The sequence below is a fragment of the Streptomyces sp. NPDC050842 genome, from assembly GCF_044456565.1.
Classification (GTDB): domain Bacteria; phylum Actinomycetota; class Actinomycetes; order Streptomycetales; family Streptomycetaceae; genus Streptomyces.
This window is the reverse complement of the sequence record NZ_JBITGA010000005.1, coordinates 57,672-112,267: the sequence shown is the minus strand read 5'-3', so window position 1 is coordinate 112,267 and position 54,596 is coordinate 57,672. Positions and strand designations below refer to the sequence as shown.

Genomic DNA, 54,596 nt, shown 5'->3' with positions numbered 1-54,596 from the left:
CCGCGATGACGTTGTTCGTGACGCGCTTCTCCTGGAGCTGGCGGATCTCCAGGGAGAGCGAGACCGGGCCCTTGGCGAGGTCGGCGGCGAGCGCCGTGCCCTCGGCCAGGGTGATGCCACCGGTCGGCAGCTTTCCGGCGGCCGGGTCGCCGAGGGTGCCGGACAGGGCGCCCTCGACGTTGTTGTAGACCAGGGCGGCGGTGGCGCCGGCCGCGGCGGCCTGCTCCTGCTTGATCGCGAAGGAGCAGCCACCGCGCTTGATCAGCGCGATCTTGCCGGTGAAGGTGCCGGAGGCGTAGTCGCCCGGCTCGCAGCCGGTGGTGCCGTCGGCGTCGACGGGCACGGCCGCGAGGGCCGCCGTGATGCCGCCGACCGGGGTGGACTTGGTGTACGTCATCGCCTTGACGTCGAGCGTGCGGGGCGCCGGGGAGACGACGGAGCCCTTCTCGGCGAGCGTCTCCGTGTAGAGGAAGTCGAACTTCTGGTACGAGACGTTGTAGCCGGCCTTCTTGAGCTGCGCGTACACGTACGCGGCGGAGGCGTCGTGCCCGAGCGTGCCGGCCGCGCGGTGGCCGCCGGACGAGTCGGCTATCGCCTGGAACATCTGCAGGTGCTTGAAGGCGTCCTTGCCGGACGTCTCGCGGACCAGCTTCTTCGCCAGCTTGGCGGCATCGCGGGCCGGCGCGGCCGCGGGGTCCTGGCCGGCGGTGGCGGGAGAGGCGAGGACCAGCGGGGTGGCGAGGGCGGCAGCGGCCAGGATGGCCGCGGCACGGCGCTGGGTTGCGTTCACAGAAGTCCTTCCCGAAACGGACGAGGTTGAGGGGAAGTTAGCGATCTGTGGGGGGTTCTGTGAACAGGTTCTGCGCAATTCCTGTCACCTTGAGCAGGATTGACATCTGGAATTATCGATTCCCGGATGGTTTGGGATCTTTGGCGGCTTTTGCCGCCTTCGCCGCCGCCTTCATCTCCTGCTTGTGCGCGCGCACCTTCGCGAGCGACTCCGGCCCGGTGATGTCGGCGGCCGAGCGGTACGCGTCCCGCTCGCCGTACGGCCCCGCCGCCTCCCGCCAGCCCGCGGGCCGCACCCCGTACTGCTTGCCGAGCAGCGCCAGGAAGATCTGCGCCTTCTGCTTCCCGAAACCCGGCAGCGCTTCGAGCCGCGCGAGCAGCTCCTTCCCGGTCGCTGCGTCCGCCCAGACGGCCTCGGCGTCGCCCCCGTACTCCTCGACCAGGAAGCGGCAGAGCTGCTGCACGCGCTGGGCCATCGACCCCGGGAAGCGGTGCACGGCCGGCTTCTCGGAGAGCAGCGCGGCGAACTGCTCCGGGTCGCGGGCGGCGATCTCGTGTGCGTCGAGATCGTCCGCCCCGAGCCGCGAGGCGATCGTGTACGGGCCGGAGAACGCCCATTCCATCGGGACCTGCTGGTCCAGGAGCATGCCGACGAGCGCGGCGAGCGGCGAACGCCCGAGCAGGGCGTCGGCCTCGGGCTGCTGGGCGAGATGGATCTCGGGGCTTGCCTGGGAACTCATGCTTCGATCATCCCGCCGCCGCCGTGCGCCCGCATGGTGGGTTCACCCCATCGCGAAGCGGTCCATGGCCGACAGGATCAGGTCCCGGGTCTGTTCGCCGCCCAGGTGCCCGGCGTCCTCGACCACGTGCAGCTCGGCGTCCGGCCAGGCGCGGGACAGCTCCCAGGCGGTGGTGGGCGGGCCTGCCATGTCGAGCCGGCCGTGGACCAGGACGCCGGGGATGCCGGCGAGCCGGTGCGCGTCGCGGATCAGCGCGCCCTCCGGCAGCCAGGCGCCGTGGGCGAAGTAGTGCGCGCAGATCCGGACGAAGCCGAGCCGGGCGTCGTCGACCCGGTCGGTGTACGGGGTGCCCTTGCCCTCCATGGAGAGCACCGTGTCCTCCCAGGCGCACCAGTCGGCCGCGGCCTTCTCCCGTACGGCCCGGTCGGGGTGGTTCATCAGGGCGGCGTACGCGCCCACGAGCTCGGCGGCCCCGTCGGTCGCGGCCCCGTCGGCGCCGGCCCGGAAGCGGTCATGGGCCTCCGGGAAGAAGCGGCCGGCGCCCTCGTACAACCAGGCCGTCTCGGAGCGTCGGGTGGTCGTGACGGACGCGATGACGATCTCCGTCACGCGCTCGGGATACGCCTCCGCGTACGCCAGGATCAGTGTCGATCCCCAGGAGCCGCCGAACAGCAGCCAGCGGTCGATCCCGAGGTGCTCGCGCAGCCGCTCCATGTCGGCCACCAGGTGCGCGGTGGTGTTCACGGACATGTCGGCGGCCGGGTCGCTCGCGTGCGGGGTGGAGCGCCCGCAGCCCCGCTGGTCGAAGAGGACGAGCCGGTACGCCGCCGGGTCGAAGTAGCGCCGGTTGCGCGGCGAGGATCCGGAGCCCGGCCCGCCGTGCACGACGAGCGCGGGCCGGCCCGCCGGGTCGCCGGAGACCTCCCAGTGGATGAGGTTGCCGTCGCCCACGTCGAGCAGGCCCTGGTCGTACGGTGCGGTCTCGGGGTACATCCGCCCGAGGCTACCGACCCTTGACGCGCGCCACCGGGTCCTCGCACCATCCAAGGACCGAGGCCCATTCCCCGTACCCCGAGTCGGGGTTGAGGTGCGCGCCGCCCGGGACGTGGTCCGTGTCGAGACCGAGCGGGGTGCCGTAGTGGACGTCCGCGCCCTCGGGGCAGTACGGGTCCCCGTCCCCGTACACGAGCCGTACCCGTACGCCCGTCTCCGCCAGGCCCTTCTCCGCCAGGTCGAGCCCGTCGGCGAACGCGGCGATCGCCGGGATCGACGCGGTCACCGGCGGTGAGGGCGGGGCGACGAGCAGCACCCGGTCCGCGTCCGGCCGCCGCTCCCCGGCCCGTAGCCACAGCAGCACCGACAGGCTGTGCGCGAGCACCACGAACTCCCCGTCGGCCGGCCGCTCACCGTGCTCCTCCAGCGCGGCGAGCCAGTCCTCCAGGACGGGCGCGTCCGCGTCGGGCAGCTGTGGGTAGCGCACCTCGTGGCCGCGCGCCCGCAGCTCCCCGGCGAGCCAGTGCTGCCAGTGCTCGGGCGGACGGTGGTTCTGGAACCCGTGCAGGATCAGGTACGTGGTCATGCCACGATCCTGCGGCCGGGGCCCGCTCCCGGTCCACCACCGTCCACGGAGCGGGCGGACCCGTACGGGGGTGGTCAGCCGCCCACGTACTCCCGCAGATGGCGGGCGGTCAGGGTGTCGCCCTTCTCGACGAGCCGGCTGGGGGTGCCCTCGAAGACGATGTGGCCGCCGTCGTGGCCCGCGCCCGGGCCGAGGTCGATCAGCCAGTCGGCGTGCGCCATGACCGCCTGGTGGTGCTCGATCACGACGACCGTGTTGCCGGCCTCGACGAGGCGGTCGAGGAGCGCGAGGAGCTGGTCGACGTCGGCGATGTGCAGGCCGGTGGTCGGCTCGTCGAGGACGTAGACGGCGGCCTTCTCCGCCATGTGGATGGCGAGCTTGAGGCGCTGGCGCTCGCCGCCGGAGAGGGTGTTGAGGGGCTGGCCGAGGCGGAGGTAGCCGAGGCCGACGTCCTTCAGCCGGCCGAGGATCGTGCGGGCCTGGCTCTTCGCCCCGAGGGCCGTGAAGAAGTCGTACGCCTCCTCGATCGACATCGACAGGACCTCGTGGATGTTCTTCCCGTCCAGCTCGTACGTGAGGACCTCGGCGGTGAACCGCTTGCCCTCGCACGCCTCGCAGACCGAGGCCACGCCCGCCGTCATCGCCAGGTCGGTGTAGACGAGCCCGAGGCCGTTGCAGTGCGGGCAGGCGCCTTCCGAATTGGCGCTGAAGAGCGCCGCCTTGACGCCGTTCGCCTTGGCGAAGGCCGTACGGATCGGGGCGAGGAGCCCGGTGTACGTCGCCGGGTTCGAGCGGCGCGAGCCGCGGATGGGGGACTGGTCGGCGACGACGACCCCCGCGCGGCCCGGCAGGTTGCCGTGGATCAGGGAGGACTTGCCGGAGCCGGCCACGCCCGTGACGACGGTCAGGACCCCGGTGGGGATCTCGACGCTCACGTCCTTGAGGTTGTGCTGGTTCGCGCCCGTGATGGTGAGGGAGCCGGTCCCGGTCCGCACCTCGGGGCGGAGCTTCGCCCGGTGCGCGAGGTGGTCGCCGGTGAGGGTGCCGGAGCCGCGCAGGCCCGCCACGTTCCCGCTGTAGCAGATCTCGCCGCCCGCGGTCCCGGCGCGCGGCCCGAGGTCCACGACATGGTCGGCGATCTCGACGACCTCGGGCTTGTGCTCGACGACGAGGACGGTGTTGCCCTTGTCGCGCAGGCGGAGGAGCAGGTCGTTCATCCGCTGGATGTCGTGCGGGTGGAGCCCGGTGGTCGGCTCGTCGAAGACGTACGTGACGTCCGTGAGGGGCGAGCCGAGGTGCCGGACCATCTTCACGCGCTGCGCCTCGCCGCCGGAGAGCGTGCCGGAGGAGCGGTCGAGGGAGAGGTAGCCGAGGCCGATCTCGACGAGCGAGTCGAGCAGCTCGCGGAGGCTCGCGAGGAGCGGGGCGACCGAGGGGTCCTCGATCTTCCGTAGGAACGCGGCGAGGTCGCTGATCTGCATCGCCGAGCACTCGGCGATGTTGACCCCCTCGATACGGGAGGACAGCGCGGCCCGGGTGAGCCGGGTGCCCTCGCAGTCGGGGCAGGTGCGGAAGACGACGGCCCGGTCGACGAAGGCGCGGATGTGGGCCTGCATGGACTCGCGGTCCTTGGAGAGGACCGTCCGCTGGAGCTTCACCACGAGGCCCTCGTAGGTGAAGTTGTTGCTGCCGACCTTCACCTTGCAGGACGGCTTGTGGAGGAAGTCCTCCCACTCCTGCTCGGTGAAGTCCGCGAGCTTCTTGTCGGGGTCGAAGAAGCCGGAGTGGGCGATGATCTGCCACATCCAGGAGTCGACGGCATAGCCCGGCACGGTGAGGGCGCCCTCGTTGAGGGACTTCGTGCGGTCGACGAGCTCGTCGACGTCGATGTCGGAGACCTGGCCGACGCCCTCGCAGCGCGGGCACATGCCCTCGGGCAGGTTGAAGGAGAAGGCGCCCGAGGTGCCGACGTGCGGGGTGCCGAGGCGGCTGAAGACGATCCGCAGCATCGTGTACGCGTCGGTGGCGGTGCCCACGGTGGAGCGGGAGTTGGCGCCCATCCGCTCCTGGTCGACGACGATCGCCGCGCTCAGGTTGTGCAGGCCGTCGACGTCCGGGCGGGACAGGGACGGCATGAAGGACTGGAGGAAGGCGCTGTAGGTCTCGTTGATCAGGCGCTGCGACTCGGCGGCGATGGTGCCGAAGACGAGCGAGGACTTCCCGGAGCCCGAGACCCCGGTGAAGACGGTGAGGCGGCGCTTGGGGAGGTCGACGTCGACGTTCTTGAGGTTGTTCTCCCGGGCCCCGCGGACCTGGATGACGTGGTGGCTGTCCGCTGCGACGGGGTGGTTCATGCGTGTGCCCTCCGGCGGTCGTCCCATGGCTCTCCGATGCATCTCCGATGCGCTCAGGACAGGTTACTCTATACGGTGTACAAAGTTAGGGAAAACAGTTATTGACCTGCGAGAATGGCCGTCATGACGGAGACGAAGGGGAAGGGTCGCAGTGGAGCCGGCGACCCGGCGCGCACCCTGGAGCTGCTGTGGCGCGACGGCTCCGGCGCCCCGGCGGGGCGGCGCGGCCCCCGGCAGGGCCTCACGGTCGACGGGGTGGTCGACGCGGCCCTCGACCTCGCCGACGGCGGCGGGCTCGACGCGGTGACCATGCGGGCGGTCGCCCAGCGCCTCGGCGTGACCCCCATGACGCTCTACACGTACGTCCCCGGCAAGGCCGAGCTGATCGACCTCATGCTGGACGCCGCCTTCCTCCGGATGGAGCGGCCGCCGTTCGCCCCGGAGGAGCCGTGGCGGGCCCGGGTGACGGCGGTCGCCGACGCGAACCGGGCGCTGCATCTGCGCCACCCCTGGCTGGTCGACCTGCGGGTCGTGCGCGCGCCGCTGGGGCCCGGGGTGATGGCCAAGTACGAGTACGAGCTCGGGGCCTTCGAGGGGCTCGGGCTCGACGACGTGGCGCGCGACTCGGCGCTGACGTACCTCCTCGGCTCCGTCCAGGCGAGCGCGCGGGCGGAGCTGGACGCGCGGGCCGTGGAGCGGGAGAGCGCGATGTCCGACGCGGAGTGGTGGGACACCCACGAGCCGCTGCTGGCCCGGGTCTTCGACGAGACCAGGTTCCCCCTGGCGGCGCGGGTGGGGGAGGCGTCGGCGATCGCGTACGACGGCGTGTACGACGCGGAGCACGCGTACGCCTTCGGGCTCGCGCGGACGCTGGACGGCTTGGCGGCGCTGGGCGGACCCGGGGCTTGATCGCCGGAGTCTGATCGCCGGGGTCTGAGGGCCGGGGTCTGATCGCCGGGTGCCGAGGGTGTCAGCCCCGCAGGGTCAACAGCTCCCGCACGCCCGCCTTCAAGCGCTCGCTCGACAGCTCCTGCTCGACCGTCAGATGGTGCATGACGTCCGGCGAGAACGACGCGAGCGCCAGGTGCGCGAGCAGTGTGGCGTCAGAGCCGGGCCTCAACTCGCCGATGATCAGGGCGACATGGGTGTGCATCACCCGGTACGCGCCGCTGTGGTAGCGGGCGCGGGGTGCGGCGGAGTGGGCGGCGAGCAGGATCTCGCGCTGCTCGCCGACCCGGTCGACGAGCGCGTCGAGGAAGGCGTCGAGCCGCTCGGCGGCGGGGGCGCCCGGCCCGAGTGGCGGCGGGCCGCTCATGTACGCCTCCTGGAACTGGCGCTCGCGGTCGTCGAGCAGGGCCCACAGGAGCTGGGAGACGTCGCCGAAGCGGCGGTAGACGGTGCCGACGCCGATGCCGCTGGCGTGGGCGACCTGGTTCATGGTGACGGCGTCGGGGCCGTCCTCGGCGACGATCCGGGCGGCCGCGTCGAGGATCTTCCGCCGGTTGCGGGCGGCGTCGGCGCGCTCGGGGGCGGGGCTGCCGCCGGCGGTGGGGAGCAGGCTGAGCATCGGCGCGGCGGCCGTCGCGGCCGTGTCCCCGGCCCGCGGTTCTCTCGTGCTCATCTGCCGACTCCTGTCGTTCGTTCGCCCGCGTTCACTCGCCCGCGTGCACTCGCCTGCGCTCGCGTCCCCCCTCGGTCGCTCCTCGATGTGAGCATACCCGCTGCCCTTGCAAAGCGGATAGCCATCCGTTTAACCTCGAAGCATCGAAGCGGAAAAGAATCCGGTTGAGGGAGTTCGTCATGTCCGTCAAGGTCGCCGTCATCTACTACTCGTCCACTGGTGCCGTCCATCAGCTGGCCCAGGCCGTCGCCGAGGGCGCCTCGAAGGCCGGCGCCGACGTGCGCCTGCGCAGGGTGCCCGAGCTCGCCCCGGCCACCGCGATCGACGCGAACCCGGCCTGGCGCGCGCACGTCGACGCCACCGCCGACGTGGAGACCGCCACGCTGGACGACCTGGAGTGGGCGGACGCGTACGCGCTGGGTTCCCCGACCCGCTTCGGGAACGTCGCCGCCCAGCTCAAGCAGTACGTCGACACCTCGGGCGGCCTGTGGCAGCGCGGCGTCATGGCGGACAAGCCCGCGACCGCCTTCACCAGCGCCCACAACGTCCACGGCGGGAACGAGTCGACGCTGCTCGCGCTCTACAACACCTTCCACCACTGGGGTTCGGTCATCGTCTCGCCCGGCTTCACCGACCCGAGCGTCTACGCGGCCGGCGGCAACCCCTACGGCACCTCGCACCCCGGCGCCAACGGCGCCCCGGAGGAGAACGTCCTCCAGGCCGCCCGCTACCAGGGCGCGCGTCTGACGCGGATCGCGAAGCGCCTGAAGGGCCTCGTGGACGACTGAGGTACGAGATCCCGAAACTACGAGATCCCGAAACGCCGAGCACCCCCGGGGATTCCCCGGGGGTGCTCGGCGTTTCCGCGCCCTCTCAGGCCAGCGACAGGAAGAGCTTCTCCAGGCGCGCCCGCATGGCATCGCGGTCCTCGCCGTTCTTCCGGCCGTCCTCGATGTCGGTCAGACACTGCTGGAGCCCGGTCGCGATGATCGCGAACCCGGCCCGGTCGAGGGCGCGGGAGGCGGCGGCGAGCTGGGTCACGACCTCCTCGCAGTCCCGTCCCTCCTCGATCATCCGGATGACGCCGGCGATCTGGCCCTGGGCCCGGCGCAACCGGTTCAGTACCGCCTTGAGCTCCGCGCCCGCGAGATCGAGTTCCACGACTACTCCTCCACAGATACCCCAGGGGGTAATTTACTCCCCAGCACGGGGCTACGCCGAAGACCAAGGATGACACCTGCCATGAACGAACCCCTCTCGCTCGACGCCGACCAGGCCCGCGAGCGGCTGGCCGAGCTGACCGTCGTCGACGTGCGGACACCCGGCGAGTACGCCTCCGGGCACGTCCCCGGAGCCCTCAACGTCCCGCTCGACCGGCTCGGCCGGGCCGTGCCCGAGCTCCGGGAGGCGGCGGCCCGCGGCGGGCTGCTCGTCGTCTGCCAGTCGGGCGGCCGCTCGGCCGACGCCTGCGCCCGGCTCGCCGCGCACGGCGTCGCCGCGATCGACCTCGCGGGCGGTACGAGCGGCTGGGCGGCCCGCGGGCACGGCCTCGACCGCCCGGCGGGCGCCGCGGCGAAGCCGGTCTGGGCGATGGACCGGCAGGTCAGGCTCGTGGCCGGCTCGCTCGTCCTGCTCGGCCTCGCGCTGGGTCTCCTCGTCCACCCCGCGTTCCAGCTGCTCTCGGCGGGCGTCGCGGGCGGGCTCGTCTTCTCGGCGCTCACCGACACCTGCGGCATGGCGCTGATGCTCGGGAAGCTCCCGTACAACCGCGCGACGAAGAACGGCGGGCCGACCCTCGACGCGACGCTCGCACGCCTGCGCCAGGAGGCGTAGCGACGTGTCTACGGGCCGTCTCAGGCCGCGTAACGGCGGAGGAACATCTCGACCCCGTCCGTGACGAGCCGCTCGCTCAGCTCCTCGGCGAGCTCCGTCCCGTACTGCTCGAAGACCATCTGCGGGAAGACGAGCAGCGAGTAGAGCTGGAGGACCGCGACCTCCAGGTCGGGGATGTCCAGGAGGCTCCGGTCGGCGAGGGTGCGCAGCGCGTCGGCGACGGCGGGGTGGTGACCGGCCGGGCCGTGGGCGCGCCAGGCGCGGCCCAGCTCGGGGAAGCGGTGGAGTTCGGTGGCGACGAGGGTGCGCAGCGCGCGGCCCTCGTCGTCGGCGCGTACGGCCCGGGCCCAGGCGTGGCCGGCCTCGGTGAGGGCGGCCTTGAGCGCGTCGGGCCCCTCGGCGGCGACGAGCAGGGCGAGGTCCGGCCCTTCCGCCTCCTCTCCTCCGGCGGCCAGGGGCTCGTCGAGGGCGCCGGCGACGACGGCGGTGAAGAGCGCTTCCTTGCTGCCGAAGTGGTTGTAGACGGTGACCTTGGAGACGCCCGCCTCGGCGGCGATGGCGTCCATGCCGACGCCGAAGCCCTCGCGGAGGAAGAGATCGCGGGCGGCCCGTACGACGGCCTGGCGCTTGCGGGCGGCGCGGGCCCCGCTGGGTGCGGGCTTGGGGGCGGCGACGGCGGCGGGAACGTCCGAGGGCTGCGCGTTCATACCCGTCACCCTACAACCCGAACTGTACCGTTGAGTTCAACTGTACTGTGCCGTACAGTTCAGTTATGAAGCCTCAGCTCGACGTGTCGGCCCACACCCATGCCCACCCGCGACCCCACCCACGCCGCTGGACGGCCCTCGCGCTGATCTGCGCGGCCCAGTTCATGCTGATCCTCGACGTCACCGTCGTGAACGTCGCCCTGCCCGCCCTCTCCGCCGACCTCGACCTGGGGCGCACCGCCCTGACCTGGGTCGTCACGGCGTACACCCTCTGTTTCGGCGGACTCATGCTCCTCGGCGGCCGGCTCGCCGACGCCCTGGGCGCCCGCCGCGTCCTCCTGACCGGCCTCGCGCTCTTCACGACCGCCTCCCTGGTCTGCGGCCTCGCCGCGAACGCCCCCGTCCTCCTCGGTGGCCGCATCGCCCAGGGCGTCGGCGCCGCGCTCCTCTCCCCGGCCGCGCTCGCCCTCGTCACGACCGCGTTCCACGGCGCCGAGCGGGCCAAGGCCCTCGGAGCCTGGGCGGCGATCGGCGGCACCGGCTCGGCCGTGGGCGTCCTGCTCGGCGGAGCCCTCACCGAGGGCCCGGGCTGGCCCTGGATCTTCTACGTCAACGTCCCGGTGGGCCTGGCCCTGCTGGTCGCCCTCCCGAAGGTCCTCCCGGACAACAGGCCCGGGCGCACGAACGCCCGCCTGGACGCCCCCGGCGCGCTCCTCGTGACCACCGCCACCGGCGCGCTCGTCTACGGCCTCGTCCAGGCGGGCGACTCCGGCTGGGCCTCCGCCGCGACCCTGCTGCCGCTGCTCGGCGCGCTCGTGCTCTACGGGATCTTCGCCGCGGTCGAGCGCGCGAGCAGCGCCCCGCTGATGGACCTCAGGATGCTGACGCGGCGCCCGGTCGTCGCGGGCTCCCTGCTCATGCTGGTCGCGACCGCGCTCCTGATCTCCTTCTTCTTCCTGGGCTCGATGCAGCTCCAGCACGTGTACGGCCTCGGGGCCTTCCGCACCGGACTGCTCTTCCTCCCGATCGCCCTCACGACCGCGATCGGCGCCCACCTGGGCTCGCGCCTCGTGACGACGGCGGGCCCGCGCGCCTGCGCCACGGGCGGCCTGGCCCTGGCGGCCCTGGGCTGCCTGCCGCTGACCTTCCTGCCCCCCGGCGCCAACCCCTGGGCGACCCTCCTGCCCGCCCTCGCCACGGCTTCCTTCGGCCTCGGCGCGGTCTTCGTCGCGGCGACCACGACCTCCCTCGGCCTGATCGCCCCGCACGAGGCCGGCCTCGCCTCCGGCATCGTCAACACCTTCCACGAGGTCGGCGGCTCCATCGGCGTCGCCGCCGTCTCCACCCTGGCCCTCACGGCCACCACGGACCCGACGCCGACGGGCTTCACGGTGGCCTTCACCCTCTGCACGGCCACGGCGGCCACAGCGGCCCTGACGGCCCCCTTCCTCATCCCCCACGGCACCCCCCGCCACACGGGCGGCCCCCACGGGGTGCACTGAGGAGACGGAGACGGAGACGGAGACGGAGACGGAGACGGAGACGGGCCGGGATCCGCGTGCTCAGTCCTGCGTCGGACCGGTCTCGTCGACCGGGCGGATCACCACCGCGTACTCCGGGGAGCCGGCCGGGGCCGGGCAGCGGGCGACCTGGGCGGCGATCTCCGTAACGCGGTCCAGGGAGGCGCAGTCGAGGAGCCAGTAGCCCGCGAGGACCTCCTTGGTCTCCGCGTACGGGCCGTCCGTGACGACCGGCTTGCCCTCGCCGTCCACCGTCACGAAGCGGGTCGTGGACGGGGCGGCGAGGCCCTGGCCGTCGAGCATCTCGCCCTTGGCGGTCAGCTCGGTGTTGATCGCGTTCATGTGCTCGAACATCGTCTTGAGGTCCGCCTTGCTCCAGGCGGGGCTCCCGGCGGAGCCGCGCCCCACCATCGCCTCGTAGTCGATCTGCGAGCCCTGCACCATCACCAGGTACTTCATGACGTCCTCCTCACATCCGTGGCCGGTTCTGCCTCTCGCAGGAGAATCGGAGCCGACGGGCGATTCTCGACACCGCGCGGGCAAAGGCCGGAAAGACGGGAGAAATCACCCGACCGTCCCATGATTCCAGGGTGCACGCACTCAGCTTCTCCACCGCCTTCATCGCCTTCTTCTCCGTCGTCGGCCCGCCCAAGGTGCTCCTCTCCTTCGCGGCCCTCTCCCAGATCCACCCCGCCCGCCAGCTGCGCTCCATCGCCCTCGTCTCCTCGGGTCTGGCCGTCCTGGTCGGTCTCGGCACCGGCATCACGGCCCCGTGGCTGCTGAACCTCTTCCACATCAGCACGCCCGCGCTCATGCTCGCGGGCGGCATCATCTTCTTCCTCTACGCCCTCGGGCTCGTCCTCGGCCTCCACATCGGCCCCGTCAGCGCCCACAAGGACGCCCCCGACCTGGTCAGCGGAGTGCGCGAGTTGCTCACCCCGTACGTCGTGAGCCCGCTCGCCATGACGGCGATCCTCATCGGGGGCGCCTCCGGCGACTCCTTCGGCTGGCGCTCGACCGTCGTCCTCGCGTACGCGGCGGTCATCGCCCTCGACCTGGCCTGCGTCCTGCTCCTCGCCGGCGTCCTGCGCCGCGCCCAGGGCACCACCATCGAGCTCCTCGGCCGGCTCCTGGGCCTGCTGCTCGCCGCGGTCGGCGTCGACCTCGTCCTCAACGGCCTCGCCGACCTGGGGGTCCCCGGGCTCGGCGAGAACGAGTAGGCGCCGGTGATCAGGGCGCGGCGAGCTCCCGTTCCAGCGGGGTGCGGAACCGGGGCGTCACCCGTACGTCCCCCACCCAGGCCGCCAGTCGCGTCGCCTCCACCCCGATCGCCCGCACCGCTTCTCCGCCCACGTCGGCCAGGAGCCGGTGGACGATCTCCCCGTCCGGCCGCTGCGCCCAGACGCCGACGATCCGGCCGTCCCACCACACCGTCGGCGCGATGTTCCCGCTGCGGTCGTACAGCGCGGCCCGGTGCCCGGGGTCCTGGTACCAGTCCCGGGCCTGCCAGCCCATCGCGGTCGGGTCGAGCGCGGGCAGCAGCGCCGCCCACGGCTCCAGCGCCGGTACGGGGTCGAGGTCGTCCGGCAGGACGAAACCCGTCCCTCCGGCCCCGTCCTCAGCCCCCGACCCGGACGCCGCCCCCGACCCGGCCCCCGACCCCGCCAGCGTCACCGCCACCGCCCCGACCGCGGCGAGCGCCGCGCGTACGTCCGTGACCTTCCACCCCGTCCACCACTTCAGATCCGTCTCGGTCGCCGGCCCGCAGGCCGCCAGCCAGCGCCCGATCAGCTCGGCCCGCGCCTCCGCCGCCGGCACCGGCGCGTGCTCCTCCGCGAGCGCCCAGCGGAAACGGCTCGACGTCCACGTCCCCTGCGGCCGCCCCCGGACGATCCGGCCCTCCATGCCGAGGACCCGCAGCACCCGGCTCGCGACGGACTGGACGCCCTCCTGACGGGTGCCCGGCCCGTACACGTACGTTTCCCGCAACCTCGGTACGGCCGCGCCCAGTTCGGTGCCGGTCGCCTCCCCGCGTACGGCCAGCTCGGCCAGGACCAGACGCTCCGTCTCCGCCAGCCAGGCCTCGTCGAAGGAGCTCCCCTCCGCCAAGTGTCGGACGAGCAGCGCCCGTTCGCGTACGGCGGCCGGTCGGGTCGTCGAGGACCGCACGGCGGGCGCGAGGGCGGACGGGAAGACGAAGATCGTGTGCCGCATGCCGTGCATCCGGATCAGGGACCGCTCCTCGTACAGCGCCCGCTCGGCCGACGCGACCGGCCCTCCGTCGCCCGCCAGCCGCGCCCCCACCGAGAGGAACACGCTCGCCGGGTCCGTCCCGTGCAGCGCGACCAAGGAGTCCCCGACCTCCTCCGCCGTCGCCGCCCGCGCGGCCCCGGCCAGCCGGTGCCGGACCGCGAGCCGTGCGCTGCGCTCGGCGTCGTCGATCGTTCTCGTACGCGTACGTGTCTCACCCATGCCTCCCAGCATGGCTTCAGACGCGGACCGAACCGGCGAAGGAACCGAGGAAACCCGTCACCGTGCTCACGAACTCCTCCTCCTTCTCGAAGAGGACGACATGCCCGGCGTCGATCTCCGCGTACGAGCTGCCGCCGATCGCCGCGTGCAGCGCCCGGCTGTGCTCCACCGGCACGGTCGCGTCCTGCGCGCAGCCCACGACCAGCGTCTCCGCCGTGATCCGGGGCAGCAGCTCCCGGATGTCGACCTCCAGATCGAGCGCCACGTGCCGCAGGGTGCCGGGGGTGGGCGGCATGTTCGGGATCAGCGCCTCGACGCCCTCGCGGGCGGTGCCGACGGTGACGGTGGCCATGATCGCTGCTCCCGATGGAGGGGGTGAGTGGCTGACACCGAGGACTCTGCCGACCGCCGGGAACGGGCGGGACCACCTCCACCTCCTCGCCAGCCACCGCCCGCCCGCCGGGCCCACGGTCGGCGACCACGTCTCACCCGGCCTCCTGCACCTCCTGGACCAGCTGGACACGACCCCGGCGCAGGTCCTGAGCGACCTCGGGGACGTCCTCGCCCAGAACGCGATGGCCCGCGCGCTGCTCGGCGGCGTGTGCACGGTGTCCGAGCACGGGCGGAACGTGGTGTGGCGCTGGTTCGCCGACCCCGAGGCCCGTACGGCGTACCCGGCCGAGGAGCACGCGTACTACAGCCGCCTCCACGTCGCCGACCTGCGCGCGGCCGTCGGCCGCCGCTCCGGCGACCCGGCGTGCGTCCGCCTGGTGGAGCGGCTGCGCGGGGCGAGCGAGGAGTTCGCGGAGCTGTGGGCGCGGCACGAGGTGGGGGTCCGGCGGCACAGCCGGATGCGGGTCGTGCACCCGGTGATCGGCCCCGTGGACCTGGACTGCCAGGTGCTGCTGACCCCGGAGGGCGAGCAGCGGCTCGTGATCCACACGCCGCCGCCGGGCACGGACGCGGGGGAGCGGCTGGCGCTGCTCAGGGTGGTGGGCGGGGAGCAGTTCGCGCCGGCTTAGGAAACGCCCGGCGCCCGCTGCCCGCTGCCCCCCCCCGCCCCCGCCACCCGCTCAGCCCGCCGCGCGCTCCTCCAACGGCCGTCGCCGCAGCGCCGGTTCGGTGAGGGCGCGCGGGCGCCAGACGCCGTCCGGCGGGTAGAGGTTCGTCCCCGGCGGCACGATCGCGTCGATCCGGTCCAGGACCTCGTCCGTGAGCACCACCGGCGCACCCTTCAGCAGCCCCTCCAGCTGCTCCCTCGTGCGCGGCCCGATGATCACGGAGGTCACGGCCGGGTGCGCGGTCACGAAGGCGAGCGCCAGCTCGGGCAGGCTGCACCCGATCTCGTCCGCGAGCGCGACGAGCTCCTCGACGGCGTCGAGCTTGGCGGCGTTGACGGGCAGCGACGGGTCGAAGCGGTGCGGGGTGAGCGCGGCCCGCCCGCTGGTCAGGTCGATCGGCGCGCCCTTGCGGTACCGGCCGGTGAGGAAGCCGGACGCGAGCGGGCTCCAGGTCAGCACCCCCATCCCGTACCGCTGGGCGACGGGCAGGACGGACGCCTCCACGCCCCGCGCGAGCAGCGAGTAGGGCGGCTGCTCGGAGCGGAAGCGGCGCAGCCCGCGCCGCTCGGCGACGGCGTGTGCCTCGACGATCTCCTCGGCGGGGAAGGTGGAGCAGCCGAACGCCCGGATCTTCCCCTGCGTGACGAGGTCGCCGAGGACGTCGAGGGTCTCCTCGATGTCGGTACGGGGGTCGGGCCGGTGGACCTGGTAGAGGTCGATCCAGTCGGTCTGGAGCCGCCGCAGGCTGTTCTCGACGGCGAGCGTGATCCAACGACGGGACGAACCACCCTTGTTGGGGCCTTCGCCGCCCATCGGGAAGTACACCTTCGTGGCGAGGACGGTCGCCTCGCGGCGCCGGGAGTCGCGCAGCGCCTTGCCGACGATCTCCTCGGACTCGCCGGCCGAGTACATGTCGGCGGTGTCCACGAAGTTGATGCCCTGGTCGAGGGCGGCATGGATGATCCGTACGGAGTCCTCGTGGTCCGGATTGCCGACGGCACCGAACATCATGGTGCCGAGGCAGTAGGTGCTGACGTCGATCCCGGTCCCGCCGAGTGTTCGATAGCGCATGCGCCGCACTCTAGGAATTGGAGTGCACTCGAAGGCAAGAGCGGGCGCGGGCGGGCCCCAGGCCGGGTCTCCACCCGGTCAAGGCGTGGCTCCCTTGGCGCCCGCCGCGACGATCGTCTGCGCGGCCCGTGCCGCTTGGGCCGCTATGCCCGCGATGCTGGACGTGATGAACGGACCGCCCCCGGCGAGGTCTCCCACCACGTGCAGGCGTGGGTCGGCCGGCACCAGCCCACCGGCCGGGTGCAGCTCGGCGGAGCCGTCGGCCAGCAGGGCCGTGACCAACTGCCCGGCCCCCCGAGGGATCGCCCGCGGCGGCGGGTTCACGGCGTTGACGACGGTGTCGAAGGTGCTTTCGCCGTCGTCGCGGCGCACCCGGAACACCCCGTCCGCCGCCTCGATCTTGCGGATGCCCGCGGCGACGGAGAGTTGCCCGGAGTCCAGCAGCCGCATCATGGTGGCGGCGTTCACCGGGACCATCGGTGAGGCCACGCTCGTCGCCGTGCGGAAGTGGCGCCGCAGCCGCTCACGGTCGGGCTCGGGCAGCAGCCGCCACGCGTACGGGCCGACGCTGTGCGCTGTCTCCTGGAGGACCCGGCGGCCGATCCTGGAGTCGTCGACGGCGTCCAGTTGCGCCCGCAGGCGCCGGACCGGATCCTCGGTCGTGGTCGCCAGCAGGTCGGCGGCGAAGGCGTCGAAGTCCTCTCCGGCATCGGCCAGTTCGGCGCGCAGCAGCCCGATGAGGTCATCGAGGCGGACGGTATTTTGCCGCCGGTGCAGCGCCGCCACCCGCTCGGCGGTCACATGCCGCGGCCGGTGCTCGACCGGGCGCTGCCAGACGTGGGGCAGCACGCCGCCGCGGGACAGCAGCGTGATCGGCCCGGTGTGCCCGCGCGCGGCGAGCGACACGACGACGTCGACCGCGGTCAGACCGCTCCCGACGACCGCGACGTCGCTGCCGGGTGCGACCCGGTCGAGTGTGCGGGCCAGCGGGTACGGATCGTCCACGAAACCGGAGGCGCCGCCGAGGCCGTAGTGGTCTTGCGGCATCCCCCCGCCCACGCACAAGGCCACGTGGTCGGCCTCGTGCCCACGTCCGTCCTCCGTACGGAGCGACCAGTCGGCCCCGGACCGGGCTACCCCGATGACGCGCGAGGTGACGACCCGCACCCGCCGGCCGGCTTCGCGCAGGGTGTCCAACGCCGTCTCCGCGGTGTGTGCCAGGTACTCGCCGTAGAGCGCGCGCGGAACCAGCGGCCGCCCCAGCCGTTCGTCGAGGTGAGCCGGGGCACGCGTACCCAGCCAGGCCGCGTAGTGCCCGAAGTCCAGGTGGCGGATCGACATGATGGCCGGTGGTGCGTTGACCAGCACCGTGTCCAGGTCAGGGCCGTACGGGCGGCCACGCCAGAGATGCGGGGACGGCTCGAACACCGTGACGGCCCCAGGCCCGTCGGCGGTGGCCGCCAGGCTGTCCAGCAGACCGACCGCGGCAGCGCCCGCTCCGACGATGGCGATGTCCATGTTCTTCCTTCTTCCCTTCACGTTCCGGGCTGCCGCCGAAAGAACCGCGGCCTCGTCGAGACTCGCCGCCCCCAGTGCCGAGGCCCATCCCCCGTGAGGGGTGACCGTCGGGAAATAACCCCCTCAAACGGGGGGTTGGTGCAGGACGGGAGGGCGGGAAGGCTGACCTGCGTCCAGACCACCGGAGGGATCTCCATGTCCGATGCGCGCCGCCACGCCGAGGTGCTGTCAGGTCACGCCAAGGTGCTGTCGGATGCGGATCGGGCCACCGACACACGCGAACTCTTCAGCCGGGCGTCCGCCAGGCTGCGACGGCTCGTTCCGTTCGACTCGGCCGTCTGGGCGGCCACCGACCCGGAAACCGGTCTCGTCACCGCGCCGATGCTGGTGGAGAACCTCGGCTCCGGCGAGCGCTGCGCCGAGTACTGGGAAAGCGAACTCCTGGAGGAGAACGTCCTCCCGTTCAGGGACCTCGCCCGCGCCACCGTCCCGGTGGCCGGTCTGCGCGCGGCCACCGGCGACCTGCCCGCGCGCAGCGCGCGCTTCCGCCGGCTCCTCGGGAGCCAGGGCGTGGACGACGAGCTACGGGCCGTGCTGCGGGTCGGCGACCGGCCCTGGGCCGTGGTGAGCCTGTTCCGCATGGGCGGTGGCGCCCCGTTCGGCCCGGCCGAGACCACACTGCTCGCCGGCCTGTCCGCTCCGCTGGCCTCGCGGGTGCGCCGGTTCGCCCGCCCGTCCGCGTCCGGCGGCGGAACCGACGCACCCGCGCCCGGACTGGTGCTCTTCGATCCCTCCGGCGAGCCGACGTCGATCAACGAAGAGGCACGGCAGTACCTCTCACAGCTCCCTGAAGGCCCTTCCATCCCCTCGCAGTTGGGCCTGAGGCTGCCGATCTGGGTGGTCGCCACCGCACTACAGGCACGGGCGATCGCCCGGGGCCGCGACCGGGCAGGCGGCGCGAGGACGCGCATCCGGACCGTTGACGGCCGCTGGCTGACCTGCCACGCCTCCTGTCTCAGCGGCCCCGCCGGGCGACCCGGTCCCGTGGCACTCGTCATCGAGCCGGCGGCCGCCACCGACCGGGCGGTCCTCATAGCGGAGGCGTACGGCCTGACGCCGCGCGAGCTGGAGATCACCCAGCTCATCACGCGCGGACTGCCCACCGCCGAGATCGCCGCGACGCTGTTCATCTCCCCGCATACCGTGCGCGACCATCTCAAGGCCGTCTTCGGCAAGGCAGAGGTCTCCAGCCGAGGCGAACTCGTCGCACGACTCTTCGGCGAGCATTACCGACCCGTGTGAGGTGCCGGGCCCGGACCGGGCACGGGCGCCGCGTCGCGGGCCGGCCTCAGCCCAGCCCCCAGGCCGGGTCTCAGCCCAGCCCCCAGGCCGGGCCTCAGCCCAGCCCCCAGGCCGGGCCTCGGCCCAGAAATCCCGTCATCAGCGCGTGCAGCACCTCGGGCCGCTCCAGATGCACGTCGTGTCCCGTGCCGGGCACGCTGACCCCGTGCAGTCCGGGCAGGAGCCGGGCCATCTCCGCGTACTCCTCGTCGCCGATGATCCCGCCCTGCTCGCCCTGCCCGAGGACGGCGAGGGTGGGGCAGGTGATCGCCGCCCACTCGTCCCAGAAGACGCGGGTGGCGTTCTCGTCGAGGGACCGGACCATGACGTCGGCGTCGAAGCGCGGCCACAGCCCGTCGCCGCGCTCTTCGAGGCCGTTCGCCCACCCCTCCCCGACGGACTGCTTCCCGCCGCCGAGGTACGCGACGGCCGCCTCCCTCGACGGAAACGGCACGGGCCAGGCGGTGAACCACTCCCCGATGGCGTCCTGCACACCCGGGTTCGACCCGCCCGGCCCGGCCTCGACGAGGACGAGGGCGCTCGGCAGCTCGGGATCGGCGGCGGCGGTGAGCAGCGCGGTGTGCCCGCCGAGGGACTGCCCGATCAACACGGGCCGGTGGAGCCCGAGTTCGCTCACGACCGCCACCACGTCGGCGACGTACGCGGCGCGCGAGACGTCCGCGGGCCGCCGTTCGCTGCTGCCGTGCCCGCGCTGGTCGAGGGCGAGGACCCGGTATCCGGCGTCCCGGAGGGTACGGGCGGTCGCGTCCCACTCCCCGGCGTGCCCGGCGAGCCCGTGGAGGAGGAGTACGTCGGGCCCGGAGCCGCCCCAGTCGCGACAGGACAGCCGTACGTTGTCGCGCACGACGACCCGCTCGGACCAGGGGAACCCCGAAGAATCAGTCATCCCCCCATCCTCCCCGACCCGCCTACGGATTCACGGATTGAGGAGCTGGTCGGCGACGGCGGTGCGGGCGTAGAGGACGGAGCGCCCGCTGCGGTGGGCGGTGACGAGGCCGGCGTTCCGCAGGGCGATGAGGTGCTGGGAGACGCCGGCGGCGGACAGGCCGCAGTGCGTGGCGAGTTGGGTGGTGGAGGCCGGGGTGTCGAGCTCGGTGAGCAGGAGGGTGCGGGAGCGGCCGAGGACGGCGGCGACGGCGTCCGTGGCGGCGGTGGTACGGGGTTCCCACAGGGTGCCGATTCCCCGGGCGGGGTACGCGAGTTGGGGCGGATCGGGGTGGACGGACCGGGTGAGGACCTGGGGCCAGGCGAAGGCGGAGGGGATGAGCAGCAGCCCGGAGCCGGCCTCGTCGCGGGTGAGCGCGCAGTGGCGGCGTACGAGCCGCAGGGTGCCGTCGTCCCACCGTACGGTCTCGTGGAGCTCGCTCAGGACCCGGGCGGAACCGTGCTCGGCGACCTGGCGGGCCCGGTGGAAGACGTCGGCCTCCAGAAGCTTCTGGATGCGGGCCCAGTAGGGGGCGAGGCAGATCTCCCAGTACGTGTCGACCTCGCCGGCGACCTTGCGGAGGGCGGCCTCGGGAGCCTCGTGCAGCAGCCGGCGCCGGGGCTCGTCGCCGCCTTCCACCCCGAGCCGCCGGAGGTCGTCGCGTACCTGCTCGGGAGGGGTGCGGCGGATGGCGTCGAGCTCGGCGTCGAGGGTGGGGAAGGGGCCGGTGGGGGTGGGGTTGAGGAAGTCGGCGAGGTAGCCGTGGGCGGGGACGAGGGTGGCGAGCCAGCCGCGGTCGAGCCCGGCCCGGAGGAGGCGGGGGCGGACCTGGGCGGCCCAGCGGCGGTGGGGGGAGGTGTCGGAGTTCCGGACGAGCAGCCGGAAGCTGGTGACGACCTCCCACATGGGGGAGACGGCGAAGCGGGTCTGGGCGAGGTCGGCGGCGGAGAAACGGAGCCCGGATTCCATGGAGTTACCGCCCTGATCGTCACGAAGCACTGATTGGATTCAGGCTGAGCTTAATCATTGGAGGAGAAGCAGAGGGAACCCACACCATCTCCCCATGCCCACTTCCTTCCGCGGTCTCCCGCCCGTCGTCTGGACGATCTTCGCCGGAACGATCGTCAACCGCCTCGGCTACCTCGTCACGCCGTTCCTGGTCTTCTTCCTCGCCGCGCGCGGAGTGACCGGCACCGACACCTCGTACGTCCTCGGCGCCCTCGGCGCGGGCAACCTCATCGGCCCCGCGGTCGGCGGCATCCTCGCCGACCGCATCGGCCGCAGGCCGACGATGCTGATCGGCCTGATCGGCGCGGCGGCGGCGCAGGGCGCGCTGTTCCTGGCGCCCGGGGTGTGGACGATGGCGGCGGCGTCGCTGCTGATCAGCACGGCGGGCAGCACGGTGTCCCCGGCGGCGTACGCGCTGCTGGCCGACGCGGTCGACAGCGAACGCCGCCAGCGCGCGTACGCCCTCTTCGGCTGGGGCGTGAACATCGGCACGGCGGTCGCGGGCGTCCTGGGCGGCTACCTCGCGGCCCACGGCTACTGGCTGCTGTTCGCGGTGGACGCGGGTTCGATGCTGCTGTACGCGGTGGTCGTGGCGACGCGCCTGAAGGAACCGGCACGAGCGAAGACCCCGAAGCCCAATGACGGACAGACGGACGAGCAGACGAACGAGCAGAAGGACGGGAAGAAGTCCGGGAAGAAGGACGGGAAGAAGGCCGGCATCGGCTACGGAGTAATCCTCCGAGACCGCCTGACCCTGCTCCTCCTCCCCCTCTTCGGCATCCAGCTTTTCGTGTACTCGCTGACCGAGGTCGCGCTGCCGCTCGCGGTCCGCGACAGTGGCCTCTCCCCGGCGGTGTACGGGGCGATGGCGGCGGTCAACGCGGTCCTGGTGGTCGCCCTCCAGCCCTTCGTGACCGCCCGGCTGGCCAAGCTGCCGCAGCTCGTGGTGCAGAGCGCGGGCAGTGCGCTGATCGCCGTGGGCGTCGCGCTCACCGGCCTGGCCGACGGGATCGTCGGCTACACGGTGTCGGTCGTGGTCTGGTCCCTCGGCGAGGTCGTGGTCGCCGGCATCGCCGCCGGAGTCGTCGCCAACCTCGCCCCGGCGCACGCCCGGGGCCGCTACCAGGGCGCCTTCAGCTGGACCTGGGGCGTGGCCCGCTTCGCGGCCCTCACGGTGGGCGTCGCCGCCTACACGACCCTGGGCCCGGGCGTCCTGTGGTGGACGGCCCTGGTAGTGGGCTCGGCGGCCTCGGCGGCGACCCTGATCCTGGCGCCGCGCGTCCACCGCCGCACGGCCCACGAACTGGTGGCCTGAGGCTGCGTCCCGTACTCGCCCTACTTGCCCTCGGCGAGGGTATGGGCGACGAGGGCATTGGCGTGCCCGTGCCCGAGCCCGTGCTCGGCCTTGAGCCAGGAGACGAGCTCCATGTGCTTGGTGAGCGGCGAGGACCGGATGATCTCCTGCCACTCGGCGACGGGCCGCCCGTACTTCTTCTCGATGGAGGGGAAGTAGCTGGCGGGACCCTTGGGGGTGTTCTCGGCCACGGTGATCTCCTGGGTGAAGTGAGCAACTGAAGGTAGGACCCCCACTGCACCCGGAACTCATCGCCGAACGCAAGATCAATCCCGCCGAATGTGTTCGGGATCGATGTGCCGCCGGACCATGGGTACGGAGGCGAGGGCGGCGGCGCACAGGACGCCCAGGGCACAGGCGAAGAGCAGCGGCAGCCCCTCCCAGTCCCAATGCACGGCCCCACCCCCGGTGATCAGATAGCTGGACTCGGCGAGCCACCCGGTGACGATCGCCGCCCCCAACCCCACGACCAGCGGCAACCCGACCTGCAAAACCTGCACCACCCGCAAGGTCCCGGCCCGAGCCCCCAACAACGCGAGCGCGGTCACCTGCGCGCGCCGCTCCATGGCCCGATCGGCAACGGACACGACGAACGCGGCGACCCCGATCACCAGCCCGAGCACCATCCCGACGGCCAGCAGACTCCGAATCACAGCGAGCTGCGCGAGCGAATCGATCACGATCCCGACGGGATCGACGGACGCGGTGGGCGCGATGGCCCCGATCCCGTCGAGAACGGAACGGATGGTGGCGGGGTCGGCGGCGCTGACGAGGGTGAGAGTGCCGTCGGCGTCGGCGAGGTTGGGGGGCAGGAGGGAGGGCGGTACGAGCAAGGCACTCGTGCGGAAGACGGACGGCTGGTATGCCCTCATGCTGATCCGCTCAGGAGGAACGGTGAGAATGACCTTTCGCCCGTCGCGTGTCTCGAAGGGGAATCGGTCACCAGGCTGAGGGTCCTCCGCGTACGCCGAGTTGGCGTCGTGCAGCTGCATGATCCTTCCGTCCACACAGCCTCTTGCCCACCGAGTTGTTGCGGTGAGTTGGGCACAGGTGGCGACCAGTAGGTCGACGTGCGGCCGCAAGGTGCCGTCTAGCGGATCCCATGAGCTGTACGCAGGCACCTGCATCCGCACTCCAGGGACCAGTGTGAGCTGCTGCCTTTGCTTGGGGCTCAGATCACTGAGGCTGATCTTGTACTCCTGAACGGGCGCAGTCCGCCGACTGACCTGGTCCAGTTCGACGAGCACTCCCTGAGTGAGCGAGGCTCCGAAAACCAGCAGCACGAGACCGGTGGCAACCCGCAACGATGACCCCGGATCGACCTCCGTACGCCGCATCGCCAACGCCACTGGCAGCGACTTCGCCACCCCGGCTAGCCGCCGCGCGAGCCACGCAGTAATCGGAGCCAAACCGAAGACGAGACCGGCACCGGTCAACAACACGGCGGCAGGAACGAGCACGGAACTGGCAGAACCCCCGGAGGGGTCGCGCCCCATGACACTGAGAACGCAATACCCGCCGATGACACCCACCCCTGGGATCAGCAGCAGTGTCCCGTAGATCCTCGGTGGTTTGCGTTCCCCGGTCCGACGGACGCTGATCGGCGACAGGGCGGCCCGCCGCGCACTGAACTGGCCCACGACCCATGCGAGCGCCGGACACCCGAGGAGACACACGGCAATCGTTGACGCCCGGGGCCGTCCGTCCGCCGGATACCAGTGCAGCCCCGGCAACCCGACCCGCGCCATGACCTCGTTGACGCCGAGATACCCGGCGACCCCGAGCACGGCTCCGACGAACGCGGCGACCATGCTCTCCCCGGCATTGACCCGCAGTGTGTCCTTCACGCTGAGCCCGACGAGCCGAAGGGCGGCGAGGCGTCGCGCACGGGACTCCCCAGAGAGCCGTGCGCAGACCGAGAGGAAAATGACGAGGGGGAGGAGCACGATGCACCCGAGGGTGAAGCGCAGGATGTCGAGGGTTGAGGGGTCGACGATCTGCCGCCACGACCGGCCGGTGCCGAAGCTACCGAGCTGCTCTGCTCCGCTCAGCTCGTCCGGAGTGGTGCCGATGTAGGCGTACAGGTCGTCCGAGTCGCCCAATCCCGCCGGCGCGATGGTGCCGGTTACGCGACCAGGGAAAAGACCGGTTGCCTGCGGGTTGGCTGCCAGGATCTCGACGAGCTTCGGCGAAACGATCGCCTCACCGGCCTCGGGAAGCTTGTCGATGCCGGGTGGCACCGGCATCGCCCCGGGGCCATTACGAGCGACGAAGACCCGATGGAGTGGCTGCGACCCGTACGGGTCCCGGAACTCGCGATAAAGGGTGTTGCTACCGCCTGGCCGTGGCTCCCGGGCAGCCGTACGAGCGTCATGCGCGGTGAGGATCGACGGGATGGTCAGCACTGCGGCAAGGCAGGCCACCCCGAGCGCGGATCCGAGTGCCATCAAGAGGAAGCGAACCCGCCCCCTGCGCCCACTTCCCCAGAGGAGGCGGAGCCCGAGGAGAAACACGTTCACACTGCCACCCGCTGCGTCAGCAGACCGTCCGACATCGTGTACTGCGTGTCCGCCCTCGCGGCGACGTCGGCGTCGTGCGTGACGATGACCACGGCCGTCTTCTGTCTCCGCGCCAGTTGGAGGAACTCCTCCAACACCGCAGCAGCGTTGGCGCTGTCGAGGGCCCCGGTCGGCTCATCCGCGAACACCACGTCCGGCCGGTGGACCAAAGCCCGCGCAACCGCCACGCGCTGACTCTGGCCACCCGACAGTTTCGAGGTCCTTCGCCGAACCAATTCGCCCATTCCTAGCCGCCCCAGTACTTGGCCAGCCATCGCATGAGCATGGGTCTTACTGATCCCGGCAAGCCGGAGGGGAAGCGCAGCGTTCTCCTCCACGGTCAGCTCCGGCAACAGTTCCCCGTACTGGAAGACGAATCCCAGGCGTGTGCGGCGTAGGGCGCTCAGCTCTCCGTCGGGGAGAGAAGCGAGCTGGACCCCGTCGAAGGTCACCGTGCCGCTGGAAGGAGGTAGAACCCCGGCGAGGCAGTACAGCAGAGAAGACTTCCCTGACCCGCTGCTGCCCATGATGGCGGCTACCTCGCCGCGCTTGAGCGTGAAATCGGCACCGCTGACCGCCTGATGCGTGCCGTAAGAAAGATCCACGCCCTTGGCGCGGAGGATGACGTCCATCGTGGTGTGCTCCCTGCAGATTGGGAGCCGCTCATCGGCGGCTCCCAGAACCGTCGACTATCGCCGCGAGATCAGCCGCTCAGGGGAGCAGTTGTCCGGTCGCAGGGAGCCGCGGTCGCGGCACACCTGCAGTCGGACTTCCTTCGTCTTCAGAACCGCGCCGTCGACGAAGACCTTGTCGACCTTGACATTCCTCCTCTGCGTGCCCGTGAGACGGCCCCACGCATAGCCCTCAACCCTTGTGCGGAGGTACACGTTGTGCCCGTCGTCACCGTCGTCGTCCCTCAGTTCTCCCTTCACGTGAAGTCCGCTGGGCACTTTGCTTGTGGGCTGCCACTGGTACGTGCCGGCGAACACAACACCTGGGTCCGTGATGATCAGCTTGTGCTCCGAGTCAGCCATCGCCACCCCCATCCCCCCAAAGAACAGCCCCGCAGCCACCACCGCAGTCGCCAACTTCCTCATGGATAACCCCTGTTTGATCGAACCGGATTGGTCATCACAGAAAGTATCGGCATCACTACACACCGGTGACCGCAGGAACGTCCCTCCCTCGCATCACCCCTCTAACCGGTGAACGAATCCCTCACGGCACCAGCAGCACCTTCCCCCGCACGCCCCCGACCTCGCTCGACCTGTGGACGTCTGCCAGCTGCTCCAGTGGGCGCGTTTCGGCGATGTCCAACGTCACCGCACCCCCGTCCACCAGGGCGATCAGTTCCTTCAGTTGCTTCACGTCGTTCCTGGCCACCATGTGCTGGGACGTCACCGACCTGTCCTTGTCCGCCGGGATCGGAGTCGCTATCGAGACGATGTGGCCGCCCGGGCGGACCAGGCGGGACAGGGGCGCGGCCTCTTCCGGCGATACCGGGACCAGGTTCAGCAGCAGGTCGACCGGGGACCGTAGGCCCTCCGGCAGCGGCGTCGTCGTGTAGTCGATGACCCGCCGTGCCCCCTGCCGCCGCACCGTCGCCGCGCTGCGCGCGCTCGCCGTGGCCGTGACGTCCGCGCCCGCATGGGAAGCGAGTTGGGTGACGAAGCCGCCGACTCCGCCGCCCGCGCCGTTCACGAGGACCCGCTGTCCTGCCCCCACCCGCCCGTGCTCGAAGACCGCCTGCCACGCCGTGAGGCCGGCCACCGGCAGGGCGGCGGCGTGTGCGAGCGGTACGGATGTCGGCGCCGCCGCCAGCAGTCTCGCCGGCGCCGCCACGTACTCGGCTCCCGCCCCGCCGTCCAGTCGGCCCACGACCCGGTCGCCGATCGTGAAGTCCCGTACACCCGCGCCCACTTCGGTGACGATCCCCGCCACGTCCCAGCCGAGCGTGAACGGCAGGTCCACCGGCAGGAAGCCGTGCAGCAGGCCCCCGCGCAGGGCCGTCTCGGTCGGGTTGAAGGAGGTCGCCGCGATCCGTACGAGCACCTCGTCCGCAGCCGGGTCGGGGAGCGGCGCGTTCTCGTAGCGGATCACGCCCGCGTCGCCGTACTGGTGGATTCGAGTGGCCTTCATCATCGGCCTTGTTGTCGTCGCTGTCGTCATGCAGCGAATCTAGGAAGAGGGAGCGAGACGATCCATGTGTCTGAGTGCCTTCTTCATACGAGTTCGTCTCGCTAGGCTTCATCCATGGATGTCCTGAGCGACGTGATCGCCGTGATGCGATCCGGCCGCCCCCGGTCCGCCTCCGTCCGCTGGCACGCGCCCTGGGCGCAGCGTTTCGCCACCGTGCCGGGATCCGCGGGGTTCCAGGTCGTCCTGGAGGGCACCTGCGTGCTGCGGTCGCCCAGCGCTGGCGCCGGCGCCAGCGCCGGGGACATCGAACTGGCCGCCGGTGACGTCGTGTTCCTGCCGCACGGCACCGGGCATCTCCTCGCCGACAGCCGCGCCTCGGGGGACGCCTACCGCGAGACCCCCGACAGCCGCACCGTCGTCGAGGACTGCGCCCCCACCCCCTCGGCCTCCCCCTACGTGTCCGACCGCGTCGACCCCACCGGCCAGGGCGGGCCCGTCACCGCCCTGCTCTGCGGCACGTACCAGCTCGACCCCTCCCGTACGCACCCCTTGCTGCACGGCCTCCCCGACCTGATCCATCTGCCGGCCGCCCGACCCGGTCGCCCGCCCGAGCTGGCCGCGGCCGTGGAGCTGCTCGCCGCCGAGCTTCGGCGGCCCGGGCTGGGGACGGACGCGGCTGTACCCGCCCTCCTGGACACGCTTCTCCTCTATATCCTGCGCATCTGGTTCGCCGAACAGGCCGCCCAGGCCGGGCCCGGGGCCTCCGGCTGGGCCGCCGCGCTCGGCGACCCGGCGGTCACCGCCGCCCTGCACGCGATGCACCGGTCACCGGGCGCCCCCTGGACGGTGGAGCGCCTCGCCGCGGAGGCGGGTCTCTCGCGGGCCCCGTTCGCCCGCCGCTTCGCCGCACTCGTCGGGCGTCCACCCCTCGCGTACCTCACCTGGTGGCGCATGACCCTCGCCGAGCGGCTGCTCCGGACGACGGAAGCCCCGCTCCGTACTGTCGCCGAACAGGTCGGATACGGCACCGAGTTCGCCTTCTCCGCTGCCTTCAAGCGCATCCACGGCTCCGCGCCCGGCGGCTATCGGCGGGCCGTTCGCCGCTCCGGGGGCCAGGATGTCGCTGGGTGATCGCGTTCGTAGCCAGGGGGAGGTGAGGAGGCGGCCCCCGGCGGCAGCTCAGGCCGATCCGGGACCCACCCAGGCCGACCCCGGACCGCTCAGGCCGATCCGGGACCACCCCAGGCCGACCCCGGACCGCTCAGGCCGATCCCAGGTCCTCAGGCCGAAACAAGTTGGCCGAAACGCGCTCCTCGCGGATGTCGAGCGGGGTGGTCCCGCCCTCGACCCATGGGTGAGAGCGGGCCGCAGGGGCGGTGCGCGTCACCTGAAGGCGGGACCCCTCATGGCCAGGATCATCCACTTCGTGCACCAGTCCCTCGACGGCTTCATCGCCGGGCCGAACGGCGAGTTCGACTGGCCGGCCATGGGCGCCGAGCTCTCCGCGTACACCGCGGAGCTGACCGCCGGTGACACCGTCTTCCTCTACGGCCGCAAGGTCTGGGACCTGATGTCCGGCTTCTGGCCGAACGCCGAGCAGTACTCGCAGGACCCGCACGACCTGGCTTTCGCGCCGGTCTGGCGGGAGGCTCCGAAGGTGGTGGTCTCCAGGACCCTCGCCGGCCAGGACCTCGGCTGGAACACCACCGTCGTCTCCGGGAACGTCGCCGGGGAGCTGACGGCGCTCGCGGAGGCCGGCAAGACCCTGGTGCTCTTTGGCGGCGCCGAGCTGGCCGCCCACCTCGGCGCGCACGATGCCGTCGACGAGTACCGGGTCGTCGTCCACCCCGTGCTCCTCGGTGGCGGGACCCCGGCCTTCCACCCCGCCGAGCGCCGAACGCAGCTGGAAACGGTGGAGACCCGGACCTTCGACGGCCGCTCCGTCCTCCTCCGCCACCGTGTCGTACGCGAGGGCTAGACGGTGTCCGGCGAGGTGTCCTGGACGTGGCCGGGGTCCTGCCGTCCCCGCGCCGCCTCGGCCAGGGCGCGGTCCAGGGGGGCGAAGAGCGTGCCCTCGGCCGGGATGATGCCGCCGGGGCCGAGATCCTCGTCGAGGCCGATGGCCTTCAGGGTGCGTACGAGACCGGGTTCCGCGCCCGCGATGACGAGGCGGCCGCCGTGCCGGTGGAGCTCCGCCACGTACCGGCGGAGGAGTTTGACGACGGTCGAGGACGGGACGTCCGGGACGCCGCGCATGACGAGGACGAGTACGGCTCCCGGAGCGTCGTCCGCGCGCGGCAGAGTGGCCTCGATGTGGGGGAGTTCGGCGAAGAAGCCGATGCCGTCGTAGTAGAGGACGGTGGTCTCGCCCGCGGTGAGCCGCCGCGGCGGCTCGGCCGTGTGCCAGTCGCCCTTCTCGTCCCGTACGAAGGCGACGAGGCGGGCGCGGCGGGCGGCCTGGGCGCAGTAGAGGAGGAGCGAGAAGACCGCGCCGAGCACGATGGCCTGCTGGAGCGGGAGTTGGGTCGTGGCGAGGAACGTCAGAATCATCGCCGCCGACGACAGGCGCGAGGTGCGGAGCACCAGCAGGATGTCGCGGCGCTTGCCCCAGATGAGTTCGCCGCCGACGACGAGGATCAGTCCGCCGATGACGGGCATCGGGATGCGTTCGGCGAGCGGGGCGCAGGTCAGCACGATGACGGCGAGCAGCACGCCGGAGAAGACGCCCGCCCAGCGCGTGCGGGCCCCGGCGGAGACGGCGACGCCCGTACGGGAGAGGGAGCCGCCCGCGGGCAGCGACTGGAAGAGGCCGCCGGCAAGGTTGGCGAGGCCCTGGGCGGCGAAGTCGCCGTTGACGGAGGAGCGCGAGCCGTCCGGGTTGGGTACGGAGGGGCCGATGCTCGCGGCCTGGGCGAGGGCGACGAGGGCGACGGCGACCGAGCCGCCGAGCAGCTCGGGCACGACGGACAGGTCGGGCGCGGAGAAGCCGGGCAGCGAGGCCGGGATGTGGGCGATGTCCCGGACGAGCTCCACGTCCGTACCGAGCACGGCCACGGCGACGCTCGCCAGGACCATCGCGACGAGCAGCGCGACGGGTTCGAGGCGTTTCACGAGCCGGGTCGCGGCCCAGATGCCGATCGTGGCGACGGCGACGAGGGTGGCGCCGAGCGCCCAGTCGCCGATGTGCGCGAGCCAGTCGCCGAGTTGGTAGAGACGGTTGTGGCCCTGCGGCTTGTAGCCGGTGGCGTCCTTCAGTACGCCGGTGACGATCTGGAGCGCGATGCCGGTGGAGAAGCCGGTCATGACGGCGTTCGAGACGAAGCTCATCACCGCACCGAGCCGCAGCACGCCCATGAGGAGCATGACGAGCCCGGCGAGGAGCGTGAGCGTCGCGATGTTGCCGGGGTCCTTCGCGTCGAGGCCCGCGTCGGACAGCACGCTCTGGGAGGTGAGGGCGATGGCGCTGGTCAGGGTGGTGACCATGAGGACGGTACGGGCGGTGAGGGAGCCGACGATCGCGGGGACGACACCGGCGTAGAGACCGGCGACGGGGTTGAAGCCGGCGATGGCGGCGTAGGCCATGCCCTCGGGGATGGAGAACAGTCCGGTGACGAGGCCGGATCCCACGTCGGCGGGCTTGGGCCGCCCGAGCCGGCCGATCCGCCCGAGCCGGCCGACCCGCCCTGGCCACCCCGACGCACGGACCCTCCCCGACTTACGGACCCTCCCCGGCGTACGCACTCGGCCCCCCTTCCGTCACGCCGCCGCCAGCCCGCTCAGCGCGTCGCCGACGTACTTCGCCCCGAGGACCACGAGCAGCGTCGTCATGATCGCCGCGTTGTGCCGGGACATCCAGGTCTTCCAGCCGCCCAGCGTCTGCGCGGACCGCTCCCCGCCGAGGAGGTAGACGGTGAGCGGCGCCAGGGCGCAGAGGGAGCCGATCAGCACCATCAGGACGGCGGCGACGGTCTTGCCCCCTGTCGAGGCCCCGCTGCCGGCGATGGAGACGGCACCGCCGACCGCCAGGACCAGGTTCTTCGGGTTGGCGATCACGAGGGCGGCCGCGAGCCCGGCCGCCTTGCCGGGCGTGAACCGGTCGATCGCCTTCATCCAGCCCGGCGGCTCGGGCTCCTGCCCCTCCCGCGGGCGGTCCTTCCACTGCTTGACGCCCATGAGGAGGAACAGGAGGCCGAGCCCGAGCTTGAGCCACAGCGTCCAGTCGGCCGGCCCGTCGTCACCGGACGCGCCCGCGCTCGAACCGAGCAGGACGACGGCGGTCACGACGACGGCGAGTGAGACGACCCAACTCGCCGTGAAGGCCATGCCGTTGCTGCGCCCGCGTGGGGTCGCCAGCATCAGGACGACCGCGATCAGAGGGACCGGGCTGATGGCGATGCCGACGGCCGGGGCCAGCATCTGTCCGATGGCGTCGCCCATGGAGCAGCCCTACCCTTCCTCCGTCTCGCGTGCGTGAACTCGGCTCAGCTCGCGAAGACTTCGCGGAGCTTCGCTTCCTTCTCGCCGTCCAGGTTGGACTGGATCAGCTCGGCGTGGCCGTTCGGGAAGGCGTCCTTCACGCGGTCGACGACGGCGTCCGCGGAGAGCAGGAACAGGGCGGAACTGCCGGGCGTGACCTTCGACTTGACCGAGTCGATGAAGTCGTCGTCGATGCCGACGTCGGCCATCTTGCCGCCGAGCGCACCCGCGGCCGCGCCGACGGCCGCGCCGAGGAGCGGCATGAAGAAGAGGAGGCCGAAGAGCATGCCCCAGAAGGTGCCGGACAGTGCGCCGGCGCCGGTGAGGTTGTTCAGCTGCTTGGTCTTCGGCTTGCTCGCTTCCTCCGGCCAGCTGACGGTGGCCGCGTCGATGACCTTGATCAGCTCCTGCTTCTGCAGCTGGAGCAGGGTGTCCTCCACGGCCCCCGCGCCCTCGGGTGCATCGAATTTCCACACAGTCAACGTGGCCACGTCCAGCCTCCAGAAGCTCGCCCAACGGCGCTCGGCAACAGGTAGCCCTCAGTAAATGCGGTGATCACGAATGCCGCATCTCGGGCATATGGGCCAGGCGGAGTGAGGGCGGAGTGCGGGCGGAGCGAGGGAGGTGAGGGGTCCTCCGCTTCTCTCCGCGTGCGGATCGATCATCACGGCCCCGCTCGCACGGCCGGCCTCCGCCGACGAGGCCTGTCTCAGCGCGGACCCGGTCGTGTGCCGGATCCGCGTCCTGCCGATGGACGAGAGGGTCGAGGCCCAGCGGACGCGGATGCAGTACCACGGGCTCCTGGAGGGCATGCACCGTACCGAGGCCGACATGCGCGAGGCGAGCTTCACCGACGGAGCGGCGCAGGAAGTACCAGAGGGCCGGACCGCTGGTGCGGTCCGGCCCTCTGGGGCTGCCGTGCCGTGGTCGACACAGCGGTACTACAGCTTGCTCATCTTGTTGTACGGGCTCAGGATCCGCTCCTGCAGCGAGCCGAAGTCGACAAGTGCTGCGACTCCGTCCTCGATGCCGATCACGCGGCCGAGGCCGTACATGTCGTGTGTGACCTGGTCGCCCACGGCGAACTCCTTGGGCGGAGGGGCGACCGGGGCCTTGAAGGGACTGGTCGGCAAGTAGCGCTTCGGTGCTGCTGGCTTTGTCATTGCGACCAGTATGCGCCCGCGAGCCGCTGTGTGCGGCTGTCGTCCGACTGCGAATGGGACACAAACTGCTCCGAGGCAACGCCAGAGGGCCGGATCGCTGACGCGATCCGGCCCTCTGAGCTGGCGGAGGATACGAGATTCGAACTCGTGAGGGGTTGCCCCCAACACGCTTTCCAAGCGTGCGCCCTAGGCCACTAGGCGAATCCTCCGGTCGGAACATTACATGACCGAGGAGGGTGCTCGCGAACTCGATTCGATCAGGGGCCGAAGAGGGGCCGAAGAGGGGGCGCAGAGAGGTCGGGCCGAGGTTCGGCGGAGGCCCGGCGGAGGTCATCGGAGGTGACTGGAGGAGAGGCGGAGGGAGGGGTGGGGGAGGTCGTGGAGCGGTCGAGGCGAGGTCAGGGGGGGCGAGCGGGGTTCCCAGGGAGGTTCCCAGGGAGCTGCCCGGGAGGTTTCGAGGGCGGTTTGGAGGGGCGTGGAGGGTGTGTGAGGGGGAGTGGGACGTGGGGCTGCCGGGATCGGGTACGCTGGGCGGAGCCCCTCACGCGGCGCTATCTGACTGAACTCCCCCAGGGCCGGAAGGCAGCAAGGGTAGGTTGGCTCTGGCGGGTGCGTGGGGGGCGCTTGCGTTCCCGGGCCCGGTGGATTCCGCCGGGTGTCGGAGGCGGTGGCGGCAAGGTCCCACCCGGTGGTTTTTCCCGGGTTGTCGGTGGACGCCTATAACCTCGTATACGTGTCGTCTCTCGCGCTGTACCGCCGCTATCGCCCCGAGTCCTTCGCCGAGGTCATCGGGCAGGAGCATGTCACCGACCCGTTGCAGCAGGCCCTGCGGAACAACCGGGTCAATCACGCGTACCTGTTCAGCGGGCCCCGCGGCTGCGGAAAGACGACCAGCGCGCGGATCCTGGCCCGGTGCCTGAACTGCGAGCAGGGTCCGACGCCGACGCCCTGCGGCGAGTGCCAATCCTGCCGCGACCTCGCGCGGAACGGGCCGGGGTCGATCGACGTCATCGAGATCGACGCCGCGTCCCACGGTGGTGTGGACGACGCCCGTGACCTGCGGGAGAAGGCCTTCTTCGGGCCCGCGTCCAGCCGGTACAAGATCTACATCATCGACGAGGCGCACATGGTCACCTCGGCGGGCTTCAACGCCCTCCTGAAGGTGGTCGAGGAGCCGCCGGAGCACCTCAAGTTCATCTTCGCCACGACCGAGCCCGAGAAGGTCATCGGCACCATCCGGTCGCGGACCCACCACTACCCCTTCCGGCTCGTGCCGCCCGGCACCCTGCGGGAGTACCTCGGCCAGGTCTGCGGGCAGGAGGGCGCTTCCGTCGAGGACGGCGTGCTGCCGCTCGTCGTGCGCGCCGGCGCCGGCTCCGTGCGTGACTCGATGTCCGTGATGGACCAGCTGCTCGCCGGTGCCGCCGACGACGGTGTGACGTACGCCATGGCGACGTCCCTCCTCGGTTATACGGACGGGTCCCTGCTCGACTCGGTGGTCGACGCCTTCGCGTCCGGCGACGGCGCCGCCGCGTTCGAGGTCGTCGACCGGGTCATCGAGGGCGGCAACGACCCCCGGCGGTTCGTCGCCGACCTCCTGGAGCGGCTGCGCGACCTGGTGATCCTGGCCGCCGTGCCGGACGCCGCCGAGAAGGGGCTCATCGACGCCCCGGTCGACGTCATCGAGCGCATGCAGGCCCAGGCCTCCGTCTTCGGTGCCGCCGAGCTCAGCAGGGCCGCCGACCTGGTCAACACCGGCCTGACCGAGATGCGCGGCGCCACCTCGCCCCGGCTCCAGCTGGAGCTGATCTGCGCGCGTGTGCTGCTGCCCGCCGCCTTCGACGACGAGCGTTCGTTCCAGGCGCGCCTCGACCGGCTGGAGCGGGGCGCGGCCGTCGGATCCGGTCCGGCGCCCGTCTACACGCCCGCGCCGCCCACGCCCGCCATGGGGTACGTCCCCGGGCCCGAGGCCCACACCCCGATGGCCCCGCCCCCGCTCCCGCCCGCCCCGGCCCCCGCGCAGCCGATGCAGCCCGTGCAGCCCGCGCCGGCGCAGTACGCGCCGCCTGCCCCCGCCCCCGAGCCCGCCCCCGCCCCCGCGCAGAACCAGCCCCCCGCGGCCCGGCCCGGTGCCTGGCCCGGGGCCGCGGCCCCCGGCAGCGGTGCGCCCGGCGCCTGGCCCGGCGCGGCAGCCCCCGCCGCCCCGGCCGCTCAGGTACCGGCACCGGCCGCCCCCGCCCCCGTACACGCGCAGCCCGCGCCGCAGGCGCCGGCTCCCGCGGCAAGCGCCGGCGGCGGTGGTGGCGGGGACACGGCGCAGGTGCGGAACCTGTGGCCGCAGATCCTCGAAGCCGTCAAGAACAAGCGCCGCTTCACCTGGATCCTCCTCAGCCAGAACGCGCAGGTGGCCGGCTTCGACGGCACCACCCTCCAGCTCGGCTTCCTCAACGCCGGCGCCCGCGACAACTTCGCGAGCAGCGGCAGCGAGGAGGTCCTGAAGCAGGCCCTCTCCGAGCAGTTCAACGTGCAGTGGCGGGTCGAGGCGATCATCGACCCGTCGGGCGGTGCCAATCCGCCGCCCGCCGCGGCCAACTTCGGCGGCGGGCGGCCCCAGGCCCCCGCCCCCGCACCCGCCTTCCAGCAGGCCCCGCCGCCCGCCCCCGTACAGGCGCAGCCCACCCAGGCCTTCCCGCAGGCCTCCGCCTCCGGCTTCGCCCCCGGTCCCGGCTTCGCCCCCACTCCCGCGCAGGCTCCCGAGCCCTCGTACGCGCCGCCCGCGCCGCAGCCCGTGGCGCCCGAGGACGACGTGCCCGAGGAGGACGATCCCGACCTCGTCGACTCCGCCCTCTCCGGACACGACCTGATCGTGCGCGAGCTCGGAGCCACCGTTGTGGAGGAATACACGAACGACTAGGGCCGTCTCGCTCGGTGGCCCGCACAAGGGGCATCCCGGCCGGCGGGCTACCCTGGCTGGCGTGAAGGTCCTCGTCATCGGCGGCGGCGCCCGCGAACACGCCCTGTGCCGCTCTCTCTCCCTCGATCCCGACGTCACCGCTCTGCACTGCGCGCCCGGCAACGCCGGAATCGCGGAGGTCGCCGAGCTCCACCCCGTCGACCAGCTGGACGGCGAGGCCGTCGCGCGCCTCGCCACCGAGCTCGGCGCCGAACTGGTCGTCGTCGGCCCGGAGGCCCCGCTGGTCGCCGGTGTCGCCGACGCCGTCCGCGCGGTCGGCATCCCGGCCTTCGGCCCGTCCCAGGAGGCGGCGCTCCTGGAGGGCTCCAAGGCCTTCGCCAAGGACGTCATGGCCGGCGCCGGCGTGCCCACCGCCCGCAGCTACGTCTGCACCACCCCCGAGGAGATCGACGAGGCGCTCGACGCCTTCGGCGCTCCGTACGTCGTCAAGGACGACGGCCTCGCCGCCGGCAAGGGCGTCGTCGTCACGGAGGACGTCGAGAAGGCCCGGGCGCACGCCCTCGGCTGCGACCGCGTAGTCATCGAGGAGTACCTCGACGGCCCCGAGGTCTCCCTCTTCGCGATCACCGACGGCGTCACCGTCCTCCCGCTCCGGCCCGCGCAGGACTTCAAGCGCGCGCTCGACGGCGACGAGGGGCCGAACACCGGCGGCATGGGCGCCTACTCGCCGCTGCCCTGGGCCGACCCCAAGCTCGTCGACGAGGTCATGGACAGCGTCCTCCAGCCCACGGTCGACGAACTGCGCCGCCGCGGCACGCCGTTCTCCGGCCTGCTGTACGCGGGTCTGGCGATCACCAGCCGCGGTGTCCGGGTCATCGAGTTCAACGCGCGCTTCGGCGACCCCGAGACCCAGGTCGTCCTGGCCCGGCTGAAGACCCCGCTCGCGGGCGTCCTGCTGCACTCCGCCAACGGCACCCTGGACGACCAGGCGCCGCTGAGCTGGAGCGACGACGCCGCGGTCACCGTGGTCATCGCCTCCCACAACTACCCGGAGACCCCGCGCACCGGCGACCCCATCGAGGGCCTGGACACGGTCGCGGAGCAGGACGCCCCGCACGCGTACGTCCTCCACGCGGGGACGAAGCGGGACGGCGACGCGATCGTCAGCGCGGGCGGCCGGGTCCTCTCGGTCACCGCCACCGGAACGGACCTGGCGCAGGCCCGCGAGCGCGCCTACGCGGCGGTCGGCCGTATCCGGCTCGACGGCTCGCAGCACCGCACGGACATCGCGCGGAAGGCCGCCGAGGCCTGATCCCCCGCGGCGATACGCCGTTCTTTCGTGCGGCCGTGCGGTGAACCGTACGGCCGCACGAATGCCATCACCTTTGCCCAAAGCCATTCCATCGAGTGACGGCTCGGCCATCCGGATGACGCCCGCCACCGCCCCAACTAGGGTGCGGCGGAGGCGTTCCGGCACTTGGCCCACCGGCATTGCGATGTCAGGGGCGGGTGCCACAGTGGGGGAGTGAGCAACACCGCCACAGGCAGTCCCGACATGGGCGATCCCGACATGGGCAGTCCCGACATGGGCAGTCCCGATATGGGCAGGAGGGGGTGATGGACGGCGTGTCCGGTACCGGTGCCGTTGTCGGCGAGGAGTGGGGTGCGCGCGCCGCGCGCTCCCGGGCCCTCGCCGTCCTCCGTGTCCGAGGCAGGGCCCTCGGCCTCGCCGTGCTCCCCGCCGCGGTGGCCGTCGTCCTGTACGCGGGCGGGGTCACCGGCCACTTCACCGGGACCGGCTGGGACACCGCCCGCTGGGTGGTGACCGTCCTCGCGGTCCTCGTCGCCCTCGCCGCCACGGCCGTCGCCCTCGTCGTCGCCCGCGCCCGGCCGGCCGCCACGCCCACCGTGGAGCTCTCCGAGGCCGGGGCCCCCGATCTGTACCGGCTCGTGCGGGACCTGGCGGACCGGCTCGACGTCCCCGCGCCCTCCGCGATAGCCCTGACGCCGGACTGCGACAGCTGGCTGGAGGACCGCACCCACCGGGCCCACCGCAAGCACGGAAGCAGCGCTCCTCACCACACGTCCGACGGCGGAGCGGCCCCCGTCCTCGTCATAGGCTCGCCCTTCCTCTGGTGGATGCGGGTCGCCGAGCTCCGCGCCGTCCTCGCCCCGGTCGTCGCCGGTACGGGACCGGCCGCCCACCCCGACATAGCCGCCGCCCGCCGCTTCGTCCGCGGGCTCGACGCCGCCGTCGCCGTCCCCGAGACCCCCGGGCTCGACCCCTTCCGCAGGCTCGGCGCCCACGGCGTCGGACAGGTCGCCCGCGTCCTGCTGCGCGCCTGCCGGGGGCACGCCTCCGAGATGGAGCGCGGTGTCGCCGCCGCCGGTTCGGAGCGCGCGCAGACCGTGGACTACGGCGTACGGATCGTCGCCCAGGAGCAGGTGGGCCTGGCCTACGCGGGCTGGGACCGGCTCCTGACCCGGGTCGCGCTGCCCGCCTGGCGCATGGGCCGCTGGCCCGCCAAGCTCGACGCGGGCGTGGTCTCCGCCCTGACCGAGCTCTCCCGCCGCGACCGGCTCGCGGACGGTTTCTCCTCCCGGCTCGGCGAGCGGCCGGCCTGCGACCTCCTGGAGGAGCCGGGCGCGGTCGACGAGGCGACGTCGCTGCTCGCCGCCCGCCTCTTCCACGGCGGCCCGGCCGAGCCCGGCCCCGACTGGTCGCCGGTGGAGTGGAGCCAGTACCCGGAAGAGGTCGTCGACCGGAAGTGGCGTACGGACGCGGCCCGGCTCCACGAGGTCCTCGACCGGCTGGGCGTCGCCGCCGCGGCCGCCGGGTCCCCGTCCGCCTCCGACGGCCCGACCCTGACGCGCGTGATGGCCCACCTGTCCGCCCCGCAGCCCCCCACACCCCCGACCACACCGCCGGTCGCGGACCCCGAGCCCGGCCACGACCCCGCAGCGCCGGACGCCCTCGACACCCTTCACGCCCTCCACGATCTCGACGACGAGCCGCACGCCAACCCCGCCGCCGACGCCCTCGCCGCCGCGCTCGGCGCGCTCCTCGCGCGGGAGGACGCCGCCCGCGAGGCCCGCGCGGCCGCCACCGCCGCCGAAGCGGCGAGGACGGCGGCGACCGCCCCGAGCGCCGACACCCCGCACGCGGTCGTCAGCGGCCCGGACGGGCCCCTGCCGCTCTTCCCGCTCCAGCCGCCCCGTTCCGGACGCGACCTGCTCGCCGACCACGTGACCGCGATGGTCTGCTGCGCCGCCGTCGACACCGCGGAGGCCGTCCCCGGCCTCGACTGGCTCGACGGCCCCGCCCTTCTCGTCGGCGGCGAGCGCGCGGCGGACCTCGGCCCCCGGGTCCTCGCCCTCGTGGAGGACGGCGACCCGGAGCCCCTGCGCGCCTGGCTCGCCCGCACCGGAGTCCGCCCGGAGAAGCCCGTGCGCCTGGTCTGAGCGCCCCCGGGAACCGCCCGTGGAACCGCCCCCGGATGCGCCCCCAGAAGCGCCCCCGGAACCGCCCCGGATCCGCCCCGTCCCGGAGCCCCGGCTTCCACTCTCGTCAATTCACGACGAACGGTGACGGAGTGCGTGCGTTATGTGATGTGCTGGAGACCGTCACTGACAAAGGCAAGAACCAGAAGGCAAGAACCAGAGGCACTGACCAGCCGACCGGGGGAGTCGAGGGAGGGGCGCAGCATGGGGGCCGAGCAGATCAGACGGTGGGAGTCCGGGGCGCTGGCGCACGCCGTGAGCGATCCCTTCGGACAGGGCCCGCTGCCCTGGCTCCGCGGTTCGGAGAACTACTTCGACGACACGGGTCAGATGGTCCCCTGGTACGCGGACGAGACCCTGGCCCGCGGCCGCAGCGGCGGCCCGCGCACGGCCGACGACGTCCGGCGGCAGATCAAGGGCTTCGCCTCGACCGGGGCCGTGGCGCCGGGCGAGTCGATCGACTTCCACATCACCGTGGACCCGCCGCAGCAGTTCCTGGTCGACGTCTACCGGATCGGCCACTACGGCGGCGACGGCGCCGCGAAGATCACCACGAGCCCGCGGCTCTCGGGGATCGTCCAGCCGGCCCCGCTCACCGCCGACCGCACGGTCTCCTGTCACCACTGGTGGCAGTCCTGGCGGCTCCAGGTCCCGACGTACTGGTCGATCGGCGCGTACGTCGCCGTCCTCACCACCGCCGACGGCTACCGCTCCCACATCCCGTTCACAGTCCGCGACAGCCACCCGGCGGACCTGCTCCTCGTCCTCCCGGACGTGACCTGGCAGGCGTACAACCTCTACCCGGAGGACGGCCGCACCGGCGCCAGCCTCTACCACGCCTGGGACGAGGAGGGCCGGCTGCTCGGCGAGGAGGACGCGGCCGTCACCGTCTCCTTCGACCGCCCCTACGCGGGCGCGGGCCTGCCCCTCCACGTCGGCCACGCCTACGACTTCATCCGCTGGGCCGAGCGGTACGGCTACGACCTCGCCTACGCGGAGACCCGCGACCTGCACGCCGGCCGGGTCGACCCCAGCCGCTACCGGGGCCTGGTCTTCCCGGGCCACGACGAGTACTGGTCGGCGCCGATGCGCCGCACCGCCGAACTCGCCCGCGACCAGGGCACGTCCCTCGTCTTCCTCTCCGCCAACACCATGTACTGGCAGGTGGAGTTGGGCCCGTCCCCGTCGGGGGTGCCGGACCGCCTCCTCACCTGCCGCAAGCGGCGCGGCCCGGGCCGCCCCGCCCTCTGGCGCGAGGTCGACCGGCCCGAGCAGCGGCTCCTCGGCATCCAGTACGCGGGCCGGGTGCCCGAACCGCACCCACTGGTCGTGCGGAACGCCGAGCACTGGCTCTGGGAGGCCACCGGCGCCGGTGACGGCGACGAGCTCCCCGGCCTGGTCGCCGGCGAGGCCGACCGCTACTTCCCTCGCACCGCGCTCCCCGAGCACCAGGGCCGCATCCTGCTCGCCCACTCGCCCTACCGGGACGGCGACGGAGCGGTCCGCCACCAGGAGACCTCGCTCTACAGGGCGCCCTCGGGCGCCTGGGTCTTCGCCTCCGGCACCTTCGCCTGGTCCCCGGCGCTCGACCGCCCGGGCCATGTCGACGCCCGGGTCCAGCGCGCCACCGCGAACCTCCTCGACCGGATCTGCAAGAGGGACTGAAGGGACTGAGCGGGGAGTCACAGGTCCTGGCGGCCGGGGCCGCCGGGATGTGCGAGAGAATCGGACTCGCTCCTGGATCAACCTACGCGGAGGAACCGTGTCCGGATTCGTAGAAAAGCCCGAGCCTGTCCAGGTCCCGGGCCTCACCCATCTCCACACGGGCAAGGTCCGCGACCTGTACCGGAACGAGGCGGGCGACCTCGTCATGGTGGCGAGCGACCGCCTGTCCGCGTACGACTGGGTCCTGCCCAGCGAGATCCCCGACAAGGGCCGGGTCCTCACCCAGCTCTCCCTGTGGTGGTTCGACCGGCTCGCCGACCTGGTCCCGCACCACGTGATCTCCACCGAGCTCCCGGCCGGCGCCCCCGCCGACTGGGCCGGCCGCACCACGATCTGCAAGTCGCTGAACATGCTCCCGGTCGAGTGCGTCGCCCGCGGCTACCTCACGGGCTCCGGCCTCGTCGAGTACGACGCGTCCCGCACGGTCTGCGGCCTCGCGCTCCCCGAGGGCCTCAGCGACGGCTCCGAGCTGCCCGCCCCGATCTTCACCCCGGCCACCAAGGCCGCGGTCGGCGACCACGACGAGAACGTCTCGTACGAGGAGGTCGCCCGCCAGGTCGGCGCCGAGACGGCCGCGCAGCTGCGCCAGACGACGCTCGCCGTGTACTCCCGGGCCCGGGACATCGCCCGCGAGCGCGGGATCATCCTGGCCGACACCAAGTTCGAGTTCGGCTTCGAGAGCACCCCGGACGGCGACCGCCTCGTCATCGCCGACGAGGTCCTCACCCCGGACTCCTCGCGCTTCTGGCCGGCCGACCAGTGGCAGCCGGGCCGCGCCCAGCCCTCGTACGACAAGCAGTTCGTGCGGAACTGGCTGACGTCCCCCGCCTCGGGCTGGGACCGCAAGAGCGAGACGCCGCCGCCGCCGCTCCCGCAGGAGATCGTCGACGCGACGCGCGCCAAGTACCTGGAGGCATACGAGCTGCTGACCGGCAAGACCTGGTCGGACGACTTCTAGGAGCCCAGGGGCACGAGAAAGCCCCCCGGTCGGATCGACCGGGGGGCTTCTTCATGGAGCGGACGACGAGATTCGAACTCGCGACCCTCACCTTGGCAAGGTGATGCTCTACCAACTGAGCCACGTCCGCATGCGCCGTAGCGCGGGGCTAACTATACCCATCCTTTCGCCTGCGCGAGACGCACCGCCGTGTGACGGTTCTCGGCACCGAGCTTCGCGGCGGCCGAGGAGAGGTAGTTCCGGACGGTTCCGGGGGAGAGCGAGGCGCGCCGGGCGATCTCCGCGACGGGCGCTCCGTCGGCGGAGAGTTCGAGGACCTCGGCCTCCCGGGCAGTCAGCGGGGAGTCCCCGGCGGCGATCGCGTCGGACGCCAACTCCGGGTCCACGTAACGGTTTCCGGCGTGCACGGTACGGATGATCTCGGCGAGCCGCTGGGCGCTGACGGTCTTCGGGACGAAGCCCCGGACGCCGGCGGAGAGGGCCCGCTTGAGGTGCCCCGGACGGCCGTGACCGGTCACGATCATGGTGCGGCAGCCGGGCAGTTCGTCCCGCAGGACCGTGGCGACCGTCACACCGTCCGCGCCCGGCATCTGCAGATCGAGCACGGCGACGTCGGGTCGGTGGGCGCGGGCCATGGCGAGCGCCTCGGGCCCGGTCGCGGCCTCGGCGACGACGACGAGGTCGTCCTCCAGGCCGAGCAGCGCGGCGAGCGCGCCGCGGATCAGATGCTCGTCGTCGGCGAGCAGGAGCCGTACGGGCGGGGTCACCCGGTCACCTCCGTACGGGGCACGGGCACCCGGGCCGTCACCCGGAACGTACCGCCGTCGCCGGGCCCGGCCTCCAGCGTCCCGCCGACGGCCGCGAGCCGCTCCCGCAGCCCGGCGAGCCCCGAACCGGGCGGTCCGCCGGGTCCGGAAGGCTTCCCCGCCCCGTCGTTCTCCACCATCAACAGCACCGCACCCTCCTCCTCGCGGACGGCGATCGCGCAGCGCCGCGCGTCCCCGTGCCTCAGTACGTTCGTCGTGGACTCCCGGACCACCCACCCGAGCGCCGACTGCACCTCACCGGGCAGCACGAGCCCGGGGGAGCCGGCGGCGGAGCCGAAGGGCGACCGGACGTCGCAGTCGATCCCGGCCGCGTCGAGGACACCGCGCGCGCCCTCCAGCTCCACCCGCAGGTCCGCCTCGCGGTAGCCGCGTACGACGTCCCGCACTTCCCGCTGGGACTCCCGGGCGATGCGCTGCACCTCGATCATCTGGTCGACGGCCTCGGGCCGTTCCCGCCGCGCGAGCTGCACGGCGAGCTCGCTCTTGAGGGCGATCACGGACAGGTTCCGGCCGAGGATGTCGTGCAGGTCCCGCCCGAACCGCAGCCGCTCCTCGGCGACGGCGAGCCGGGCCTGCACGTCCCGGGAGCGCTCCAGCTCCCAGACGATCTTCATCAGCCAGGCGGAGAAGCCGCAGGCGGCGGCGAGGCCGCCACCGCTCAGGGTGATCCCGATCGCGTAGCCGAGACCTTCGCCCGGGTGGATGCCCATCGCCACGACCGCGGTGCCGGTCGCGAGCCCGGCGGCCGGGACGACGTACAGCATGCGCCGGGGCCGGCGCGCGCAGAGCACGAGGCCGCCCATGGTGAAGGTGACCAGGCCGGTGACGACGGCGGCGACGATCGAGGGGTCGTCCACCACGCCCGTGGCCCGCAGGGCGAGCACCGCCAGCGAACCGCTCGCGGTCAGGAGGATCATCGCGGTCGCGAGCCTGACCGGCCGGTCACGCCGGTCCAGGGCCCAGTCCAGGGCGCGTGAGGAGAGCACGGCGTTCAGCACGGCGTGCGCGCAGACCAGCAGCGTCAGCGCGAGCCCGAGCGGGGTGACGAGCGGGTTGTACCGGGAGTCCGCGACCGGTACGAGGCCGATGGCGGCGATCTCGATCACCAGGAAGAAGTGGAAGCTCCACCGGGTGTACAGCTCGACCTTGGCCGCACTGCCGCGCCCGCTCCACCACCCCGTCAGCCTGGACACGCGCCCGGCCCCCCCCTTTTGTCCCTGATTCACCTGCGGGGTTCCCAGCGGAACCACCTGCGGACAGCAAACACGGTGAGGACGCCCCAGGCCAGCGTGGTGAGCGCGGCGGTCATGAGGTCCTTGGTGTCGCCGGCGCCGAGCCACCCGGCCCGCACGAACTCCATGACTCCGCTGAACGGCAGCAGCCGGGCGATGTTCGCGGCCGGGTCCGGAAGGACGTCGAGCGGGACCATCAGCCCCGAGCCCATGGCCGAGATCAGGAAGAACGGCAGCGTGGTGAGGCCCGCGCTCTCGACGTTCCGCGTGATGGCGGTGGTCGCGGCCGCCAGTCCGGCGAGCAGCAGGATCGCGGCGAGCAGACCGAGGACGAGCAGGTCCGGCCGCCGGGGCGCGGGGACGTCGAGGACGAGGACGCCGCCGACGGCGAGGACGGCGCACTGGACGAGCGCGATGGCGGCGGACGGGAGCGCGGCGCCGCCGAGGATCTCCAGGTCGGTCGCCTCGCCCGTGCGCAGCCGCTTGAGGACGAGCTCCTCGCGCCGGGCCACGAGGGCGGAGACGAGGCCCATGTAGACGACGAGGACGAGGACCAGCCCCGTCCCGCCGATGACGGTGGTCCCCGCCATGCCGCCGGGCAGCTCTCCCGCACTCATCTGCCCGAGCGAGGACCGCAGCACGAAGATCATCATCAGCGGCATCAGGAGGGCGATGAAGAGATTGTTCTTGTTCCGCCCGAGGAGGGTGAGCTCGGCCCGTCCGAGCGAGGTCATCCGGCGTGCGGTCGCGTTCATCGGGCGGTCTCCAGGTCCACGTTCCGGTCCATGTCCAGGTCCGGGGCGTCGTCGATGCGGGAGGCGATCTCCAGGAACGCCTCTTCGAGGGAGGCGGACCGCGCGTCGAGCCCGTCGAGCCGTACGCCGTTCTCCCGGGCCCAGCCGAGGAGCGTGGTGAGGTCGTCTTGCAGCGCGTGCGTACGGATCTCCACGCGCGGACCCTCGGCCGCGGCCTTCAGCGCGAGCGGCAGCCGGGCGGCCTCGACTCCCTCGGGGAGGGTGAAGCGGATGCGGGCGGGCCGGGCGGCGGTGACCTCGGCCGGGGTGCCGGAGAGCACGATCCGCCCCCGGTGCATGATCGCGAGCCGGTCGGCCAGGGACTCGGCCTCCTCCAGGTAGTGCGTGGTGAGGAGCACGGTCGTCCCCTCGTCGCGCAGCGCCCGCACCAGTTCCCAGGTGTCGTGCCGCCCTTCCGCGTCGAGTCCGGTGGTCGGCTCGTCGAGGAAGAGGACCTCGGGGCGGCCGAGGAGCGCGAGCGCGAGGTCGAGGCGCCGCCGCTCGCCGCCGGAGAGCTGCTTGATCCGGACGCGGTCACGGGAGCCGAGTCCGACGGCCTCCAGTGCCTCGCCGGCGGGCCGGGCACCGGTGGTGCAGCCCGCCCACATCCGTACGGTTTCGGCCACGGTCAGATCGCTGGGGAAGCCGCCCTCCTGGAGCATCACCCCGATGCGCGGCCGGACGGCGGCCCGTTCGCGGTACGGGTCGTGGCCGAGGACGCGGGCGGTTCCGGCGCTGGGGGCGGCGAGGCCCTCCAGGAGTTCGACGGTGGAGGTCTTGCCGGCGCCGTTGGTGCCGAGCAGGGCGAAGATCTCGCCGTGGGGGACGGTGAAGGAGATGCCGCGCACGGCCTCGAAGCCGCCGGAGTAGCCGCGGCGCAGGCCTTCCGCTTCGATCGCGTTGGTCATGTGACCAGCCTCGCGGCGGCCGGGGCCGTCCGGCAGTGCGCGCTGTCATCGCGGCTTCTGACAAATGTCATGGGGCCGGCGCGAGGGACGGGGGCACGACGAAGGCCCCGGTTCCTGAGAACCGGGGCCTTCGACTTCCTGAGCGGACGACGAGATTCGAACTCGCGACCCTCACCTTGGCAAGGTGATGCTCTACCAACTGAGCCACGTCCGCATGCCTCCGACCAGCTTTCACTGGGCGGCGCGAGCACCACTCTACCTGATGCACCGGAGTGCTTGGTAATGCGATGCAGAGCGGGTGACAGGAATTGCACACTGCGCCTTCCCCCTGGAAGGGGGATGTTCTACTACTGAACTACACCCGCACGCTGCGTGAGGTTCGGCCCTGCGGCCTCGCCCCTCGGCGTGTTCCAGACTCTAGCGGATCATGGGGGGTGGAATGCAAATCCGCTCCCGGCGCGTGTCAGCTCCCGGCGCGCGTCAGCTCGCGGCGTGGAACGCCTCGTAGACCTTCTTCGGGATGCGGCCCCTGGCGGGCACGTCCATCTTGTTGGACTGCGCCCAGGCGCGGACCGCCGCCGGGTCGGGCGCGAGCGCGGTCCGGGTGTAGGTCTCGACGCCCGCTCGCTCCTTCGTCCCGGCCTTCGCTCCGGCCGCCTGCTTGCGGCCGGCGGCGAGGTAGGGGGCGAGGGTCTTGCGGAGTTTCTTTGCATTGGCAGCATTCAGGTCGATCTCGTACGTCTTCCCGTCGAGGCCGAACGCGACCGTCTCAGCAGCTTCTCCGCCGTCGATGTCATCGGAGAGAGTGACCACCACACGCTGAGCCACGGATATCGGTCCTTTCCTGCGGCCGCCGGGGTCGGAACGACGCTTGTGACGTCTCTGACGTGCGACGATGCCGACCGTTCGGCTGTGCCGGGACAATGCTGCTTTCCTCTGTATTCCTTTGTACAGCGGTGGACGTCGCATTGTGAAGCCCTGGCAATTGTTTCAGCGTGTCCCGGCAGATTGAGGGACGCAATATTTCACTGGAAATTTGCGCGTGAGTGTGCGTGTGGGTGGTAGGTGGTGTTCGCGGTCCGTTCGTGGTCCGTTCACGGGTCTTTGGCGGATCTCTTTGGAGGATCCTTCAGATCTCTACCCGCGTAGAATTTGGAGGCAGGTACGCTGAGGGAACCGCCCACGCAACACACCACCGGGAGTGCCAGTGGCACGCGTCGTAGTCGACGTCATGCTCAAGCCGGAGATTCTGGACCCTCAGGGGCAGGCGGTGCAGCGTGCACTGCCTCGCCTGGGATTCGCCGGAATCGCCGACGTCCGTCAGGGGAAGCGCTTCGAGCTGGAGGTGGAGGGGCCGGTCGACGACGCCGCCCTCGCCCGCATCCATGAGATGGCCGAAACCTTCCTTGCAAACACCGTGATCGAAGACTTCGTCGTGAAGGTCGAGTCGTGACCGCACGCATCGGCGTCGTCACGTTCCCCGGAACGCTCGACGACCAGGACGCGCTGCGCGCGGCCCGCCTCGCGGGCGCCGAGCCCGTCTCGCTCTGGCACCGCGACAAGGACCTCAAGCAGGTCGACGCCGTGGTCCTGGCCGGCGGTTTCTCCTACGGCGACTACCTGCGGGCCGGAGCCATCTCCCGCTTCTCGCCGGTGATGGAGAGCATCATCGAGCAGGCCAAGGCGGGCATGCCCGTCCTCGGCATCTGCAACGGCTTCCAGATCCTCACCGAGGCCCATCTGCTGCCGGGCGCGATGCTGCGCAACAACCACCTCCACTTCATCTGCCGCGACCAGAAGCTGCGGGTGGAGAACGCGGAGACCGCCTGGACGTCCGACTACGAGCGGGACCAGGAGATCGAGGTCCCGCTCAAGAACATGGACGGCCGGTACGTCGCCGACGAGCGCGTGCTCGACGAGCTCGAGGCCGAGGGGCGGGTGGCCTTCCGCTACCTGGACGTGAACCCCAACGGCTCGCTGCGCGACATCGCGGGCATCACCAACGCCGCGGGCAACGTGGTCGGCCTCATGCCGCACCCGGAGCACGCCGTCGAGCCGCTGATCGGTACCGGCAAGACGGACGGCCTCGGTTTCTTCACCTCGATCCTCAAGAAGCTGGTCAACGCCTGATGAGCCTCGACACCGTCAAGCACGCGAGCGAGACGCCGGACAGCGAGCAGCCCTGGAAGGAGCTCGGCCTCAAGGAGGACGAGTACGCGCGCATCCGCGAGATCCTGGGCCGCCGTCCCACCGGCGCCGAGCTCGCCATGTACTCCGTCATGTGGTCCGAGCACTGCTCCTACAAGAGCAGCAAGGTCCACCTGAAGCAGTTCGGCGAGAAGGTCCCCGAGAACGACGCCATGCTCGTCGGCATCGGCGAGAACGCCGGCGTCGTCGACGTGGGCCAGGGGTACGCGGTCACCTTCAAGGTCGAGTCGCACAACCACCCCTCGTACATCGAGCCCTACCAGGGCGCGGCCACCGGCGTGGGCGGCATCGTCCGCGACATCCTCGCCATGGGCGCCCGCCCGGTCGCGGTCGTCGACCCGCTGCGCTTCGGCGCGGCCGACCACCCCGACACCAAGCGCGTGCTGCCCGGTGTCGTCGCGGGCATCGGCGGCTACGGCAACTGCCTGGGCCTGCCGAACATCGGCGGCGAGGTCGTCTTCGACTCCTGCTACCAGGGCAACCCGCTGGTCAACGCCGGCTGCATCGGCGTCATGAAGCACGAGGACATCCACCTCGCCCAGGCCTCCGGCCCGGGCAACAAGGTCATCCTCTACGGCGCCCGCACGGGCGGCGACGGCATCGGCGGCGTCTCGGTCCTCGCGTCCGAGACCTTCGACGACACCAAGCCCACCAAGCGCCCCGCCGTGCAGGTCGGCGACCCGTTCCAGGAGAAGCTCCTCATCGAGTGCACCCTGGAGATCTTCAAGGAGAAGCTGGTCGCGGGCATCCAGGACCTCGGCGGCGCCGGGCTCTCCTGCGCCACGTCCGAGCTGGCCTCCGCCGGTTCCGGCGGCATGCACGTCGACCTCGAGAAGGTCCACCTGCGCGACGCGACGCTCTCGCCCGAGGAAATCCTCATGAGCGAGTCGCAGGAGCGCATGTGCGCGATCGTCGAGCCGCAGCACGTCGACCGCTTCCTGGAGATCTGCGAGAAGTGGGACGTCATCGCCACCGTCATCGGTGAGGTGACCGAGGGCGAGCGCCTGGAGATCTTCTGGCACGGCGAGCAGATCGTCGACGTGCCGCCGCGCTCCGTCGCCCACGAGGGTCCGACCTACCACCGGCCGTACGCCCGCCCGGAGTGGCAGGACGCGCTCCAGGCCGACGACGCCGGCAAGCTGCCCCGGCCGCAGGACGGCGCCGCGCTGAAGGACCAGGTCCTGAAGCTCGTCTCCTCCCCGAACCAGGCCTCGAAGTCCTGGATCACGGACCAGTACGACCGGTTCGTGCAGGGCAACACGGTCCTGGCGCAGCCCGAGGACGCGGGCATGGTCCGCATCGACGAGGAGACCAACCTCGGCGTGGCCATGGCGACCGACGGCAACGGCCGGTACGCGAAGCTCGACCCCTACACGGGTGCGCAGCTCGCGCTGGCGGAGGCGTACCGCAACGTCGCCGCGTCCGGTGCCAAGCCGCTCGCCATCTCGGACTGCCTGAACTTCGGTTCGCCCGAGGACCCGGCTGTCATGTGGCAGTTCGCCGAGGCCACCCGTGGTCTCGCGGACGGCTGCCTCCAGCTCGGCACCCCGGTCACCGGTGGCAACGTCTCGCTCTACAACCAGACGGGCGAGACCGCGATCCACCCGACGCCGGTCGTGGCCGTGCTCGGTGTGATCGACGACGTCAACCGCCGTACGCCGATCGCCTTCGCGGAAGAGGGCCAGCTCCTCTACCTGCTCGGCGACACGCGTGAGGAGTTCGGCGGCTCGGCCTGGTCCGAGGTCATCCACCAGCACCTCGGCGGCATGCCGCCGGCCGTGGACCTCGACCGGGAGAAGCTGCTCGGCGAGATCCTGATCTCGGCCTCCCGCGACGGCATGATCGACGCGGCGCACGACCTGTCCGACGGCGGTCTCGTGCAGGCGGTCGTCGAGTCCTGCCTGCGCGGCGGGAACGGCGCGCGCCTGGTCGTCCCGGAGGGCCTGGACGCCTTCACCTTCCTCTTCAGCGAGTCGGCGGGCCGTGCGGTCGTCGCCGTCCCGCGCAGCGAGGAGCTCCGCTTCACCGACATGTGCGGTGCGCGGGGTCTGCCGGCGGCCCGGATCGGTGTCGTCGACGGTGACGTCGTGGACGTCCAGGGCGAGTTCGCGCTCTCCCTTGAGGAGCTGCGTACGGCCCACGAGGCGACGATCCCGGCCCTCCTGGCCTGATCCGACGCTCTGAGCGAGCCCCCGCCGGGACCTTCGGGTCCGGGCGGGGGCTTTCTCGTTTCCGGCGGTTCCTACTTGCACGAGATTACGTAATTACGTAATCTCCGAGTCATGGAGCTGGAAGAGCGGGTCGCCGCACTCGAACGGCGCATGGCCGCCCTGGAAGGCGCCGAGCGCCCCGCACCCGAGGTCACCGACGCCACCTTCTGGGCCTTGGAAGGGCTCAAGGCGGACCTCGCGGAGGCGGGGGCGAAGGGCGCCGACGGCGGTGTGCTGTTCACGGGTTCGGTCCGGCTGCCGACCGAGGAGCGGTACGAGTGGCAGTTCGGCGCGTTCACCGAGCGGCTGCTCGACGAGGAGTGGGCCGAGACCGCCGACTCCTTCGCCGCGCTCGGCCATCCCGTACGGCTCCGGCTGCTGCGGGAGATCCTCGGTGGCCGCCGCACCGCCGCCGAGCTGGCGGAGTTGGCGGAGATCGGCACGACCGGCCAGATCTACCACCACCTGAAGCAGCTCACCGGCGCGGGCTGGCTCCACACGACGGGCCGGGGCCGCTACGAGGTGCCCGCAGCGCGGGTCGTCCCGCTCATGGTGATGCTCACCGCAGCCCGCCCGTAGAGACCGCGGGCCCGTAGAGACCGCCGGCCCGTGGAGACCGACACAGGGGAACTCAGGGACCTCAGGGGGAACATCCATGCTTTCGCACAAGTCCATGACCGTGCTGCACCGCGCGCTCTGGCTGCTGTTCATCGTGCAGGCGCTCGCCTCGGTGGCCGTCGAGCCGCCCTATCCGTACTGGGCGGGGTGGCTGCCGGCGATCGCCGCCGTCGGACTCGGTCTCGCGATCTCCGCGACGGCCCGCCGCCGGGTCGCGACGGAGCACCGGGCGGCGGTCGAGGTGGGCCCGCCGGTCACCGGCCACTGGTCGGCCCTCAACAGCCCGGCCGACCGGACGCCCAGCCACGGCACGCACCGCTTCGGTCAGACGTACGCCATCGACATCGTGGAGGAGGACGAGAAGCGTCCGCGCCCCTCCTTCGCCTGGCTCTGGCCCCTGGTCCGCGACAACCGGGACTTCCCCGCCTTCGACGCGCCCCTTCTCGCCGTCGCCGACGCGACCGTCGTCCACGCGGAGGACGGCCAGCGCGACCACCTCAGCCGCAACTCGCTGCCCGCGCTGCTCTACCTGATCCTGATCGAGTCCTCCGTCCGCGCGCTCGCCGGCGCCCGCCGCGTGACCGGCAACCACCTCGTCCTCGACCTCGGCGACGGTACGTACGCGATGTACGCGCACCTGCGGCGCGGCTCACTGGCCGTGCGGGCGGGCGACCGGGTCGTCGCCGGCCAGGAACTCGCCCGGTGCGGCAACTCGGGCAACTCCACCGAGCCCCACGTGCACTTCCAGCTGATGGACGGCCCGGACCTGGACACGGCTCTGGGCGTCCCGTTCACCTGGACCGGGATCGGCGTACCGGCGAACGGCGCGACCTTCGCGGCGGCGGCGGCAGCGCCAGCGGCGGACTCTCAGCCCTCGGCCTGACCCCAGAAGGCGTCGGACTGCTCGATGTCCTCGACGCACTCGTCGATGTCGGTGATCTTGCCGCCCATGATCGTGAAGATCAGCGCGCCCTTCATCTCGATGCCGCGGTCACCGCGCTCGGCGAAGAACTTGTTCGACGCCACCACGTGCCCGCGGCCGTCCATGCTGATGCTGTCCATCTCCACCTGCATCTTGCCGCCGGTGAGCTCGAACATCTTTCCGTACATGGCGAGGATGTTGTCGCGGCCCTTGAAGTGCCCGGATATCTGGCTGTTGCCGGGGGAGTGGTGCGTACAGTCCGCCGTCATCAGGGTGCCGACGGTCTCCATGTCCCCTCGTGTCCAGGCCTCGAAGCCCCGGCGGACCAGAGCGATGTCAGGGTGCTCAGCCATGGCTGCTCGACCCCTCTCGTGCGCGTTGAGGTGTGTGCGGGAAGCCCTCCCTCCCTCTCAGTCTCCGGCTACCCTCGCCCCCATGCCACCGGCCAAGAAGCGCACCCGCAGCTACGACTCCGCCAAGATCCGGGCCGCCGTGCTCGCCCAGTTCGGGAACGTACGGGACGGGGTGGCGGCGCTCACGCCCGAGCAGCTCGCCGGGCCGACCCGGCTGGGGGAGTGGACCGTACGGGAGCTGGCGGCGCACGTGACGATGGCCCTGGGAGCGGTCGCGCGGAACCTCGACGAGCCCGAGCCGACGAAGCGGGAGCTCACCCTCCTCGACTGGCCCCTGGCCACGGCGACGGAGGCGGCGAGCATCGACGAGGACACCCGGGCGATCGACGCGGCCGACCTGCCGGCGCTGTACGCGGGGACGGCCGCGCGGTACGAGGAGGCGCTCGCGGCCGCCGCCGAGGAGCGGCTCGTCCCGACCCGCTTCGGCGTCATGACCCTCGCCGACTTCCTCGTGACCCGGACCGTCGAACTCGTCGTCCACACCGACGACCTGAACGCGGCGACCGGCGCCGGCATCCCGTACGACCGGCAGGCCCTCGCCGCCTGCGTCCGGCTGCTCGCCGACGCCCTCGCGGCGAAGGCCCCCGGCGGCGCCGTCGAGGTGCGGATCCCGCCGTACGCGGTCGTGCAGTGTGTGGAGGGCCCCCGGCACACCCGGGGCACCCCGCCCAACGTCGTCGAGACGGACCCGCTGACCTGGATCAGGCTCGCGACCGGGCGCGCGGAGTGGGCGACGGAGAAGGAGGCCGCCCGGGTGAGCGCGAGCGGCGAGCGCGCGGACCTGAGCGACGTCCTGCCGGTGCTCGGCTGAGCCTCGCGGAACCGGACGGCGCGTCGGCCCGTCCCATTTCCATGTCGAAGCCACGCGCCCTCGCCGCCCTGGTCCCCCTCCTGCTCCTCACCGCCACCGCCACCGCCTGCGGCACCGAGCAGGGCCCCGGTGCCGCGCCGGCCGGGACCGTCGGCGTCGGCCTGCCCGTCGAAGGGACGCACTGGTCGATCAAGGCCGTGACGGTCGACGGGCGCAGGTCCACCGCCCCCGCCGACGCACGCATCGAGTTCACGGAGGACGGCCGCGCCCAGGGCAACACCGGCTGTAACCACTTCGGCGCCACCGCCGAGGTGAACGGCGACATCGTCACCGTCACCCCGCAGGAGATCACCGAGATCGGCTGTCCCGGCGACCGCGAGCGCTTCGAGAAGGAGCTGCTCAAGGCCTTCTCGGACCCGCTCACGGGCACGATCAAGGGGGGCCGGTTCACCCTCGTGTCGGCCGACGGCCGGAACGACCTCGAACTGGCCTCGGAACCGGGCGCCCCGCTGCGCGGCACCACCTGGAAGATCGACTCGCTCGTCTCCGGCGGGACGGCCGCCTCGCTGCCCGCCGGCAGCGGGAGCAAGGCCCGCTTCGTCCTCGGCGAGGACGGCCGGGTCACCGGCAACCTGGGCTGCAACAACTTCGCCGCCACCGCTCGCGTCGACGGCACCACCCTCACCGTCGAGGGCCCGGCGGCGACCACCCGCATGATGTGCGCGAGCGCGGAGATGGAGCTGGAGACGAAGCTGTACGAGCTCCTCGACGGCCCGCTCACCTACCGCCTCGACCACCGCACCCTGACCCTCACCGACCCCTCGGGCGAGGGCCTCACGGCCACGGCCACCCCGTAGAGGAGCCCGTCACCCACGGGACCGGCGAGTGAGCCGAAGGGGCGCGGCCCTGTGAGCCCGGCTGTAGCGCCCCGGAGGTGAACCGAGCCCCAAAAAGAGGTGCACTCCGTCACATCGCGGAGGCCCTCGCGGGCTGGTACGAGCGTCTGCTCATGAGGGTCCCGGGGGCGGAATCCCTTCCCGCGTCTGCCTCGTAGGCCTCTCCAAGTCGGAGATGATCATTTCGTGCGATCGCACGAGTGGCACAGAGCCCGCTTTTCTTCCATTCGGACCAGTGGTCGAGCCCGTCTACACTCGGAAACGTGCCACGTGGTGACGGTCGACTCAATCACGACTTGCTCCCTGGAGAGAAAGGCCCCCAGGACGCTTGCGGCGTCTTCGGTGTCTGGGCTCCGGGTGAAGAGGTCGCAAAGCTCACGTACTTCGGGCTCTACGCCCTCCAGCATCGGGGCCAGGAATCCGCGGGAATCGCGGTCAGCAACGGCTCCCAGATCCTCGTCTTCAAGGACATGGGCCTCGTGTCCCAGGTCTTCGACGAGACCTCTCTCGGTTCCCTCCAAGGTCATATCGCGGTCGGTCACGCCCGCTACTCGACCACCGGGGCGTCCGTGTGGGAGAACGCGCAGCCGACGTTCAGGGCAACCGCCCACGGCTCGATCGCGCTCGGCCACAACGGCAACCTGGTGAACACGGCGCAGCTCGCCGAGATGGTCGCGGACCTGCCCAAGAAGGAAGGCCGCTCGACCCGAGTGGCGGCCACCAACGACACCGACCTGCTCACGGCGCTCCTCGCCGCGCAGGTCGACGACGAGGGCACGCCGCTCACCATCGAGGAGGGCGCCGCCAAGGTCCTTCCCGATGTCCGGGGCGCCTTCTCCCTCGTCTTCATGGACGAGCACACGCTCTACGCCGCCCGTGACCCGCAGGGCATCCGCCCGCTGGTCCTCGGCCGCCTGGAGCGCGGCTGGGTGGTCGCCTCCGAGTCCGCCGCCCTCGACATCTGCGGCGCCAGCTACGTCCGCGAGGTCGAGCCGGGCGAGATGATCGCGATCGACGAGAACGGCATCCGTACCTCGCGATTCGCGGAAGCGAAGCCCAAGGGCTGTGTCTTCGAGTACGTGTACCTGGCTCGCCCCGACACCGACATCGCCGGGCGGAACGTCTACCTCTCCCGTGTGGAGATGGGTCGCCGCCTCGCGAAGGAGGCGCCGGTCGACGCCGACCTGGTGATAGCGACTCCGGAGTCCGGTACCCCGGCCGCCATCGGCTACGCCGAGGCCTCGGGCATCCCCTTCGGCGCGGGCCTGGTGAAGAACGCCTACGTCGGGCGCACCTTCATCCAGCCCTCGCAGACCATCCGCCAGCTCGGCATCCGGCTGAAGCTGAACCCGCTCAAGGAAGTCATCAAGGGCAAGCGCCTGGTGGTCGTCGACGACTCGATCGTCCGC

53 protein-coding genes, 4 tRNA genes and 1 other RNA gene (2 of these 58 cut by a window edge) are annotated in these 54,596 nt (G+C 71.9%); 24 read left to right on the top strand and 34 right to left on the bottom strand.

Annotation, left to right across the window (positions count from 1 at the left end; translation table 11 throughout):
- The 5 genes from ACIBG6_RS17445 to ACIBG6_RS17425 form a co-directional block, all read right to left on the bottom strand.
- On the bottom strand, positions 1-790 hold the 5' portion of the coding sequence (locus ACIBG6_RS17445) for a M28 family metallopeptidase (protein ID WP_399223470.1). The gene continues 764 nt to the left of window position 1, outside the view; the window shows 790 of its 1,554 coding nt (coding positions 1-790); the start codon lies at positions 788-790; the stop codon falls past the left edge of the window.
- A 112-nt stretch (positions 791-902) separates the two neighbouring features.
- Entirely contained in the window at positions 903-1,529 is a 627-nt protein-coding gene (locus ACIBG6_RS17440; RefSeq protein ID WP_399223469.1) for an HhH-GPD-type base excision DNA repair protein, read from the bottom strand.
- Positions 1,530-1,571: 42 nt separating this feature from the next.
- Positions 1,572-2,522, bottom strand: coding sequence for a prolyl aminopeptidase (pip, locus tag ACIBG6_RS17435; protein WP_399223468.1), 951 nt, complete (start codon positions 2,520-2,522; stop codon positions 1,572-1,574).
- Positions 2,523-2,532: 10 nt separating this feature from the next.
- Complete coding sequence (locus ACIBG6_RS17430) at positions 2,533-3,108, bottom strand: RBBP9/YdeN family alpha/beta hydrolase (protein ID WP_399223467.1); 576 nt, start codon at positions 3,106-3,108, stop codon at positions 2,533-2,535.
- 74 nt (positions 3,109-3,182) lie between these two features.
- Positions 3,183-5,462, bottom strand: coding sequence for an ATP-binding cassette domain-containing protein (locus ACIBG6_RS17425; protein WP_399223466.1), 2,280 nt, complete (start codon positions 5,460-5,462; stop codon positions 3,183-3,185).
- A gap of 114 nt (positions 5,463-5,576) precedes the next feature.
- On the opposite strand from ACIBG6_RS17425, the gene ACIBG6_RS17420 reads away from it, so the two are divergent.
- Positions 5,577-6,371: a TetR/AcrR family transcriptional regulator gene (locus ACIBG6_RS17420; protein WP_399223465.1), complete on the top strand. Its 795-nt coding sequence runs from the start codon at positions 5,577-5,579 to the stop codon at positions 6,369-6,371.
- 61 nt (positions 6,372-6,432) lie between these two features.
- Here the strand turns inward: ACIBG6_RS17420 and ACIBG6_RS17415 are convergent, their stop codons facing one another.
- Positions 6,433-7,083: a TetR/AcrR family transcriptional regulator gene (locus tag ACIBG6_RS17415; protein ID WP_399223464.1), complete on the bottom strand. Its 651-nt coding sequence runs from the start codon at positions 7,081-7,083 to the stop codon at positions 6,433-6,435.
- A 179-nt stretch (positions 7,084-7,262) separates the two neighbouring features.
- On the opposite strand from ACIBG6_RS17415, the gene wrbA reads away from it, so the two are divergent.
- Positions 7,263-7,871, top strand: a complete 609-nt coding sequence (gene wrbA, locus ACIBG6_RS17410; RefSeq protein ID WP_399223463.1) for an NAD(P)H:quinone oxidoreductase — start codon at positions 7,263-7,265, stop codon at positions 7,869-7,871.
- An 85-nt stretch (positions 7,872-7,956) separates the two neighbouring features.
- Here the strand turns inward: wrbA and ACIBG6_RS17405 are convergent, their stop codons facing one another.
- Positions 7,957-8,244, bottom strand: a complete 288-nt coding sequence (locus tag ACIBG6_RS17405) for a metal-sensitive transcriptional regulator (protein WP_141299218.1) — start codon at positions 8,242-8,244, stop codon at positions 7,957-7,959.
- A gap of 81 nt (positions 8,245-8,325) precedes the next feature.
- On the opposite strand from ACIBG6_RS17405, the gene ACIBG6_RS17400 reads away from it, so the two are divergent.
- Positions 8,326-8,916 (top strand): rhodanese-like domain-containing protein, encoded by a 591-nt coding sequence (locus ACIBG6_RS17400; RefSeq protein ID WP_399223462.1) that lies wholly within the window; start codon positions 8,326-8,328, stop codon positions 8,914-8,916.
- A 20-nt stretch (positions 8,917-8,936) separates the two neighbouring features.
- Here the strand turns inward: ACIBG6_RS17400 and ACIBG6_RS17395 are convergent, their stop codons facing one another.
- A complete protein-coding gene (locus ACIBG6_RS17395; RefSeq protein ID WP_399223461.1) occupies positions 8,937-9,623 on the bottom strand; it encodes a TetR/AcrR family transcriptional regulator in 687 nt (228 codons plus the stop codon).
- Positions 9,624-9,688: 65 nt separating this feature from the next.
- Between ACIBG6_RS17395 and ACIBG6_RS17390 the strand changes: the two genes are divergently transcribed.
- Entirely contained in the window at positions 9,689-11,125 is a 1,437-nt protein-coding gene (locus ACIBG6_RS17390; protein ID WP_399223460.1) for an MFS transporter, read from the top strand.
- A gap of 60 nt (positions 11,126-11,185) precedes the next feature.
- Here the strand turns inward: ACIBG6_RS17390 and ACIBG6_RS17385 are convergent, their stop codons facing one another.
- Entirely contained in the window at positions 11,186-11,602 is a 417-nt protein-coding gene (locus ACIBG6_RS17385; protein ID WP_399223459.1) for a YciI family protein, read from the bottom strand.
- A gap of 131 nt (positions 11,603-11,733) precedes the next feature.
- Here ACIBG6_RS17385 and ACIBG6_RS17380 point away from each other — a divergent pair, with 131 nt between their 5' ends.
- Complete coding sequence (locus ACIBG6_RS17380) at positions 11,734-12,363, top strand: MarC family protein (RefSeq protein ID WP_399223458.1); 630 nt, start codon at positions 11,734-11,736, stop codon at positions 12,361-12,363.
- Between the two features lie 10 nt (positions 12,364-12,373).
- On the opposite strand, the gene ACIBG6_RS17375 is transcribed toward ACIBG6_RS17380, so the two are convergent.
- Together ACIBG6_RS17375 and ACIBG6_RS17370 are read right to left on the bottom strand one after the other, a co-directional pair.
- Positions 12,374-13,615: a winged helix DNA-binding domain-containing protein gene (locus ACIBG6_RS17375; RefSeq protein WP_399223457.1), complete on the bottom strand. Its 1,242-nt coding sequence runs from the start codon at positions 13,613-13,615 to the stop codon at positions 12,374-12,376.
- 16 nt (positions 13,616-13,631) lie between these two features.
- A complete protein-coding gene (locus ACIBG6_RS17370; RefSeq protein ID WP_399223456.1) occupies positions 13,632-13,967 on the bottom strand; it encodes an alpha/beta fold hydrolase in 336 nt (111 codons plus the stop codon).
- On the opposite strand from ACIBG6_RS17370, the gene ACIBG6_RS17365 reads away from it, so the two are divergent.
- Positions 13,966-14,637, top strand: a complete 672-nt coding sequence (locus tag ACIBG6_RS17365) for a transcriptional regulator (RefSeq protein ID WP_399223455.1) — start codon at positions 13,966-13,968, stop codon at positions 14,635-14,637. The two genes, ACIBG6_RS17370 and ACIBG6_RS17365, sit on opposite strands and share 2 nt — an antisense overlap.
- A gap of 51 nt (positions 14,638-14,688) precedes the next feature.
- Here the strand turns inward: ACIBG6_RS17365 and ACIBG6_RS17360 are convergent, their stop codons facing one another.
- Positions 14,689-15,747, bottom strand: coding sequence for an aldo/keto reductase (locus ACIBG6_RS17360; RefSeq protein ID WP_399223454.1), 1,059 nt, complete (start codon positions 15,745-15,747; stop codon positions 14,689-14,691).
- 78 nt (positions 15,748-15,825) lie between these two features.
- Positions 15,826-17,265, bottom strand: coding sequence for an FAD/NAD(P)-binding protein (locus ACIBG6_RS17355; RefSeq protein ID WP_399223453.1), 1,440 nt, complete (start codon positions 17,263-17,265; stop codon positions 15,826-15,828).
- Positions 17,266-17,460: 195 nt separating this feature from the next.
- Here ACIBG6_RS17355 and ACIBG6_RS17350 point away from each other — a divergent pair, with 195 nt between their 5' ends.
- Positions 17,461-18,567 carry a LuxR C-terminal-related transcriptional regulator gene (locus ACIBG6_RS17350; protein ID WP_399223452.1) on the top strand — a complete coding sequence of 369 codons (1,107 nt, stop codon included), beginning with the start codon at positions 17,461-17,463 and terminating at the stop codon, positions 18,565-18,567.
- Between the two features lie 94 nt (positions 18,568-18,661).
- Here ACIBG6_RS17350 and ACIBG6_RS17345 read toward each other — a convergent pair whose 3' ends face one another.
- Both ACIBG6_RS17345 and ACIBG6_RS17340 read right to left on the bottom strand, forming a co-directional pair.
- Positions 18,662-19,513, bottom strand: coding sequence for an alpha/beta fold hydrolase (locus tag ACIBG6_RS17345; protein WP_399223451.1), 852 nt, complete (start codon positions 19,511-19,513; stop codon positions 18,662-18,664).
- A gap of 30 nt (positions 19,514-19,543) precedes the next feature.
- Positions 19,544-20,521, bottom strand: coding sequence for a DUF5937 family protein (locus ACIBG6_RS17340; RefSeq protein ID WP_399223450.1), 978 nt, complete (start codon positions 20,519-20,521; stop codon positions 19,544-19,546).
- Positions 20,522-20,615: 94 nt separating this feature from the next.
- On the opposite strand from ACIBG6_RS17340, the gene ACIBG6_RS17335 reads away from it, so the two are divergent.
- Complete coding sequence (locus ACIBG6_RS17335; RefSeq protein ID WP_399223449.1) at positions 20,616-21,875, top strand: MFS transporter; 1,260 nt, start codon at positions 20,616-20,618, stop codon at positions 21,873-21,875.
- A 20-nt stretch (positions 21,876-21,895) separates the two neighbouring features.
- On the opposite strand, the gene ACIBG6_RS17330 is transcribed toward ACIBG6_RS17335, so the two are convergent.
- The 5 genes from ACIBG6_RS17330 to ACIBG6_RS17310 form a co-directional block, all read right to left on the bottom strand.
- Positions 21,896-22,105 carry a DUF4287 domain-containing protein gene (locus tag ACIBG6_RS17330; RefSeq protein ID WP_399223448.1) on the bottom strand — a complete coding sequence of 70 codons (210 nt, stop codon included), beginning with the start codon at positions 22,103-22,105 and terminating at the stop codon, positions 21,896-21,898.
- Positions 22,106-22,180: 75 nt separating this feature from the next.
- Positions 22,181-24,361, bottom strand: coding sequence for an ABC transporter permease (locus tag ACIBG6_RS17325; RefSeq protein WP_399223447.1), 2,181 nt, complete (start codon positions 24,359-24,361; stop codon positions 22,181-22,183).
- A gap of 68 nt (positions 24,362-24,429) precedes the next feature.
- A complete protein-coding gene (locus tag ACIBG6_RS17320) occupies positions 24,430-25,104 on the bottom strand; it encodes an ABC transporter ATP-binding protein (RefSeq protein WP_399223446.1) in 675 nt (224 codons plus the stop codon).
- 57 nt (positions 25,105-25,161) lie between these two features.
- Positions 25,162-25,569: a hypothetical protein gene (locus tag ACIBG6_RS17315; RefSeq protein ID WP_399223445.1), complete on the bottom strand. Its 408-nt coding sequence runs from the start codon at positions 25,567-25,569 to the stop codon at positions 25,162-25,164.
- Positions 25,570-25,690: 121 nt separating this feature from the next.
- Positions 25,691-26,641 (bottom strand): NADP-dependent oxidoreductase, encoded by a 951-nt coding sequence (locus ACIBG6_RS17310; RefSeq protein ID WP_399223444.1) that lies wholly within the window; start codon positions 26,639-26,641, stop codon positions 25,691-25,693.
- An 84-nt stretch (positions 26,642-26,725) separates the two neighbouring features.
- Here ACIBG6_RS17310 and ACIBG6_RS17305 point away from each other — a divergent pair, with 84 nt between their 5' ends.
- Both ACIBG6_RS17305 and ACIBG6_RS17300 read left to right on the top strand, forming a co-directional pair.
- Positions 26,726-27,742, top strand: coding sequence for an AraC family transcriptional regulator (locus ACIBG6_RS17305; RefSeq protein ID WP_399223443.1), 1,017 nt, complete (start codon positions 26,726-26,728; stop codon positions 27,740-27,742).
- Positions 27,743-28,016: 274 nt separating this feature from the next.
- Positions 28,017-28,589, top strand: a complete 573-nt coding sequence (locus tag ACIBG6_RS17300) for a dihydrofolate reductase family protein (protein ID WP_399223442.1) — start codon at positions 28,017-28,019, stop codon at positions 28,587-28,589.
- Here the strand turns inward: ACIBG6_RS17300 and ACIBG6_RS17295 are convergent.
- The 5 genes from ACIBG6_RS17295 to ACIBG6_RS17275 all read right to left on the bottom strand — a co-directional run bounded on the left by ACIBG6_RS17295 (position 28,586) and on the right by ACIBG6_RS17275 (position 32,459).
- Positions 28,586-30,238 (bottom strand): SulP family inorganic anion transporter, encoded by a 1,653-nt coding sequence (locus tag ACIBG6_RS17295; protein ID WP_399223441.1) that lies wholly within the window; start codon positions 30,236-30,238, stop codon positions 28,586-28,588. The genes ACIBG6_RS17300 and ACIBG6_RS17295 overlap by 4 nt on opposite strands.
- A gap of 129 nt (positions 30,239-30,367) precedes the next feature.
- Positions 30,368-31,048 carry a GAP family protein gene (locus ACIBG6_RS17290; RefSeq protein ID WP_399223440.1) on the bottom strand — a complete coding sequence of 227 codons (681 nt, stop codon included), beginning with the start codon at positions 31,046-31,048 and terminating at the stop codon, positions 30,368-30,370.
- Between the two features lie 44 nt (positions 31,049-31,092).
- Entirely contained in the window at positions 31,093-31,578 is a 486-nt protein-coding gene (locus tag ACIBG6_RS17285) for a DUF1269 domain-containing protein (protein WP_385807245.1), read from the bottom strand.
- 450 nt (positions 31,579-32,028) lie between these two features.
- Complete coding sequence (locus ACIBG6_RS17280) at positions 32,029-32,250, bottom strand: hypothetical protein (protein ID WP_317597447.1); 222 nt, start codon at positions 32,248-32,250, stop codon at positions 32,029-32,031.
- 121 nt (positions 32,251-32,371) lie between these two features.
- Positions 32,372-32,459, bottom strand: a tRNA-Ser gene (locus ACIBG6_RS17275).
- Between the two features lie 323 nt (positions 32,460-32,782).
- Here ACIBG6_RS17275 and ffs point away from each other — a divergent pair.
- The 6 genes from ffs (at position 32,783) to ACIBG6_RS17245 (ending at position 41,348) form a co-directional block, all read left to right on the top strand.
- An RNA gene (gene ffs, locus ACIBG6_RS17270) (signal recognition particle sRNA small type) lies at positions 32,783-32,881 on the top strand.
- A 102-nt stretch (positions 32,882-32,983) separates the two neighbouring features.
- The gene (locus ACIBG6_RS17265) at positions 32,984-35,164 is read left to right on the top strand and encodes a DNA polymerase III subunit gamma and tau (RefSeq protein ID WP_399223439.1); all 2,181 of its coding nucleotides are present in this window, start codon (positions 32,984-32,986) and stop codon (positions 35,162-35,164) included.
- 61 nt (positions 35,165-35,225) lie between these two features.
- Positions 35,226-36,476 (top strand): phosphoribosylamine--glycine ligase, encoded by a 1,251-nt coding sequence (gene purD, locus ACIBG6_RS17260; protein WP_399223438.1) that lies wholly within the window; start codon positions 35,226-35,228, stop codon positions 36,474-36,476.
- Between the two features lie 305 nt (positions 36,477-36,781).
- Positions 36,782-38,626, top strand: a complete 1,845-nt coding sequence (locus ACIBG6_RS17255) for a hypothetical protein (protein WP_399223437.1) — start codon at positions 36,782-36,784, stop codon at positions 38,624-38,626.
- Between the two features lie 243 nt (positions 38,627-38,869).
- A complete protein-coding gene (locus ACIBG6_RS17250; protein WP_399223436.1) occupies positions 38,870-40,330 on the top strand; it encodes a N,N-dimethylformamidase beta subunit family domain-containing protein in 1,461 nt (486 codons plus the stop codon).
- 97 nt (positions 40,331-40,427) lie between these two features.
- Positions 40,428-41,348 (top strand): phosphoribosylaminoimidazolesuccinocarboxamide synthase, encoded by a 921-nt coding sequence (locus tag ACIBG6_RS17245; protein WP_399223435.1) that lies wholly within the window; start codon positions 40,428-40,430, stop codon positions 41,346-41,348.
- A gap of 54 nt (positions 41,349-41,402) precedes the next feature.
- Here the strand turns inward: ACIBG6_RS17245 and ACIBG6_RS17240 are convergent.
- From ACIBG6_RS17240 to ACIBG6_RS17205, 8 genes are all read right to left on the bottom strand, one after another.
- Positions 41,403-41,478, bottom strand: a tRNA-Gly gene (locus ACIBG6_RS17240).
- A 22-nt stretch (positions 41,479-41,500) separates the two neighbouring features.
- The gene (locus ACIBG6_RS17235) at positions 41,501-42,115 is read right to left on the bottom strand and encodes a response regulator (RefSeq protein WP_399223434.1); all 615 of its coding nucleotides are present in this window, start codon (positions 42,113-42,115) and stop codon (positions 41,501-41,503) included.
- Positions 42,112-43,368, bottom strand: coding sequence for a sensor histidine kinase (locus ACIBG6_RS17230; protein WP_399223433.1), 1,257 nt, complete (start codon positions 43,366-43,368; stop codon positions 42,112-42,114). The genes ACIBG6_RS17235 and ACIBG6_RS17230 overlap by 4 nt, the downstream gene beginning before the upstream one ends.
- Positions 43,369-43,397: 29 nt before the next feature.
- On the bottom strand, positions 43,398-44,162 hold the full coding sequence (locus ACIBG6_RS17225) for an ABC transporter permease (RefSeq protein ID WP_399223432.1): 765 nt from the start codon (positions 44,160-44,162) through the stop codon (positions 43,398-43,400).
- Positions 44,159-45,109, bottom strand: coding sequence for an ABC transporter ATP-binding protein (locus ACIBG6_RS17220; protein WP_399223431.1), 951 nt, complete (start codon positions 45,107-45,109; stop codon positions 44,159-44,161). Before ACIBG6_RS17220 ends, ACIBG6_RS17225 begins: the two co-directional genes overlap by 4 nt.
- Positions 45,110-45,250: 141 nt before the next feature.
- Positions 45,251-45,323, bottom strand: a tRNA-Gly gene (locus ACIBG6_RS17215).
- 79 nt (positions 45,324-45,402) lie between these two features.
- Positions 45,403-45,474, bottom strand: a tRNA-Gly gene (locus tag ACIBG6_RS17210).
- 115 nt (positions 45,475-45,589) lie between these two features.
- Positions 45,590-45,937 carry an Lsr2 family protein gene (locus tag ACIBG6_RS17205; protein ID WP_399223430.1) on the bottom strand — a complete coding sequence of 116 codons (348 nt, stop codon included), beginning with the start codon at positions 45,935-45,937 and terminating at the stop codon, positions 45,590-45,592.
- A gap of 379 nt (positions 45,938-46,316) precedes the next feature.
- Here ACIBG6_RS17205 and purS point away from each other — a divergent pair, with 379 nt between their 5' ends.
- The 5 genes from purS (at position 46,317) to ACIBG6_RS17180 (ending at position 51,028) form a co-directional block, all read left to right on the top strand.
- The gene (purS, locus tag ACIBG6_RS17200) at positions 46,317-46,562 is read left to right on the top strand and encodes a phosphoribosylformylglycinamidine synthase subunit PurS (protein WP_015035032.1); all 246 of its coding nucleotides are present in this window, start codon (positions 46,317-46,319) and stop codon (positions 46,560-46,562) included.
- Positions 46,559-47,239: a phosphoribosylformylglycinamidine synthase subunit PurQ gene (purQ, locus tag ACIBG6_RS17195; protein ID WP_399223429.1), complete on the top strand. Its 681-nt coding sequence runs from the start codon at positions 46,559-46,561 to the stop codon at positions 47,237-47,239. The genes purS and purQ overlap by 4 nt, the downstream gene beginning before the upstream one ends.
- Positions 47,239-49,488, top strand: coding sequence for a phosphoribosylformylglycinamidine synthase subunit PurL (gene purL, locus ACIBG6_RS17190; protein ID WP_399223428.1), 2,250 nt, complete (start codon positions 47,239-47,241; stop codon positions 49,486-49,488). Before purQ ends, purL begins: the two co-directional genes overlap by 1 nt.
- A gap of 111 nt (positions 49,489-49,599) precedes the next feature.
- A complete protein-coding gene (locus tag ACIBG6_RS17185; protein WP_399223427.1) occupies positions 49,600-50,106 on the top strand; it encodes an ArsR/SmtB family transcription factor in 507 nt (168 codons plus the stop codon).
- Between the two features lie 76 nt (positions 50,107-50,182).
- A complete protein-coding gene (locus tag ACIBG6_RS17180; RefSeq protein WP_399223426.1) occupies positions 50,183-51,028 on the top strand; it encodes a M23 family metallopeptidase in 846 nt (281 codons plus the stop codon).
- Here the strand turns inward: ACIBG6_RS17180 and ACIBG6_RS17175 are convergent.
- Positions 51,013-51,420, bottom strand: a complete 408-nt coding sequence (locus ACIBG6_RS17175) for a nuclear transport factor 2 family protein (protein WP_399223425.1) — start codon at positions 51,418-51,420, stop codon at positions 51,013-51,015. The genes ACIBG6_RS17180 and ACIBG6_RS17175 overlap by 16 nt on opposite strands.
- A gap of 82 nt (positions 51,421-51,502) precedes the next feature.
- Between ACIBG6_RS17175 and ACIBG6_RS17170 the strand changes: the two genes are divergently transcribed.
- The 3 genes from ACIBG6_RS17170 to purF form a co-directional block, all read left to right on the top strand.
- Positions 51,503-52,291: a sterol carrier family protein gene (locus tag ACIBG6_RS17170; protein ID WP_399223424.1), complete on the top strand. Its 789-nt coding sequence runs from the start codon at positions 51,503-51,505 to the stop codon at positions 52,289-52,291.
- 41 nt (positions 52,292-52,332) lie between these two features.
- The gene (locus tag ACIBG6_RS17165; protein WP_399223423.1) at positions 52,333-53,148 is read left to right on the top strand and encodes an META domain-containing protein; all 816 of its coding nucleotides are present in this window, start codon (positions 52,333-52,335) and stop codon (positions 53,146-53,148) included.
- A 302-nt stretch (positions 53,149-53,450) separates the two neighbouring features.
- A protein-coding gene (purF, locus tag ACIBG6_RS17160) for an amidophosphoribosyltransferase (protein WP_399223421.1) crosses the window boundary here: on the top strand, positions 53,451-54,596 show its 5' portion. 381 nt of this gene lie beyond the right edge of the window; the window shows 1,146 of its 1,527 coding nt (coding positions 1-1,146); its start codon is at positions 53,451-53,453; the stop codon falls past the right edge of the window.

Coding starts and splice junctions, on each gene's coding strand:
- ACIBG6_RS17225 (WP_399223432.1), bottom strand. CDS start 44,162: ATGAACGCGACCGCACGCCGGATGACCTCGCTCGGACGGGCCGAGCTC.
- ACIBG6_RS17335 (WP_399223449.1), top strand. CDS start 20,616: ATGCCCACTTCCTTCCGCGGTCTCCCGCCCGTCGTCTGGACGATCTTC.
- ACIBG6_RS17440 (WP_399223469.1), bottom strand. CDS start 1,529: ATGAGTTCCCAGGCAAGCCCCGAGATCCATCTCGCCCAGCAGCCCGAG.
- ACIBG6_RS17165 (WP_399223423.1), top strand. CDS start 52,333: ATGTCGAAGCCACGCGCCCTCGCCGCCCTGGTCCCCCTCCTGCTCCTC.
- ACIBG6_RS17390 (WP_399223460.1), top strand. CDS start 9,689: ATGAAGCCTCAGCTCGACGTGTCGGCCCACACCCATGCCCACCCGCGA.
- ACIBG6_RS17220 (WP_399223431.1), bottom strand. CDS start 45,109: ATGACCAACGCGATCGAAGCGGAAGGCCTGCGCCGCGGCTACTCCGGC.
- ACIBG6_RS17280 (WP_317597447.1), bottom strand. CDS start 32,250: ATGACAAAGCCAGCAGCACCGAAGCGCTACTTGCCGACCAGTCCCTTC.
- purL (WP_399223428.1), top strand. CDS start 47,239: ATGAGCCTCGACACCGTCAAGCACGCGAGCGAGACGCCGGACAGCGAG.
- ACIBG6_RS17385 (WP_399223459.1), bottom strand. CDS start 11,602: ATGAAGTACCTGGTGATGGTGCAGGGCTCGCAGATCGACTACGAGGCG.
- ACIBG6_RS17325 (WP_399223447.1), bottom strand. CDS start 24,361: ATGGCACTCGGATCCGCGCTCGGGGTGGCCTGCCTTGCCGCAGTGCTG.
- ACIBG6_RS17290 (WP_399223440.1), bottom strand. CDS start 31,048: ATGGGCGACGCCATCGGACAGATGCTGGCCCCGGCCGTCGGCATCGCC.
- ACIBG6_RS17320 (WP_399223446.1), bottom strand. CDS start 25,104: ATGGACGTCATCCTCCGCGCCAAGGGCGTGGATCTTTCTTACGGCACG.
- ACIBG6_RS17415 (WP_399223464.1), bottom strand. CDS start 7,083: ATGAGCACGAGAGAACCGCGGGCCGGGGACACGGCCGCGACGGCCGCC.
- ACIBG6_RS17170 (WP_399223424.1), top strand. CDS start 51,503: ATGCCACCGGCCAAGAAGCGCACCCGCAGCTACGACTCCGCCAAGATC.
- ACIBG6_RS17305 (WP_399223443.1), top strand. CDS start 26,726: ATGGATGTCCTGAGCGACGTGATCGCCGTGATGCGATCCGGCCGCCCC.
- ACIBG6_RS17400 (WP_399223462.1), top strand. CDS start 8,326: ATGAACGAACCCCTCTCGCTCGACGCCGACCAGGCCCGCGAGCGGCTG.
- ACIBG6_RS17420 (WP_399223465.1), top strand. CDS start 5,577: ATGGCCGTCATGACGGAGACGAAGGGGAAGGGTCGCAGTGGAGCCGGC.
- ACIBG6_RS17250 (WP_399223436.1), top strand. CDS start 38,870: ATGGGGGCCGAGCAGATCAGACGGTGGGAGTCCGGGGCGCTGGCGCAC.
- ACIBG6_RS17180 (WP_399223426.1), top strand. CDS start 50,183: ATGCTTTCGCACAAGTCCATGACCGTGCTGCACCGCGCGCTCTGGCTG.
- ACIBG6_RS17395 (WP_399223461.1), bottom strand. CDS start 9,623: ATGAACGCGCAGCCCTCGGACGTTCCCGCCGCCGTCGCCGCCCCCAAG.
- ACIBG6_RS17425 (WP_399223466.1), bottom strand. CDS start 5,462: ATGAACCACCCCGTCGCAGCGGACAGCCACCACGTCATCCAGGTCCGC.
- ACIBG6_RS17365 (WP_399223455.1), top strand. CDS start 13,966: ATGATCGCTGCTCCCGATGGAGGGGGTGAGTGGCTGACACCGAGGACT.
- ACIBG6_RS17370 (WP_399223456.1), bottom strand. CDS start 13,967: ATGGCCACCGTCACCGTCGGCACCGCCCGCGAGGGCGTCGAGGCGCTG.
- ACIBG6_RS17375 (WP_399223457.1), bottom strand. CDS start 13,615: ATGGGTGAGACACGTACGCGTACGAGAACGATCGACGACGCCGAGCGC.
- ACIBG6_RS17300 (WP_399223442.1), top strand. CDS start 28,017: ATGGCCAGGATCATCCACTTCGTGCACCAGTCCCTCGACGGCTTCATC.
- ACIBG6_RS17310 (WP_399223444.1), bottom strand. CDS start 26,641: ATGACGACAGCGACGACAACAAGGCCGATGATGAAGGCCACTCGAATC.
- ACIBG6_RS17255 (WP_399223437.1), top strand. CDS start 36,782: ATGGACGGCGTGTCCGGTACCGGTGCCGTTGTCGGCGAGGAGTGGGGT.
- ACIBG6_RS17345 (WP_399223451.1), bottom strand. CDS start 19,513: ATGACTGATTCTTCGGGGTTCCCCTGGTCCGAGCGGGTCGTCGTGCGC.
- wrbA (WP_399223463.1), top strand. CDS start 7,263: ATGTCCGTCAAGGTCGCCGTCATCTACTACTCGTCCACTGGTGCCGTC.
- ACIBG6_RS17430 (WP_399223467.1), bottom strand. CDS start 3,108: ATGACCACGTACCTGATCCTGCACGGGTTCCAGAACCACCGTCCGCCC.
- pip (WP_399223468.1), bottom strand. CDS start 2,522: ATGTACCCCGAGACCGCACCGTACGACCAGGGCCTGCTCGACGTGGGC.
- ACIBG6_RS17350 (WP_399223452.1), top strand. CDS start 17,461: ATGTCCGATGCGCGCCGCCACGCCGAGGTGCTGTCAGGTCACGCCAAG.
- ACIBG6_RS17355 (WP_399223453.1), bottom strand. CDS start 17,265: ATGGACATCGCCATCGTCGGAGCGGGCGCTGCCGCGGTCGGTCTGCTG.
- ACIBG6_RS17360 (WP_399223454.1), bottom strand. CDS start 15,747: ATGCGCTATCGAACACTCGGCGGGACCGGGATCGACGTCAGCACCTAC.
- ACIBG6_RS17315 (WP_399223445.1), bottom strand. CDS start 25,569: ATGAGGAAGTTGGCGACTGCGGTGGTGGCTGCGGGGCTGTTCTTTGGG.
- ACIBG6_RS17340 (WP_399223450.1), bottom strand. CDS start 20,521: ATGGAATCCGGGCTCCGTTTCTCCGCCGCCGACCTCGCCCAGACCCGC.
- ACIBG6_RS17185 (WP_399223427.1), top strand. CDS start 49,600: ATGGAGCTGGAAGAGCGGGTCGCCGCACTCGAACGGCGCATGGCCGCC.
- ACIBG6_RS17175 (WP_399223425.1), bottom strand. CDS start 51,420: ATGGCTGAGCACCCTGACATCGCTCTGGTCCGCCGGGGCTTCGAGGCC.